Source organism: Actinoplanes sp. NPDC089786 (assembly GCF_040684855.1).
Lineage (GTDB): Bacteria > Actinomycetota > Actinomycetes > Mycobacteriales > Micromonosporaceae > Actinoplanes.
Map to the genome: position 1 here is coordinate 154,241 of NZ_JBFBGU010000018.1, position 50,176 is coordinate 204,416.

Sequence of the window (50,176 nt, forward strand, 5' to 3'; positions counted from 1 at the left end):
GCCGGCCGGCGGCGGGGGAGGTGCTGCTGGCCGGGACCACGGCGTACGTGGAAAGCGCTCAAGCCTGCGGCCTGCACCTGCTCACCGAGAAGGAGCGCGATCCCGGCGCGACCACGTCGTACGGCCTGGGGCTGCTGATCGCGGCCGCCGCCGAGGCCGGCGCGACCGAGGTGATCGTGGGCCTGGGCGGTTCCGCCACCAACGACGGCGGCGCCGGCCTGCTCGCCGCGCTCGGCGCCGGCCCGCTGGACGTGGTCGGCTTCGCCCTCCCGTACGGCGGCGCGCCCCTGATCTCGGCCGACAAACTGGCCGGACCACCCACCCTCCGCCCGGTCTCGCTGATCGCCGCCACCGACGTGGACAACCCGCTGACCGGCCTGCACGGCGCCAGCAGCGTCTTCGGCCCGCAGAAGGGCGCCTCCCGCGAGGACGTGCTCCGCCTGGACGCCGCGCTCGACCACTTCGCCGGGATTCTCGAGCGCGACCTGGGCGTGGACGGGCTGCGGACCGCCCCCGGCGCCGGCGCGGCGGGCGGGCTGGGCGCGGCGCTCCTGGCGCTGGGCGGCCGGGTGGTCTCCGGGATTGCGCTGATCACCCAGGCGATCGGGCTGGAGGCCGAGCTGGACCGGGCCGACCTGGTGATCACCGGCGAGGGCTCGTTCGACCACCAGAGCCTGCGGGGCAAGGTGGCCGCCGGCGTGGCCAACGGCGCCCGGGACCGCGGCCTGGCCTGCGTGGTGGTGGCCGGCCGGGTGGAGACCGGGATGCGTGAGGCGGCCGCGGCCGGTGTGACCGAGACGCACTCGCTGGTCGACCACTTCGGCGGCACCGAGCAGGCGCTGGCCGAGCCGGCCCGGGGGCTGCGCGAGATCGGCGCCCGGCTGGCGGGACAATGGAGCAGGTGATTTCCGGCCTCGGGTGATTCCGATCTCCTGGATTGGGAATCTCCGCCAACAGGGTTAGCGTTGCTGACTAACGGCAGAACACCGTCCGCAAGCTGGGAGATCCGCAGTGACCACTGAAGCGCACACCGAGTCGACCGAGGCCACCACGGTCGCCGCGCCGACCGGCGTCACCCTGACCGACGTTGCCGCTGTCAAGGTCAAGGCCCTCATCGAACAGGAAGGGCGCGACGACCTGCGCCTGCGTATCGCCGTGCAGCCGGGTGGCTGTTCGGGTCTTCGCTACCAGCTCTTCTTCGACGAGCGCTCGCTCGACGGCGACATCGTGGCCGGCTTCGACGGCGTCGAGGTCGTGGTCGACCGGATGAGCTCTCCGTATCTCGCCGGCGCGACGATCGACTTCGCCGACCGGATCGACGCTCAGGGCTTCACCATCGACAACCCGAACGCGCAGAACTCGTGCGCGTGTGGCGACTCGTTCCACTGACAGCAACGGAAAAGGCCGCTCTCCGCGTGGAGGGCGGCCTTTTCTCGTCCGAGGGCCGGTGCCGGTAGGCTCGCCGGGCAACCCCCCGTTCACGACATCGAGGGCCGACATGAAGATCGCCGTAACCGGCTCGATCGCCACCGACCATCTGATGCACTTCCCCGGCCGTTTCGCCGAGTCCCTGATCGCCGACCAGCTGCACAAGGTGTCGCTGTCGTTCCTGGTCGACGACCTGGTGGTGCGGCGTGGCGGGGTGGCGCCCAACATCGCGTACGGGATGGGCCTGCTCGGCCTGTCGCCGATCCTGGTCGGCGCGGTCGGCGCCGACTTCGCCGACTACCGGTCGTGGCTCGAGCGGCACGGGGTGGACTGCGGCTCGGTGCACATCAGCGAGGTCGCGCACACCGCGCGGTTCGTCTGCACCACCGACGACGACCTCAACCAGATCGCCTCGTTCTACGCCGGCGCGATGTCCGAGGCCCGCAACATCGAGCTGGGCCCGGTCGCGGCCCGCGCCGGCGGCCTCGACCTGGTGCTGATCAGCGCGAACGACCCGGCCGCGATGCTGCGCCACTCGCAGGAGTGCCGCACCCGCGGGCTGGCCTTCGCCGCCGACCCGTCCCAGCAGCTCGCGCGCATGGAGGGCAGCGACGTGATGGCGCTGATCCAGGGCGCCGACTACCTGCTGACCAACGAGTACGAGCGCTCGATGCTCGAGACCAAGGCCGGCCTGACCGGCGACCAGGTGCTCGACCAGGTCAAGATCCGGGTCACCACGCTGGGCAAGGACGGGGTCGAGATCACCGGCCACGGCATCGACCGGATCCACGTGCCGGTGGCCCGCGACGTGCTGGCGACCGACCCGACCGGCGTCGGCGACGGCTTCCGGGCCGGCTTCTTCAGCGGCATCAGCTGGGGGCTGGGCCTGGAGCGCTCCGCCCAGGTGGGTTCGCTGGTGGCGGCCCTGGTGCTGGAGACGGCGGGTGGCCAGGAGTACGAGGTGAAGGGCGACGACTTCGCCAAGCGCTTCGCCGACTCGTACGGGTCCGAGGCCGCCGCCGAGATCAAGTCCCACCTGCCGGCCTGATCGCGCCATGTCCGTGCTGGCGGTGTTCGCCGGGCTGCCCGGTGTCGGCAAGAGCACGCTCGCCGCGCAGGTGGCGGGCGCTCTGCCGGCCGCGGTGCTCGCCGTGGACACGGTCGACTTCACCCTCCAGCGCTACCAGGTGACCGAGCAGCGGCCCGGGTTCGCGGCCTACGGGGTGGTGGCCGCCCTGGCCGAGGAGCAGCTCCGGGTCGGGCACAGCGTGATCATCGACGCGGTGAACCCGGTCCGGGCGGCCCGCCAGCTCTGGGTCGACCTGGCCGAGCGCCAGAAGGTGCGGCTGCGGGTGGTCGAGGTGGTCTGCGGTGACGACGCCGAGCACCGCCGCCGGGTCGAGGCGCGCTACGCCACCCGCGACCACGACGGCATTCCCGACTGGGTGCGGGTGCTCGAGCGGCAGGCCGAGTGGGAGCCCTACCTGGGACCGCGCCTGGTCGTGGACACGTTCCTGGCCCGCGACCCGACGGCGCCCGTGGTCGCGTACCTCACTCAGTGATCTTTCGCTGCCGGGGCGTGGCCTCGCGAGGCGAATGTGGACGTGGGTCTAAGTGATCTTTCGCACGTCGAAGGCCGCCGGGCCGGAGGCTCCGAGGAACTCCTGACCCTTGAGCCTGCACCACGCCGGGATGTCGTTGGCGGCGGCCGGGTCGTCGGCGAGCACCCGGACCTCCGTACCGATCTCGGCGTTCTTCAAGAACCGCGCCAGCTCGATCACCGGAATGGGGCAGCGGCGGCCCCGGCAGTCGATCTCGGTCACATCCCCGCCTCCGCCCGGATGCCGGCCACCAGCCCCGGCAGCACCGCCAGGAAGCGTTCCACCTCGTCGGCGGTCGTGCCGCGGTGCAGCGACACCCGCACGTTGCCGTGGCTGAGCACGCCCATCGCCTCCAGCACGTGGCTCGGCTGGAGCGTGGACGCCGTACACGAGGAACCCGAGGAGACCGCGAACCCGGCGCGGTCCAGCGCGTGCAACAGCACCTCGCCGTCCACGTACAGGCAGGAGAACGTCACCAGGTGGGGCAGCCGGTTGTCCGGGTCGCCGACCACCTCGACGTCCGGCACGGTCCGGGCGACCTCGGTCCGGATCCGCTCGACCAGCGCGGACAGCCGCTTCGCCTCGGTGTCCGCCTCGTCCAGCACGGCCCGCAGCGAGGCCGCGGCCGCGACGATGGCCGGCACGTCGGCCGCGCCCGGCGACCGGGGACGATAAAGATCATCACCGGGGTACGGCGACCGCCAGCGAACGCCCTTGCGCACCACCAGCAGTCCTACCCCGGGCGGGCCGCCCCACTTGTGCGCGCTGGCGGCCAGCATCGACCAGCCCTCCGGCACCGGCGCCCGGCCGAGCGTCTGAGCCGCGTCGACCAGCAGCGGAACCCCGGCCTCGGCGCAGTACGCGGCGGCCACCTCGATCGGCTGCACGGTGCCGACCTCGTGGCTGGCGCTGATCAGGCTGGCCAGCGCGACCCCGGGCGCGGACACCGCCTGGTCCCACGCCTCCAGGTCGAGCCGCCCGAGCAGATCGACACCGACCGAGGCGGAGTCGCCGTGCGCGGCGGCGATGTGCAGCACCGCGGAGTGTTCGATCGCGGAGTGGACCAGGGTCGAGCCCGCCCGCTGCCGCCCGGCCAGGCCGCCCAGGACGCCGGCGTGCAGGGCGGCCGTGCCGGACGGCCAGAAGGACAGCTCGTCCGGGCGTACCTCGAGACTCTCAGCCGCCGCGGCCTGCGCCGCCTCCAGCAGCCGGCGGGCCCGCCGCCCGCTCGCGTAGAGCCGTTCCGGGTCGGCCCACCCGTCCTCCAGGGCGGCGTGCCAGGCCTCCCGCGCGACGGGATGCAGGGGGGTAGCGGTCGCGGCGTCGAAGTACGACGCCGCACCGACCGGATCGGCGCTGTTTTCCACCTGGGAAACGGTATCGTCCGGTTGTTGAGAGCAGGCGTCCGCCACGTGTCCGGGGGCGCGAAGATCGGACCCCGCAACGGGTCGGTAGGGCCAGGTCGAGTAGTCTGCGACCGTCGGTAACGCCTGGGCGTCGGTGTCCGGTTCAGCAACGGGGACGACGCTGATTGGGAGGCATGGAGCACGTGGGCGTAAAGAGTAGGACCGCTCGGCCACGGGCCACCCGGATCGTCGGGCTCGGCGCTGTTGCGGCGGGGCTGCTGGCGCTGTTGTCCGGCTGCTCGCTGGTCGACTTCGGCGAGCGCTTCGGCCACTTCGGCTGGCCGGGACCGGGTGTCAGCCTGCAGGCCCACAAGATGTACGACCTCTGGATCGGCTCGGTCATCGCCGCGCTGGTCGTCGGCTTCTTCGTGTGGGGCCTGATCTTCTGGTGCATCATCCGGTACCGCAAGCGCGGCGACGAGCTGCCCGTGCAGACCCGGTTCAACATGCCGATGGAGATCCTCTACACGGTCACGCCGGTGCTGATCGTGGCGGTGCTCTTCTACTACACCGCGATCGTGCAGACCGACGTCGACAAGCTCTCGCGCAATCCCGACCAGGTCGTCGAGGTCGTCGCGTTCAAGTGGAACTGGCAGTTCAACTACCGCGACGGCGTGGGCAAGGACGCCGGCACGGTGGCCTCCACGCTGGGGTCGGACGACCAGATCCCGCTGCTGGTGCTGCCCACCGGCAAGAAGATCCGGTTCGAGGAGACCAGCCCCGACGTCATCCACTCGTTCTGGGTGCCCGAGCTGCTCTTCAAGCGCGACGTGTTCCCGGGCAACGTGCGCAACCAGTTCGAGGTCACCCTCGACAAGGAGGGCCGCTACGTCGGCCACTGCGCCGAGCTGTGCGGCACCTACCACGCGTTCATGAACTTCGAGATGGTCGTGGTCTCGCCCACCCGGTTCGACCAGTTCCTGGCGGCCAAGAAGGGCGGCGCGGACACCGCTTCGGCGATGGAGGCGATCGGCTTCACCGGCGCCGACCGGTACGCGACGACCACTCAGCCGTTCGACACCCGCCGGCACGGCCAGAGCTGGAACCAGTCCGGCCAGACGCAGATCACCGCGGGAAAGTAAGGGCCTGAGTTGAAGACCGAATACAAGATCTTCGCCGGCGTCGCCGCCTTCCTGTGGGCCGCGGCGACCGTCTACGGCACGTGGACCAACGGGGCCAGCGGCGGGGTCGAGTGGATCGGCACGGTCGCGCTGATCCTCTCCGGCCTGCTCTGCGCGATGTGCGGCGGCTTCTTCTGGTTCGTCTCCCGCCGCATCGACCTGCGTCCGGAAGACCGGGAAGACGGCGAGATCGCCGAGGGCGCCGGCGAGATCGGCTTCTTCAGCCCGGGCAGCTACTGGCCGTTCGGTGTGGCGCTGTCCGCCTCGATCGCCGGCCTCGGCCTGGTGTTCTGGATGTGGTGGCTGATCGCCCTGGGCCTGATTCTGGTGATCGTCACCGCGTCCGCGATGATCTTCGAGTACTACACCGGCACCCGGCACCCGGCCGAACACTGATCTGCTGACGTTTCAAGGCCCGCGCTTCTTCTCGAAGCGCGGGCCTTGCTCGTTGATCAGGCGGCTCGGCGTTGCTGCGGGGCGACGCCGTGGAAGCGGCGGACCCGCAAGGACAGCGGGAAGAGCATCTCGGCGGCGCCACAACGCGTGCACAGCAGTTCGGGACAGTCGTCCTCATGCCCGTCGGGGCAGGGCGGCACCTCGAACATCATGTCGCGGTCACAGATGACGCAGCGCAGTTCACGGTCTCCCACGGGTGGCTCCTCTCCTCGTCGGAAGGTGGAATTCCCCGGTTGTGCTGTCGACGCTGCCACGAACCGCAGGTGAAGCGTGGTATGTGGCGCGGCGTGTCGCGTCTCAGCCTTCCTCGGCCTTCGCGGCCTGGGCCACGGTCACCCAGCGGTCGAGCAGGGCGGTGGCCGCTCCCGCGTCGACGGTCTCGGCCGCGCGGACCAGCCCCGACCGCAGCGTCTCGCGGAAGTCGCCCGGCAGGCCGGCGTGCGCGGCCAGCGCGGCCGACGCGTTGAGCAGCACCGCGTCGCGGATCGGGCCCGGCTCACCGGCGAACATGCGGCGGGCCGCGTCGGCGTTGAACGGCGCGTCACCGCCCCGCAGGTCGCCTTCCCGGCTCCGGGGCAGGCCCAGCTCGGTCGAGTCGACCAGGGCCTCTTCGACCTTGCCGTCGCGGGCCAGCCAGACCCGGGTCGGCGCGGCGGTGGTGAACTCGTCCAGGCCGTCCTCGCCGCGGAGCACGACCGCGGTGTCGCCCCGCCGCGCGAACACCTCGGCCATCACCGGGGCCATCCGCAGGTCGAAGCAGCCGACCGCGGCCGAGCGCGGGCGGGCCGGGTTGGTCAGCGGGCCGAGCATGTTGAAGAACGTGGGAACGCCCAGCTCGCGGCGGGTGACCGAGGCATGCCGCATGCCCGGGTGGTAGCGGGCCGCGAAGCAGAAGCCGATGCCGGCCTCGGCGACCGTGCGGATCACGCCGCGCGGGCCCAGATCGAGCGGGATGCCGAAGAACTCGAGCAGGTCGGCCGTGCCGCACTTGGACGAGGCGGCCCGGTTGCCGTGCTTGACCACCCGCACGCCGGACGCGGCCACGATGATCGCGGCCATCGTGGAGATGTTCACCGTGTGGGCCCGGTCGCCGCCGGTGCCGACCACGTCGACCGCGTCGGCCCGGACGTCTTCGGGCAGCTCGATCAGCGTGGCGGCGGCCAGCATGGCCTCGACCAGGCCGGCCAGCTCACCGGGCGTCTCGCCCTTGGCCCGCAGGGCCATGGCCAGGCCGGCCATCTGGACCGGGGTGGCGTTGCCGGCCATGATCTCGCCCATCGCCCAGGCGGTGTCGGTGGTGTCGAGGTCGGTGCCGGCGAGCACGCTGCTCAGCAGGTTGGGCCAGGTGCGGTCGGCCATGACCCGTCAGCCCAGCTTGCCCATGGTGCCCAGCGGGATGGCGCCGTTGCGCCGGGCGCGGAGCATGCCGGCCACGGTCTGGCCGGTGGTCACCGGGTCGAGCGGGAAGAGCAGGGTGGCGTCGACCTGCGCGTACGCGGCCAGCCAGCGGTCGGCGGCCCGGGCGATCACCACGCAGGTGGGCGGCGGGTCGGCGTACTCGTCCTTGGTCTGCCGGGCGATCCCGATGCCGCCGGCCGGGTTGGCCTCGCCGTCGAGGATCATCAGATCGATCTCGTACGTGTCGAGCAGGTTGCGGCAATCTTCCCAGGTCGTCGCGTCGGCGAACTCGATCGCCAGATCGGCCGCGGGCCGGGGGCCGATGGCCTGCCGGATCTTGTCGCGCACGGCGACGTCGTCGCTGTAGAGCAGGACGGTGTACTTGTCGCTCATGATTCCCCGCGCTCCCAGGGTCGTAGCTGCCTGCTGATCGTAGCGAACCGGCTATTCCGCCGGGGCCTCCGGGCCGCGCGAGGCCGCCGCCGCCTCCTCGCGGTCGAGCTGGCGGTCGACGCGGCGAGCCTCACGTTCCGACTGCCTGATCCACTGCAGCACCAGGATGCCCAGCATCGTGACACTGACCACCTCGCCGCCGGCCCACAGGATGCCGCCGGCCACCACCTGGTCGTTCTTGGGGTCGGACCAGGCCAGGGCCAGGTTCGGGTACCAGTCGCCGCCGAGCAGCGTGGTGCTCTGCATGATCGTCAGCCCGAGGACCGTGTGGAACGGCACCGACAGCACCATCAGCAGCGCGCGGGCCGGGTAGGGCCAGCGGTTGGGCAGCGGGTCGAGGCCCAGCAGCGGCCAGAAGAACAGGCAACCGGTCACGATGAAGTGCACGTGGACCAGCTCGTGCAGCCAGGCGTGTTCCAGGGTGGCCCGGTAGAGGCCGGTGAAGTAGAGGACGAACGGGTTGGCCACGAACAGGCCGAACGCGACCAGCGGGAAGGTGATCACGCTCACCGGGCGGCTGTGCAGCAGGCTGACCAGCTTCTTTCGCGGGCGTGCTCCGGCCGTACGCATGAAAAGCGTCACCGGAGCGCCCAGCGCCAGGAAGATCGGCCCCACCATGGACAGCACCATGTGCTGGATCATGTGCACCGACAGCAGCGTGGTGTCGTACGCCTCGACCCCGGTGACCGTGACCGCGGCGATCGAGCCCAGCCCGCCCACCAGGAAGGCGATGGTGCGACCGGCCGGCCAGGCGTCCCCGCGCCGGCGCAGCCGCCGGACGCCGTAGAGATACACGGCCGCCGCCACCACCATGAACAGGGCGATCAGGCTGGTCAGGTGGATCTGCGTGAAGATCGCGCCGACGGTGAACGGGGGCGGCGCAGTATTCCCCGCGTCGGCGAGGAGAGCAGGCATTTCGGCGAGATGCACCGTTCGAGGCTAGGCCTCCCGTCGTGGTGATCGTTATACCGGGGCGCGACACACGCCGGATTAGGCCCCCCGCGACATGTTGTCCTGATCGCGGGGCAATAATGAGCCCGTGACTGCGGCTTCAGCCATCGACAAGAGCAGGATTCACTCGCTGACCCGACCCAACATGGTCAGCGTGGGGACCATCGTGTGGCTCTCCAGCGAGCTCATGTTCTTCGCGGCGCTGTTCGCGATGTACTTCTCCATCCGGGCGGCGGCGCCGCAGCTGTGGGAGGAGCACACCGAGGCGCTGAACATCCCGTACGCGACCACGTTCACCGTGATCCTGGTGCTGTCCTCGGTGACCTGCCAGCTCGGTGTGTTCGCGGCCGAGAAGGGCGATGTGTTCGGGCTGCGACGCTGGTTCACGGTCACCTTCGTGATGGGCCTGATCTTCGTGCTCGGCCAGGCGAACGAGTACCGCAACCTGGTCACGCACGAGGGCATCACGCTCCAGGCCGACGGCTACGGCTCGATGTTCTACCTGACCACCGGCTTCCACGGTCTGCACGTGACCGGCGGTCTGATCGCCTTCATCGTCTACATGATCAGGACGACCATGGGCCGGTTCACGCCGGCCCAGGCGACCTCGGCGATCGTGGTCTCCTACTACTGGCACTTCGTGGACGTCGTGTGGATCGCGCTGTTCGCGATGATCTATTGGCTGCAGTGACCATGGACCCTCGCCCGCCCGTCCGTGAGCAAGGTTCGACACAAGAGGACGACCGCAGATGACTTCTGACCCCCACGGCGGCCCTCGCTTCCGGGTCTTCGCCCGGAAGCGCAGCGCACCCAGCCGTGCGCGCCGCCGCCTCGGCGCCGCGGTCCGGATGATCGCCGCCCTGGCCCTGGCCGGCGGCGTCTACACCGCGTTCACGCCGAACGCGGCGGCGGAGGACGACCGCACGCTGACCGCCTCGGCGCAAGAGGGCAAGGCGCTGTTCGACAACAGCTGCATCACCTGCCACGGGCGCGACGCGCAGGGCGTCACCGACCGCGGCCCGAGCCTGATCGGCGTCGGCTCGGCCGCCGTCGAGTTCCAGGTCGGCACCGGCCGCATGCCGATGACCCGGCAGGAGGCCCAGGCCGAGGAGAAGGCGCCGCAGTTCGACGAGGCGCAGACCAAGCAGATCGGTCAGTACATCCAGGAGATCGGCGGCGGCCCCCAGCTGCCGTCCGGCGAGCTGGTCGAGAACCTGGAGAACAAGCCCGACGCGCTGTCCGCCGGTGGCGCGCTGTTCCGGGTCAACTGCTCCTCCTGCCACGGCTTCGGCGGTGGCGGCGGCGCCCTGTCCTCCGGCAAGTACGCGCCTAGCCTGCACGACGCGACGCCCGAGGAGATCTACGCGGCGATGCTCACCGGCCCGCAGAACATGCCGGTGTTCGGTGACAACGAGCTCTCGCCCGACGAGAAGCGCGACATCATCACGTACGTCAATCTGCAGCTCCAGCAGGACAAGGACCCGGGCGGCGTGTTCAACCTGGGGCGCTATGGTCCAGTGACCGAGGGCCTGGCGATCTTCGTCATCGGCATCACCATTCTCGTCTTCGTGGCCCTCTGGATTGCGGGGAAGTCATGACGGTTGTGCACGACGGTACGCACGACTCCGGCACCGAGCCGGTCGACGTGCAGGACCCCCGGCTGTCGCGCTTCGAGATCATCAAGGAGGGCGCTCGCCGGGACGACATCGAGATCGTCACGTACGAGTCGCAGTTCCAGGGCGCCAACTCCAAGGCCGAGAAGCGGGTGGTGCGCAACATCGCGCTGCTGTTCCTGCTCTCCGGCGCCGGCGCGCTGGTCTTCCTGGTGGCATACATCTGGTGGCCGTGGGAGTACGAGCTGGGCCACCAGATCAACGACTACTACACCGCGGTGCTCGGCATCTCGCTGGGCATCTCGCTGCTGTCCCTCGGCTTCGCGATCCTCTCCTGGGCCAAGAAGCTGCTGCCGCACGAGGTCTCGATCCAGGACCGGCACGACCAGCCGTCCAGCGACGACGACCGGCTGATCACCGGCCAGACCATGGCCTACATGGTCGACGAGCTCGGCGTGCAGCGCCGGCCGCTGCTCAAGGGCGCGATCGGGCTCGGCCTGGCGCCGCTCGGCCTGGTCGCCGCGGCGCCGCTGATCGGCGGGCTGATCGAGAATCCACACAAGGACGACGAGCCGATCATGTTCCACACCGGCTTCGACCCGGTGGCGAACGAGGGCAAGCTGGTCCGGCTCACCCGGCCCAACGGCACCCCGATCCGGCCCTCCGACGTCAGCGTGGGCGGCCAGCTCACCGTCTTCCCGGGCATCCCGGGTGGCGCGACGAACGAGTACGCCGACTCGCCGACGCTGCTCATCCACCTGCGCGACCAGGACGCCGAGGCGACCCGCCAGGCGACCGAGAACGACGCGCGCAACAAGGGCGTGATGTGGGGTAACTACGTCGCGTACTCCAAGATCTGCACCCATGCCGGCTGCCCCGCCAGCCTGTACGAGCAGCAGACCAACCGGTTGCTCTGTCCCTGCCACCAATCGCAGTTCCTGATCACCGACAACGCCCGGCCGATCTTCGGCCCGGCCAGTCGCAGGCTGCCCGCGCTGCCGATTTCGGTGGACGCGGAGGGCTTCTTTGTGGCAAGTTCGGACTACCGGGAGACTGTTGGACCCGACTTCTGGGAGCGGCCATGAAGCGCCGGAAATTCGATGTGACCCAGGTCCCGGCCAATGTCGGCAAGGGTCTCGACGACCGCTACAAGGCGGCCACGCCGCTGCGCGGGCTGCTCAACAAGGTCTTCCCTGACCACTGGTCGTTCCTGCTGGGCGAGATCGCCCTGTTCTCGTTCATCATCCTGCTGCTCACCGGCGTCTTCCTGACCCTCTTCTTCGACCCGTCGATGAAGGAAGTGGCCTACAACGGCGCCTACCCGGGCCTGCGCAACGTCGAGATGTCGGCGGCGTACGAATCGTCGCTGAACCTGTCCTTCGAGGTGCGCGGCGGCCTGTTCATGCGGCAGATGCACCACTGGGCGGCGCTGCTGTTCATGGCGTCCATCGTCGTGCACATGGCGCGCATCTTCTTCACCGGCGCGTTCCGGAAGCCGCGCGAGGCCAACTGGGCGATCGGCATGGCCCTGTTCCTGCTGGGCTTCCTGGCCGGCTTCACCGGCTACTCGCTCCCCGACGACGGCCTCTCCGGCACCGGCCTCCGCATCGCCTCGGCGATCATGCTGTCCATCCCGATCGCCGGCACCTGGATCTCGGCGTCGGTCTTCGGCGGCGAGTTCCCCGGCCACCTGATCATCGGCCGCTTCTACATCGCCCACGTGCTGCTCATCCCCGGCGGCCTGCTCGCGCTGATCAGCGTGCACCTGGGCCTGGTCTTCGCCCAGAAGCACACCCAGTGGCCGGGCCCCGGGCGGACCAACCACAACGTGGTCGGCGAGCGCATGTTCCCGCGGTACGCGCTGAAGCAGGGCGGCTTCTTCATGGCCGTCTTCGGGGTGGTCGCCCTGATGGCCGGCCTGTTCCAGATCAACCCGATCTGGCTGTTCGGCCCCTATCGCGCCTCCGAGGTGTCGTCGGCGAGCCAGCCCGACTGGTACGTCATGTTCATGGACGGCCTGGTCCGGCTCATGCCCGCCTGGCAGATCACGCTGCCGATCGGCGACGGCTACAGCATCCCGCCGCTGTTCTGGCCCGCCGTGGTCGGTCTCGGCGCGCTGACCACGGTGCCGATGGCCTACCCGTTCATCGAGGCCCGGCGCCTCAAGGACCACCGGGCACACCACCTGCTCCAGCGCCCCCGTGACGCGCCCGAGCGCACCGGCCTGGGCTTCATGGCCTTCACGTTCTTCTTCGTGGCCACCCTGTCCGGCGGCAACGACGTGATCGCCGACAAGTTCCACATCAGCCTGAACGCGATGACCTGGGGCGGCCGCATCGGCCTGGTGCTTCTGCCGCCACTGGCCTACTTCATCGCCGTCCGGGTCTGCCTGGGCCTCCAGCAACACGACCGCGAGGTGCTCGCCCACGGTGTCGAGACCGGCATCATCAAGCGGGCCCCCGACGGCCGGTTCTACGAGGTCCACCAGCCGCTCGGCCCGGTCGACGGCCATGGCCACCCGGTCCCGCTCGACTACGCCGGGTGGGTCGTCCCGAAGAAGATGAACCGCCTCGGCGCCCTGGCGCCCGCGGTGAAGGGCTTCTTCTTCCCGGTCGAGCAGCCGATCGAGGCGCCGGTGTCCCCGGCCGTCCCGCCGGTCACCGCTCCGGACAAGCGCGAGGAGATCACCTCCGGCCGCTGAGCCACGGCGCAACACGAAGGGCCCGGGAGTTCACCTCCCGGGCCCTTCGCATGCTCGCGGTTCAGTCGGCGTCGGGCAGCCCGATCGCGAAGGCGTCCTCCAGGTCATGCTTGGAATACGCCCGGAACGCCACATAGGTCTCGGTATTCACCACACCCGGCGTCTTGGAGATCCGCCCGGCGATCACCTCGGCGATGTCATCGAAGTGCGGCACCCGCACGATGGCGATCAGGTCGGCGTTGCCGGCCACCGAGTAGACCTCGCTGACCCCGTCCTGAGCGGCCAGGGCCTCAGCCACCTCAGGAATCGAATCGGTGGCACAGTCGATGTGCACGATCGCAGTATTCACAAGAACATCCAATCATCCCGCGGCATCCGATCGTCCCCCTGTCGACCAGACCGCTTCCACCGAGGCGGTTTCTCCTCGGCGCCACCCACATTCAAGATCAGGATCAAGATCGTGATGTCGCATCGGGGTGGGTGGTGCAGACCGCGGCTCCCGCCGAGGGCGGCCACCCGGCTCCTGGCCGCTGGCGCGTCCACAACAGAGCCGCGTGACCTTCATTCTGAGTGAGTGCTCACCCTCGAAGCCCGAAAAATCCAACCCGTGCCGCCGCTCCGGTTGTTAGCGTCTCGGGCCATGGGGCGGCGCTATCGGTATGTCGGGCCGGATGATGTTCGCCGGGCGGCCGGTGGCGGCACGGGCACCGGCATCAGGGGCGTTGCTGATCTCGAGCGGTGGCTGGCCGACGCCGAGCCGGGTGAGCCGGCCACCTTCGTCGTGACCCTGGATGGGGTGCTGAGGCTGGCGCCACGGCGCAGTGAGCATGTCGCCTGCGCGGAGGGCGCGGATGTGCTGGCCGCGGGGGAGATGGGGTTCGACGGCACCGACGTCTCAGCGGTGAGCAACCAGTCGACCGGCTACTGCCCGGATCCCGACTCCTGGCCGGCCGTGGCGGCGTCCCTCGAGCGCGCGGGCATTGCCCATCCCGGCCGTTACACCGACCTGATCACGTTCCGCCGGTGCGAGCATTGCGGCGAGCGCAACATCGTCCGGGACGGCGACTTCACCTGCGCGGTGTGCGGCGGCACCCTGCCCGAGCAGTGGAACTTCGCCGGGGCATCCGGGCTTGGCCCGGCCCGGTAGGTGTGGGCCGCGCGGAGGGCGGTCAGCCGCTGATGGTTCTTCACGTGAGCGTCCGGCCCCCGGTCGACCAGGTCGCCGACCTGCACGACCACGGCGTCCTCGGGGACCTCGGCCAATGGCCGGGCCAACTGCTCGGAGAAGCCGCCCACGTCTCCGACGATCACGACCGTCGCCACGACCACGCCTCCCGGGTCAATCGGTCTGGCACAGGCAGAACGGGTGGCCGGCCGGGTCGAACAGGACCCGGACGTGGTCCTGCGGCTGGAAGTCGGCCACCTTGGCGCCCAGGTCGACCGCGTCGGCGACGGCGGACGCGAGGTCGCCGACCTGGAAGTCGAGGTGGGTCATGGCGCGCTGGGCGCCGGGAGCGGGCGGCCACACCGGAGCCTCGTACCCGTCGGCCTGTTGGAAGACGAGGAACGAGCCGCCGGCCGGTGGGGCGCCGAGCACCGACGTACCGGGCTCCTCGTGCACGATCGGCCAGTCCAGCAGCTCGGCGTAGAACCTGGCCAGCGCGGGCGGGTCGGGCGCCTCGACGGCGACTCCCCACCACATCTCTCCGGAGCGTGATCGCATCCGGCCACGTTACCTATTGTGTGAGGGTGGGAGAGCAACCGAGGACCAGGGCGCAGCGTAAGGCGGACGTGCTGGCCAAGCTGAGCGCGCCGGTGGCCGACGTCTGGGTCGCCACCGCCGCCGACGGCCGGCCCTGTCTGGTGCCGCTGACGGCCGCCTGGCACGACGACCGCATCGTGCTCGCCACCGACACGAGCACGCCGACCGCCCGCAACCTGATCGCCGGGGGCATCGCCCGCCTGGCGCTGGGTGGCACCCGCGACGTGGTGCTGATCGACGCCCGGCTGGAACGCACGGTGCCGAACCAGGAGGCGGGGGCGATCGGCGAGGCGTACGCGGCCCAGAACGACTGGGATCCGCGTACGGCCGGCGACGCGTACGCCTTCCTGATCCTCCGCCCCGAACGCATTCAGGCCTGGCGCGAGCTGAACGAGCTGCCGGGCCGCGCCGTCATGCGTGACGGTGACTGGCTGGCATGATCGCTTGACCCTGACACAAGGGGAGACCCCATCATCGTGGCGGGAGGTAATCATGACCGAGATTCGACTGCGGGATGTGCCGGAACAGCACGTCGTGAGCGAGACCAGAAGCGTCACCCAGGCCGAGCTGCTCGACTGGCTGCCGGGCGCGATGGCCCGGGTGGCGGAACGCGCGCGGGAGGCGGGCGGTCTGCTCGGCACCACGGACTGGCCGTTCCTGGAGCGGCCGGGCCCGGACGAACCACTGCTGATGGCCATCTACGAGGGCAATCCGAACGAGGGGCCGACGCCGGTCGAGGTGTGCGCCACGGTGCCGTCCGGTGGTGACCGGACGATTCCGTCCCACCGTGAGGCGTACGCGCGGGTGACCAAGGCCCTCGTCACGTCGGGTGAGCTGGGCGGCGTGTACGAGGCGGTCGAGAAGTGGATCTCCGACAACGGGCTGGCCGTCGCCCGGGCGCCGCGGGAGACCTACTGGATCGATTTCGGGGCCGCCGCCGGCTCCGACGAGGTGTTCGACGTCGCGTTCCCGGTGAGCTGATGCCGGGCGGGCCCGGGTTGCTGACGATCGGCGAGTTCGCCCGCCGGTCCGGCCTGTCGATCCGGGCTCTCCGGCTGTACGACCGGATCGGTCTGCTGCGCCCGGCCGAGGTGGTGGACGGCACCGGCTATCGGCGGTACGCGAGCCGCCAGCTGTACGCCGGCCGTCTGATCGCGTTGCTGCGCCGCCTCGACATGCCGCTGACCGAGATCACCGAGATCGTCGACGCGCCGGGGCCGCGGGCGGCCGAACGCCTGGCCGGCTACTGGACCGCGGTGGAACGCCGCCTGGCCGCGCAGCGGGAACTCGCCGACCGCCTGGTCCGTAACCTGTCCGCCGAGACCCCGGCGCCGCCCGAGGGCTCGTGGCCGGTGGCCGTCCGCGAGGTCGCCGAGCAGCATGTCGTCACCGAGATGCGCTACGTCACGTCGGCCGAGCTGGTCTGGATCCGCGAGGCCACCGCCCGCCTGACCGCCCTGGCCGACCGGGCCGGGGGAGCGGCCGGCCCGCGGTTCGTGGTGTTCCACGGCCCGGTCGGCGAGGACGACGACGGCCCGGTCGAGGTGTGCCTGCCGGTGCGTCCCGACGCGGCCGGGCGCAGCGAGCCGGCCCACCGGGAGGCGTACATCCCGGTGATCAAGGGCCATTTCGAGGCGCCGCAGATCCTGTCCGTCTACGACTCGGTCCGGCGCTGGGTCCGTGACCGCGGGCATGCCGTCGCCGCCCCGCCGCGCGAGGTGTACCGCTACGACACCGACGTCGACACGGCCGCGCCGAGCGACCTGATCTGCGACGTGGCCCTACCGTTCCGCTGACGCGGACGCCACCGCGGTGAGGGCGTCGGCCGCGTCGACGGGGTAGAGCGCCCACCGCCGAGCGTTGCGGGCCCGGGCCAGGAACGCGGGCACCCGCTTGGGCGTCACCGACTGGAACCACAGGGCGCCGCTCGCACCGTCCTCGAGGAAGCCGTGGTAGGCGTCGGCGGCCGGTGGCTCGTACCCCTCGATCTCGGTCTGGGCCGGCGGTACCGGGAAGACCGTGACCACCGCGCCGGCCGGGATGGCCGCCCGCACCGCGGTCGCGTCACCGCCGGCCGGGATCAGCGCCCACCGCCGCGCCACCACATCCACGGCCTCCAGCACCGCGAGGTCGGCGTTCCGCTCGGCGGCCAGCCGCCCGGCCTTCGCCCAGAACTCGTCGTCCGCCACCGGAAGGTGATCGGTGGCCGCGGCGGCGATCGGCGCGAGAAGCGGGGTGGTCCGGGCGGTCCGTTCCCCGCCGAGCTCGCCGAGCCGGAGCGCCACACCGGACGTCGCGACCTCCCGGCGTACCTGATCGCGGATCTGCCGCACCCCGAGGAACAGCATTCCCAGCGCGGCCAGCCGCAGCACGGTCCGCACCGCGAACCACCCGAACATCGTGGCCAGCTCGTCGGCCGTGGTCCCGGTCGTGGAGATGCCCGGGGTCATGTAGAACCCCGCCCCGAGCAGCAGACCCCACGCGACGACGGCCCAGTGCACGGTCGCGCCGCCGGTGAAGTCACCGATCCGGCGGAGCATCTCCCGGGTCTGGTGCCGCCACCAGAAGTACGCGCCGAGGTAGGCGATCACCAGCAGGACGTAGAGCACGTCGAACGGGCCCGCGTTGTCGATGACGAACACCACCAGCGCCGACACGGTGGTGGTTCCGCCGTTTCGCAGGTAGGCCCACAGCCCCACCTGCGTGGCCAGCAGAATCACTCCGAGCAGGCCGGACGCCGCGATGGCCACCAGCACGCCGACGGTCTGGGTCTCCCAGGAGCGAGGCGGCCGGGCGGCCCGGGACACGGCTTCGGAGGTTGTCGTCACCGCGGCAATCTACTATGGACGCCGGGCGTGGTGAGGAAGAAGGTCCGCACGTCCTCGGCGAGCAACTCCGGCACCTCCATCGCGGCGAAGTGGCCGCCCCGCTCGAACTCCGACCAGTGCCTGATGTCGTAGAGCCGCTCGGCCAGCGGCCGCACCGACTGCGTGATGTCGTGCGGCAGCACCGCCACGCCGACCGGCACGGGGCACGCCGCCGCCCCACGTGGGGTTTCGCGGGTCAGCCGGGCCGAGGACGCCGCGGTGGCGGTCAGCCAGTACAGCGAGACGTCGGTGAGCATCCGATCGTCGCTGATCGGCGAGCGCGGGTCGGTCCACGCCGCGAAGCGCTCGGCGATCCAGGCCAGCTGGCCGACCGGCGAGTCGGTCAGCGCGTACCCGATGGTCTGCGGGGTGGTGGCCTGCAGGACCTGGTAGGCGGGGCGGTTGGCGATCAGCTGCCGGACCTTGTCCAGCCGCGCCTCGTCGGCCTCGGACAGGGCGACGCCGGCGACCGGCCGGGTCGGCAGGTAGTTGACGTGGACCCCGGCGACCTGGCCGGGGGCGACGGCGCCGAGCGAGGTGGAGATCCCCGCGCCGAAATCGCCGCCCTGGGCGCCGTAACGCCGGTAGCCCAGCCGTCGCATCAGCTCAGCCCAGGCCCGGGCGACGCGGACGATGTCCCAGCCGCGCTCGTGGGTCGGCCCGGAGAAACCGAACCCGGGGATGGACGGGATGACCAGGTGGAAGTCGCGCGACAGCGGCTCGATGACGTCGAGGAACTCCAGGAACGAGCCGGGCCAGCCGTGGGTGAGGACGAGCGCGAGCGCGTCGGGGTCGGCCGACCGTACGTGGATGAAGTGGATGTTCTGGCCGTCGATCTCGGTGCTGAAGTGGGGGAGCCGGTTGAGCCGGGCCTCGTGCTCACGCCAGTCGTGGCCGGTTCGCCAGTGGTCGGCCAGCTCCTGGAGCCGCGCCAGCGGGAAGCCGTAGTCCCAGCCCGCGCCGGCGACCTCGTTGGGCCAGCGGGTGCGGGCCAACCGGTCGGCCAGGTCGTCGAGGTCGGCTTGCGGGATGTCGATCCGGAACGGCGTGATCATGGCTTCTCCCCGAGTGAATCATTAGTTGCCCTAACGTTAGACGCACGAACGTTTATCCGGTCAACGTGTGGTTAGGCTGATCACATGGAGAACTGGGAGAGGCTGCCCAGCTGGCTGCTCACGCAACTGGCCGGTCACGCGCATCGGCTGGTGACCGAGGGGTTCTCGTCGGTGAACGCCCGCGGCTACCACTACCGGGTGCTGGCGACGCTGGAGCAGCACGGCCCGGCCAGTCAGGCCGAGCTCGGCCGGCGGAGCGGCATCCACCTCAGTGACATGGTCGCCACGGTCAACGCGCTGGCCGAGGCCGGCCTCGTCGAACGGGCCACCGACCCGGCCGACCGGCGCCGCAACATCGTCTCGCCGACCGCCACCGGCCGGCGGCAGCTCCGGCGACTGGAGAAACGGCTGGCCGAGACCCAGGCCGAGCTCCTGGCGCCGCTGTCCGCCGAGGAGGGCCGGCAGCTGACCGACCTGTTGTCCAAGCTGCTCGACCACCACAAGGAAGGGTGACCACGCACGCCGGTGGAGCGAAGCGACCCTCGGCGGGAGCGACGGTCTGCACCACCCACCCGGCTACGACCTGGTTCTAGGTACGGAGCCCGCGGTCGACGAAGCCGATGATCCACTCGAAGCTCTCGTCGACGTCGGTGTCGAGCTGGAAGCCGCCGGCCACCTCGAGCAACGCGAAGCCGTGGAACAGCGTGCGCAGCAGGCGCATCCGATGGACCGCGCCGCCCGGCTCGAGCCGATAGCCGGCCAGCGCCGCCGCCAGCGAGTCGAACACCCGCGCCCCCGCGGCCGGATCGTCCGGCGGGACCGTCGTGGCCGCATACCGCCCCGGATGTTCGACCACGTAGGCCCGGATCGTGCGCGCGGCGGCGGCCAGCGCCTCCCGGCCCGCGCGGCCCTGGAGCGCGTCGCGCAGAGCGTCGCCCAGCTCGGTCAGGGCCAGCGTGGCGACCCGGCGGGTGATGTCGGCCTGGCCACCGACGTGTTTGTAGAGCGACGGCGCGCGGACGCCGACCCGCTCGGCCACCGAGCCCATCGTCACGTTGGCCAGGCCCACCTCGTCGGCCAGGACGGCGGCGGCCGCGACCACGGCCGCCCGGTCGAGGCCGGCTCTAGGCACGGGCGTACGCCTTGAGGAACGGCAGCAGCAGGGCGACGGTCTCGTCCGGGTACTGGGTGTGCGGGTAGTGGCCGGCGCCCTCGATGATCGCGAGCTGTCCGACGCCGGACGGCAGGGCCGCGACGATCGCCTCGCCCTCGGCGCGCGGGTCGGCCCAGTCGGGGTCGAGCGAACCCTCGACGATCAGGGCCGGGCAGCGAACATTGCCGAGCTGGGCGCCGGCGTCGGTGGCCGGGGTCTGGCCCATCCGCTGGAGGACCTTCATCCGGCCCGGCTCGCCGAGCATGGCCGCGTTGTCGCGCAGCTGGTCGGACCAGTCGGCCGGCTTGCGGCCCGGGTAGGCGACGTCGAAGTAGCGGTGCCACCACTTGACGCTGCCGAGGACGCCGGTCAGCACCAGCCGGAGCATGCCGGCCCGGTAGGTCTTGGCCCGCAGGTCGCCCAGGTTGATCGCCTGCTTGCGGGTGAACGGGGCCAGCTCGACGATGCCTTCGATCAGCTCGGGGGCCTGCGCCGCGGCGATGGTGACGGCGCCGCCGGAGATCGAGTGACCCACCAGCACGGCCGGGCCGCCGAGGTGTCGCACCACCGCGAGCAGGTCGCCGGCGATGTCGGTGCGGGTGTAGGACGGCCACCCGACGCTCGACTCGCCGCAGCCGCGCACGTCGACGTTGGCGACGCGGTAACCGGCGGCGACCAGCTGGGGCACGACGAAGCGGTAGGCGTTGCGGCTGTCACCCATGCCGTGCGCGAGCACGACGAGCGGGCCTTCGCCGCTGACCTCGTACGCGATGGTGCCGCCGTTGACCGGGAGGAACTGGCTACTGTTCATAGCCTAAAGCTAATGCCATTAGCCAACGGTGTCAACCGCCCCAGAGCAAGATCAAAAGATTGATGTCGTGCCTGGGTGGGTGGCTCAGACCGCAGCTCCCGCCGAGGCCGGGCGCGCGGCTCCAAGGCCGCGGGGCGGCCAGAACAGAGCCGCGCACCCTTCATTCTGGGTGAGTGGTCACCCTTCAAGAAAGAAGAGCGGCCGGGATGGTGAGGGTGCCGACCCGGATCGCATCGGTGAGCACCTCGGCCGCGCCGACCGTGGCGCCGGGCAGGACCACCGAGCGGGTCACCGTGCCGTGCACCGTGGCGTCGGCGCCGATCACCGCGGACGTGCAGGTTCCGGACACCGAGGCGCTGGGGGCGATCAGGTTGCGGTGGCCGGCGGCGTGCAGGTTGGCCGCCAGGTAGAGCGGGGGCGTGCCGGTGTCCAGGTAGGTGCCCTCGAACGGGATCAGCTCGAGCTCACCGGCGGCCTCGGCCGGGCGCCAGACGTCGCGGACCAGGCCGGCCGGCGACGGAACCAGGTCGCGGACCCGGGACCAGGGCAGCAGCGAGAAGCCGGCGAAGCGGTGGTTGCTGAAGCCGCCCGATTCGCCGTCGGGGAGCGGCCGGACCAGCATCCGGACCGACGAGCCGGACCAGCCGTCGAGCAGCGCCGCGATGTCCTTGCCGGGGGGACGGGACGGGTCGGACAGGTAGGCGTCCGCGTTGCCGACCAGCACGCCGCGGCCGTCGATCCAGTCGCGCAGCTCGGCCACGCCGCCCGAGGTGCCCAGCGGGCCGTCCGGCTCGACCGACAGATGAGCTCGGGCGCCGACGTGGGCGACGACCTGACCGGCCAGATAGGAGGCGTTCACCGCGACCGCGGCGACACCGGCGGCGGAGACCCGGGCCAGCGCCCGGTCGAGCAGGGGCACGTTGCCGACCGGACACAGCGCCTTCGGCAGGTGGGTGGTGAGCGGGCGGAGTCGTTGCCCCTCGCCGGCGGCCAGGATCACCGCGCAGACGGCGGCGGTCACCAGTCCACCCCGGCGCTGTCGGCCGGATCGCGGCCGGCCGACGGGCCGATGCCGTACACGCCCAGCAGCAGTTCGGTGTTCGGCGTGAGCCGGGGCAGTTCGCCGACCGGCCACCAGCGGGCCTCGAACACCTCGCCACCGTCCACCTTGAACACGGCGTCGTCCGGCGCCGTGCCGAAGAAGACCAGGTCGATCCAGCCCAGCGCGTGCACGATCGCGTTCGGTTGGCCCGGCGTCAGCGCGGACGGGTCGAGCCGCAGCCCGGACTCCTCGAACAGCTCACGCGCGGCGCCGACGGCCGGTTGCTCATGCTTCTTGAGCAGGCCGGCGGGCAGGCCCCAGCCCCGGCCCGGTGGCTGGAGGAGCAGCAGAATGCGGTCTTGCCCCGGGGACCGGATCACGTTCACCGCCCCGACCAGGTATTTCGGGCCGGCCAGGCGGACCAGGAAGCGGCGGGCGCGACCGGGCAGCTGGTAGAAGGCGCGGTAGCCGTAGCCACGCAGCCGCCGGGGGATCTTCACGTTGGCCAGGCTATCGGGCGGCCGGACGAATCAGTCCGGGTGGTCGACGAGCGTGATGAGCTGCTCGACCACCATGTCGGGGTCGAGGGTGCGCTCGAAGACCGCCACCAGCATGGTCTCGAGGTCGGGGTAGCCGAGGTCGTCGGCCAGCCGGCGCAGCGGCACCTCGCTGGCCAGGCCGCGGTCGTGCTTGCGCAGCGTGAGCCCGATGGTGGCGCGGCCGAGGCGCATCTTGTCGGCGATGCTGATGCCGGGCTCGTTGTCCTCGGCGAAGTACTTGTTGATCTGCATCTGGGCCTGGCTCGACTTGACGAACCCGAGCCATTCCTTGCGGGGGCCGCGCGGCGCGTTGGGCTCGGCGTCCACGTGACCGTCGGTCTCGGTGAAGATCTCGACGACGTCGCCGTCGTGCAACTGCGAGCTGAGCGGGGCGAGACGACCGTTGATGGTCGCGGCCAGACACTGCTCACCCTTCTCGGGGCTCAGTTCATAGGCCAGATCGACCGGCGTGGAGGCGGCCGGCAGCTCGACCGTGTTGCCGTGCGCGAAGATCTGGATCTGCCCCTCGGACAGGTCGCACCGCAGCGACGCCAGGAACTGCAGCGGGTCGGTGGTGTCCTGTTCCCAGTCGAGCACCCGCTTGAGCCAGGTGAGCTGGTCGGTGCCGGGGATCGCGTCGGTGCCGAAGGACGACTTGGGGTAGCGGTAGCCGGCGGCCACCCCGTATTCCGCGCAGCGGTGCATCGACTGAGTGCGGATCAGCACCTCGACCAGCTTGCCGTCGGGCCCGGTGACCGTGGTGTGCAGCGACCGGTAGAGGTTGTTCTTGGGTGAGGCGATGAAGTCCTTGAACCGGCCGGCGACCGGGCGCCACTGGCCGTGGATCGCGCCGAGCGCGGCGTAGCAGTCGGTGTCGGGGCCGTCGACCACGACCGCGATGCGCGGCAGGTCGAGGGGCACCGCGTGACCGCCGGCGACGGTGTCCTTCCAGATCGAGTAGTAGTGCCGGGGCCGCCAGTGCACGTCGGCGGTGACCCGCTGGCGGCGCAACGAGGTGCGCGCCTTGCCGATCACGTTGTGCAGGTATTCGGACCAGCCGGGGCGGTTGTTCACGTGTTCCTCGATGCGCGCGTAGGCATCGGGCTCGAGGTGGAACAGCACCACGTCGTCGAGGTCGCGCTTGAGGGCCTGGATGCCGAGCCGGTCGCAGAGCGGCACGAGCACGTCGAGCGTGGCGGTGGCGATGCGGGCGCGCGAGGCGGGGGAGCGGACACCCAGCGTGCGCATGTTGTGCAGCCGGTCGGCCAGCTTGATCACCAGCACCCGGACGTCCTTGCCGGCCGCGACGATCATCTTGCGGATCGTCTCGGCCTCGGCCGCCTTGCCGTAGAACGCCTTGTCGAACTTGGTCACGCCGTCGACCAGGTGGGCCACCTCGGGGCCGAAGTCGCCGGTCAGCGCCTCGAGCGTGTAGCTGGTGTCTTCCACCGTGTCGTGCAGCAGCGCCGCGACCAGCGTGGTGGTGTCCATGCCGAGCTCGGCGCAGATCTGCGCGACGGCGAGCGGATGGGTGATGTACGGCTCGCCGCTCTTGCGCATCTGACCGCGGTGCATGTTCTCGGCGATGTTGAAGCCGCGCCGCAACACGCCGGCGTCGGCCGACGGATGGATGGTGCGGTGGGTTCGGGTCAGCTTGGTGACCGGGTCGTCATCGCTGCCTCCCTGAAAACTCAGAAAGGAGCGGAGCCGCTGTGAGAGCGTTGTCTCTCGGGGCGCGGAACTGTGCCCGCGGCTGAGCGCGGCGCCGTGGCCGGCGTCGACGTCCACCCGGACACCTCCTCACCCCTCGCGGCCACCCCGGCGAGCCTGCGCGCGCGCCGAGACCACCACGGACCGACCAAACCGGTCGGTAACCCCGTGTTGCCCTACAGCCTAAGCGAGCGAGCGTCGTCCGAACGGTCAGTTACCGATGAGCGAACGGATGAGTCTCGTGACCCAACCGCGGCCTCGGCCCTGGTGAGAAGGCTAGTGAAACGCGCGGCGCCACGAGCCGGTGACACCCAGTCGCCGGAAGTCTCCACCAATCGGGTGTCGGGTTTCTCGAGCCACGTGAGAATCCGCTCGGTCTCCTCCGCCGTGGCCGCCGGAACCGGTCCCGGTCCGGGTAGGACCGTCTCGGCCGTCTGCAGGGCGACATCGAGCGTGGGGCGCGGGTGTTGCCGGGGCGGCGAGGAGGCCGCCGCGGCCAGCCGGCCATGGCGGACCACCACGATCTCCCAGCCGCCGACCGCGTCGCGGCGGGCCGCCACCAGCTCGGAGAGCCTGGTCAGGGCGCCCAGCCGCTGCATCCGCACGGTGGCCCGGAGCACCGCGATCAGCCGGGACCGGACGACCGCCGCCTCCTCATAACGCTCCCGGTCGGAGAACTGGTCGATGCGGGCCATCAGGGCGTCGACGATCGGCCGCGGGTCGCCCACGGTGGCCGTCCGGAACGGAACCGCGGCGCGTTGGGCGTACTCCTCGGTGGAGATCTCGTGCTCGCAGGGCGCCGGGCATCTCCCCAGCTCAGCCAGCGCGCAGGCCGGCGTCTTGGTCTTGGTCGAGAGCTTGTGGGTGCACTGCCGGAGCGGGACCGCGTCGTGGAAGCCGGCCGCGGCCAGCTCGGCCGTGCGGCGCGACGAGAACGGGCCGAGGTAGGACGCGCCGTCGTCGGCCAGCGCCCGGACCACCGAGAGTCTCGGGTACGCCTCCTGGGTGAGCTTGAGCCAGACCACCCGATCGGGATGCTTGGACCGGCGGTTGTACGGCGGGGAGTGGGCCGCGATCAGGCGTAACTCGCGTACCTCGGCCTCCAGCGGGTGGGCGCACTCGACCGCCTCGACCCGCACCGCCGCGGCCAGCATCTCGGAGATGCGCGCCCGCTTCTCACTCGCCGTGAAATAGGACCGGACCCGCTTGCCGATGTCGTTGGACGTGCCGACGTAGAGGGGGCGACCATCTTGAGCTCGGAAGATGTAGACGCCGGGGACATGCGGCAGACCGTCGGCCAGGTGCCGTTGCCGGCGCTGCTCGGGGCTGACCGCCTTGGCGAACTCGACCGCGTCGCCCAACGTGTAGACCCGGTAGCTGCCCAGGCGCTCGATCAGCCCGTGGAGCACGTCGACCGTGGCCTTGGCGTCGTCGAGCGCGCGGTGGGTCGGCTCGACCCGGGCCCGGAAGAACCGGGCCAGCGTGGCCAGCTTGCGGTTGGGCACCTCGTCACGGGTCAGCGCCCGGCGGGCCACCGCGGCCGTGTCGAGCACCCTGACCTGGGGCCACTGGTAACCGTGGCGGGCGCAGGCGGCCTTCAGGAAGCCCACGTCATAGGGCGCGTTGTGGGCCACCAGCACCGTGCCGCGGAGGAACTCGAGCAGGCTGGGCAGCACGGTCTCGATCGACGGGGCCGGGGCCAGCATCGCCTCGGTGATGCCGGTCAGCACGGTGATGAACGGTGGCAGCCGCTCACCCGGGTTGACCAGGGTGCCGAAGACCCCCAGCTCTTCGCCGCCGCGCACCTTGACCGCCCCGATCTCGGTGATGCCGCCGCCGTCCGGAGCGCCGCCCGTGGTCTCCAGATCGAGCACGGTGAAGGTGGTGTCGGCCAGGGACAGCGCGGCCGGATCGACCGAGCCGTCGGCGGACAGGAGCGTGTCCAGAGTGCCCTGGACGTATGCCGGTTGTGCCACGGCGGGGAGATTAGGACATGGGTACGACAATTCCCGGCCGCGCGCCCGAAAAGATCACTTCACGGATTGGGCGGTTGCCTTCCACAGGGTGGGAGAATGAATTCATGTCCGCGCTCGAGCCGTTCTCCGACACCCCCGCCGAGGGGTCCGCGGACGCGGCCGAGCCGACCCTGCCCGAGCCCGTCCGCCAGCGGGTGACCGCCCTCGCGGCCGCCGCGATCCCCGCCCTCTCGGCCGACGAGGTTCCGGTCGTGCTACGGAAGGTCGCCCGGTTCGCCCCGAATCGTCGCGCTCGTCTCGGCGGTCAGGCGATCGCCGCCCAGCTCACCGCCGACCCGCTCTTCCGCCAGCGGATCGGCCGCCGGGTCGCCGACGATTCCGGCGATCTGGGCGCGGCCGTCGCCGCCGGCTTGTCCCCGGCCGCCGCCGACCCGGTCGAGGTCGCCGCGATCGCCTATCTCTGCCGGCCCGACGGCTGGCGTGAGCTGGTCGCCGAGGCCGGCGAGGCGGTCCGCGCCGATGTCGACAGCGCCGCGGTGATCAGCCAGATCCGCGACGCCGAGCAGCGGGCCGCCCGCGCCGACCACGACCGGGCGGTCGCCAAGGTCGAGGCCGACAAGCTGCGCGACGAGCTGGCCCGGGTCCGCGAAGAGCTCGGCCAGCTGCGCGAGGAACACCGGGCCACGGCGAAATCGCTGCGTGAGGCCCTGGTGGCCCAGAAACGGGCGAGTGACCTGCTGGCCACCGAGAAGGGTCGCGCGACGCAGGCCAAGGCCGAACACGAGACCGAGGTACGCCGGCTGCGCGCCAAACTGGCCGACGCCGAGGCCATCGCCGCCACCGGCAAGGCGGCGGCCAAGGAGGCGCGGTCGGCCGACGACACCCGGCTCTGGCTGCTGCTCGAGACGATCGGCCAGGCCGCCTCCGGGCTGCGCCGCGAGCTTGCCCTCGGCCCGTCCGACCGGCTCCCGGCCGACTACGTCGCCGACACCGCGGCCGAGCGTCCCGGTCAGCCCGAGCGCTCCCGGGCCCGCGCCCAGGACACCGACGACCCGGCCCGCCTCGATCAGCTGCTCGCCCTGCCCCGGGCCCACCTGATCGTCGACGGGTACAACGTCACCAAGCGCGGCTTCGCCGAGATGTCCCTGGAACAGCAGCGCAAACGCCTGATCACCGGGCTCGGCGGCATCGCCGCGCAGACCGGCGACGAGGTGACCGTGGTCTTCGACGGCGCCGAGCGGGTCCACGGGCTGCCGCCGGCGCCGCGCAACGTCCGGGTGCTCTTCTCGAAGAAGGGCGAGACCGCCGACGAGCTGATCCGGCGGCTGGCCCGCGCCGAGCCCGACGGCCGGCCGGTGGTGGTGGTCTCGTCCGACCGCGAGGTGGCCGACGGGGTCCGTCGCCACGGTGCGTATCCGATGGGCGCCGACAGCCTCATCCGCCGGCTCTCGCGCAGCTGACGTTTTTGTCGTACCCCCTCCGTAGCGTGATGGGTGTGGCGGTCACCCGTCACGACTTCGCATGGAGGAGGAGCCATGATCATCGACTGCGGGCGTTGCGCCGAGCGGGCCGATGAGTGCAGCGGTTGCCTGGTCCGGGTGCTCGCCGAAACCCCCGAGGAGATCACCGACCTGACGCCCAGCGAGATGCGGGCCATCGAGGTCTTCGAGCTGGCCGGCTTCGACGTGGAGTTACTGTCGACGCCGGAACCTCCCGTCGTGGTGCCCTTCCGGCGCGACGTGGCCTGACGGGTAGGGTCGCCGCGTGACAGTGCGGGGCTGGGCTCTTATGGCGTTCGGCGTGCTGGTCGTGGCCGGTGTGGTGCTCGCCGCGGTGCTGATCCCGTGGCACCGGCCGCCGGCGCCGCGGGCCGACCAGCTCAGCGCGCTCGGCGAGTTCGACCAGAGCCAGGTCGACAAGGCCGAGGCGTTCCACCGGGCGCTGCGGCCGGGGTCGTACGGGTCGATGCTGATCGGTCTGGTCGTCGCGCTGGTGCTCGGCCTGACCCCGCTCGGCGCGGGCCTGGTCACCCTGGCCGGGCGCCCGTTCGGTGGCCACTGGGTCGCCCGGGCGCTGCTCGGCGGCCTGCTCATCGTGCTGGTCTCCGAGGTGGTCACGCTGCCGTTCGCGGCCTGGCGGCACACCATCGTGGTGCGTTACGGCATCTCCACCCAGAGCTGGGGCCCCTGGGCCGTCGACCTGGTCAAGGGCTGGGCGGTCGGCGCGGTGATCGGCGGGGTGGCGTTGCTCGGCTTCTTCGCCGTGGTCCGGCTCGCGCCGCGCTGGTGGTGGGCGTGGGGCGCGGCGGGCGCGGCGATCCTGGTGATCCTGCTGTCGTTCGTGCTGCCGGTGCTGGTCGAGCCGGTGTTCAACAAGTTCACGCCGATGGCCGCCGGGCCGTTACGCACCGACCTGATGCGGCTGGCCGACCGGGACGGCGTACCCGTCAAGGATGTTCTGGTCGCCGACGCCTCCCGCCGCACGCGGGCGGTGAACGCCTACGTCTCGGGGTTCGGGCCGACCCGGCGGATCGTCGTCTACGACACCATGCTGACCGAGGCGACGCCGGCCGAGGTGGTCTCGGTGACCGCCCACGAGCTGGGCCACGCCAAGGCGCAGGACGTGCTGATCGGCACGCTGCTCGGGGCGCTCGGCACGGCCGCCGCGGTCATCGGCCTCTACCTGCTGGGCTTCTGGAGCGCTCTGTTGCGTACGGCCGGGGTCGACTCGATCGCCGAACCCCGCGCCCTCGGCCTGCTGGTCGCGATCGCCGCCGTGGCCGGCCTGGTGGCCACGCCGGCACAGTCCTTCGTCACCCGCCAGATCGAGGCGCGGGCCGACGACCACGCGCTCGAGCTGACCCAAGATCCGGCCACCTTCGAGTCGATGCAGCGCAAGCTCGGCTCGGTCAACCTCGCCGAACCCGACCCGCCGGCGTGGGAACAGGTCCTGTTCGCGTCCCACCCGTCCACCGTGGAGCGGATGGCCGCCGCCCGCGCCTGGGCCCGCGGGGAGCGCTGATGGCCCGCACGCTGCTGATCACCAACGACTTCCCGCCCCGGCCCGGCGGCATCCAGCAGTTCATCCACAACCTGGCCGTGCGGCAGCCGGCCGGCTCGGTGGTGGTCTACGCCTCGACCTGGAAGGGGGCGGCCGAGTTCGACGCCGAGCAGCCGTTCGAGGTGATCCGTGAGGACACCGGCATGCTGCTGCCGACGCCCGCGGTCGCCCGCCGGGCCGCCGAGATCGCCCGCACCCGCGACTGCGACCGGGTCTGGTTCGGCGCGGCCGCCCCGCTCGGCCTGCTCGCCGCCGGTCTGCGCCGCGACGCCGGGATCGAGCGGGCGGTGGCGATCACCCACGGCCACGAGATCGGCTGGGCCGCGCTGCCCGGCGCCCGCCACCTGCTGCGGCGCATCGCCCGCGGCAACGACGTGGTCACCTACCTCACCGACTATCAGCGGGTCCGCCTCGGCCGGGCGCTCCACGGCCTGACCGACCTCCAGCGTCTGGCCCCCGGCGTCGACGCCGACACCTTCCATCCCGGCGTCGACGGGTCGGCCATGCGAGCCAAGTACGGCCTGTCCGACCGGCCGGTCGTGGTCTGCGTCTCCCGGCTGGTCCCGCGCAAGGGTCAAGACATGCTGATCCGCGCGCTGCCCGAGATCCGTCGCCGGGCGCCGGGCGCGGCGCTGCTGCTGGGCGGCGGCGGGCCGTACCGCGCCAAGCTGGAACGCCTGGCCCGCGACACCGCGATGGCCAAGCACGTGGTGTTCACCGGCTCGGTGCCGTGGCCGGCGCTGCCCGAGCTGTACGCGGCCGGCGACGTCTACGCGATGCCGTGCCGCACCCGGGCCGGCGGGTTCGACGTCGAGGGCCTCGGCATCGTCTATCTGGAGGCGTCGGCCGCCGGGCTGCCGGTGGTGGCCGGCGACTCGGGCGGCGCGCCCGACGCGGTGATCGAGGGCGAGACCGGGCACGTGGTGGGTGGCCGAGACGTGCCGGCCATCGCCGGCCGGGTCGCCGAGCTGCTGGCCGACCCGATCAAGGCCAAGGCGATGGGTACGGCCGGACGCTCCTGGGTGGAGCGGGAGTGGCGGTGGGAACGGCAGGCCGACCGGCTCCGTCACCTCCTCACGTGAATCGTTCACTCTTCGCACGTGAATAGACACGGAGCGTCATCGAGGCGTATCAAGGCGTCATGCAGCCCGACGAGGACGACGAATCGGAACTCGCCCTGCCCTACTGGCTGACCAGCACCTCCGAGGCGGCCACCACCGGCTTCCGGGCCATGCTGCGGCGGCTGCCCAAGCTGCTGCTCGCGGCCGGGCGCATCGCCTGGGAGGCCAGCCCGCGCACCACGACGGCCGTGGTCGTGCTCCAGGCGCTGTCCGGTGTGGTCAGCGCGATCGGGCTGATCAGCGTCGTCGGCGTCTTCGACGGCCTCCTCCGGGACGGCGCGACCCCCGAGCGGGTACGCGCGGCCGCTCCCTCCCTCGTGCTGCTGGTCGCGGCGGTGGCCGTACGCGGAATCCTCACCTCCGCGGCCGCGAGCGCCAACGGCCGGCTCGCCCCCAAGGTCTTCCAGGCGGCCGAGATGCGCCTGCTCACCGTGACGACGCAGGTGGAGCTGACCACGTTCGACGACCCGGAGTGGCGGGACGCCATGCAGCGCGCCCGCGACCGGGGGATCAGCGCCGCCGAACAGGTCGTCAACCAGGCGATCGAGGTGCTCAACAACGTGATCGGGCTGATCGCCGCCGGTGGTGTCCTCGCCGCCCTGCACCCGGCCCTGCTGCCGTTGCTGATCCTCGCCGTGCTGCCGGTGGCCTGGGCGTCGGCCCGCGGCGCCCGGCTGCGGCACCAGAGCCTGCTCAAGATGATCGCCATGTGGCGCCGCCAGCACATGCTGGCGCACCTGCTCGCCGCCCGCGAACCGGCGCCCGAACTGCGCGCGTTCACCCTGCGCGGCTTCCTGCTGGACGAGGTGCGGCGGCTGCTCGCGATGGCCACGAAGCGGGAGATCGCCCTGTCCGACACGGTCGTGCGCACCACGCTGGTCGGGAGCGTGCTGAGCGGCTTGATCACCGGCCTCACCTACGGCGTGCTGCTGTGGCTGCTGTGGACCGGCGAGATGGCGCTGGCGGCGGGCGGCGCGGCCGCGTACGCGATCAATGTGGGCATCGGCAAGCTCTCCGAGCTGGCGTACTCGGCCAACCGGGTGTTCGAGCAGGGGTTGTACTTCGCCGACTTCGAGGGCTTCTGCGAGATGTCGCGGGCCCGCGCCGAGCAGCCGCCCGTCCCCGGTTCCCCCTCGCCCGGCCTCGACGAGATCAGCCTCGCCAACGTGACCTTCACCTACCCCGACGCGGAGCGGCCGGCGATCCAAGACATCTCCCTCACGGTACGGAGGGGAGAGATCATCGCCCTCGTCGGCGAGAACGGGTCCGGCAAGAGCACCCTCGCGGCCGTGATGGCCGGGCTGTACCGGCCGGAATCCGGCATCGTCCGATGGGACGGCGCCGACCTCCGGGCCTTCTCGCCCGAAACCATCCGCGACCGGGTGGCCGTGGTGATGCAGGAGCCGACCCGGTGGCCCTTCTCCGCACGCCAGAACATCACCATCGGCCGCCACGACCGCGCCACCGACCACGACCTGGTGCAGGTCGCGGCCCAGGCCGGCGACGCCCACGACTTCGTGATGGAGCTGGCCCGGCAGTACGACACGCTGCTGTCGCGGCACTTCACCGGGGGAGCGGACCTGTCCGGCGGCCAGTGGCAACGCCTGGCCGTGAGCCGCGCCTTCTACCGCGACGCGCCGCTGCTGATCTGCGACGAGCCGACCGCCAACCTGGACGCCCGGGCCGAACACGCGGTGTACCTGCGCCTCCGCGAACTGGCCGCCGGCCGCACGGTCATCCTGATCACCCACCGCATGGCCAGCGTCCGCGAGGCCGACCGCATCTTCGTCCTCGACCACGGCGCGGTGGTCGAGGAAGGTGATCACTCGTCGCTGATGTCCCGTGGCGGCATCTACGCTCAGATGTTCACCCTCCAGGCGAGCGCCTACCAGAACGCCTGATTCCCCTCCGCCGGGTTTGCTCGCTTGCGCTGGGTCTCCTTCGCTGGACGCTGTCTTGCCGGGTCTCCTTCGCCGGACGCACGCTTGCCAGGTCTCCTTCGCCTGATCCCCCTTGCCGGTGGGATTGGTGGGTGGGATCACCTGGTCGGTTCGGCTTGCGGCGTGCCACAGTCGGGACATGACGGTCGGGCTGGTCGTGGTTGCCGTCGCGCTGGTGGTTGCGACGGTGATCGGTCTGTGGCGGCGCGCGTCGGATGGGCGCCTCCGGGCGGCCCCTTCTGGCCGCGCCGCATCTTTCGCCGCGCCTTCGCTCAGCGCTGATTCTTCGATCGCGCCTTCTTCTGGCTCTTCTTCCCTCGCTGGGCCCTCGCCCGGTGCCTCCCCCTCCGGCGCCTTCTCGCCCGGTGTCTCCTCTTCCGGCGCCTCCTCGCCCGGATTGTCCCCTTCCGGCGTCTCTTCGCCCGGCCTCTCCCCTTCCGGTGCGGCCGAGTCCGGCGCTTCTGATTCCGGCGGCGCCTCTTCCGGCGCTGTCGATGACGACGCTTCCGCGGCCGGGATTTCGCCGGCGTTGCTCGAGGCGCTTGGCGTCGACCGCAACGCGGAAGCGACGTTGCTGCAGTTCTCGTCGGCGTTCTGTCAGCCCTGCCGCGCGGTCCGTCGGATCAGCGGCGAGGTCGCGGCGATGGTGCCCGGGGTGCGACACGTCGAGGTCGACGCCGAGAGCCACCTGGAGGCCGTGCGGGCGCTGAACATCTGGCGTACCCCCACGCTCCTGGTCCTTGACCGCAACGGCCGCGAGGTAAGGCGTGCCACCGGGGTGCCCGGCAAGCCCCACCTGATCGCCGCCCTGGGCGACGTGCTCGACCGCTGAAACTGCACTTCAACAATGGTGATGTCACTCACGGCCGCGTCCCGCCCGCAAGGTGCGACAGTCATGACATGGAGCTAGACCCCCGAGGCCAGCGCTTCGCGGCGTCCATCACCAGCGTCGTGATAATCCTGGTGCTGGTGACCAGATCCCCCTGGCTGGCCCTCGCCCAGACCGCGGTCTTCGCGCTGACCGCCACCAACCCCCGCCGCGGTCCTTACGCCTTGCTCTTCCGCCAGTTCGTCCTGCCCCACATCGGCCCACCCGCCGAACGCGAGCCCGCCGCCCCCGTCCGCTTCGCCCAAACCGTAGGCCTGGCCTTCCTGGGCGCAGCCACCATCGCCTTCTTCGCCGGCGCGCCGGTCGTCGGTCTGATCTTCGCGGGCCTCGGGCTGGTCGCCGCCTTCCTGAACGCAGCTTTCGGCCTCTGCCTGGGCTGCGAGGCCTACCTGGCCCTGCGCCGCCTGACCGCCGCCCGCAACTCGGCCGCCTGACGGCCGCGCAACTCGGCCGCCCGCAACTCGGCCGCCCGCAACTCGGCCGCCTGACGGCCGCCCGCAACCGCGTCGTTTGTCGCTGGCCGTCGACCGCCCGCAACCTCGTCGCCTAAATCCACATTCCGCTGCCGCTGTGGACAACTCGTCGTTCTGTCGTACCCGGCGGCTACATTCCTGCCCACCCACAAGGGCGGGGGAGGCGGTGGCGCGCGAGCTGCGAAGCAAGATCAATTGAAATCGCCAAAGCGAGATTCTGCGCCGCGCGGCGCAGAGCCCGGCGATGTTGATGGTTGTGCCGACCGCGCTCGAACCCGCGTGAAGCCGTCCGTCATGGGGTGCTCGGGCGAAGAATCCCCCGATCGGGTGAATGGTCGGGTGCCGGATCGGTGACGAGAAAGGGCCGAAGATCCGGCCGTCAGGAATCGCCGTAGAAGCCGGGAATGCCGGGAACCGCCGGAGCGGCAAGCCTCACGCCGCTGCCGAAGCGCCGGCCGCCAGGGCCCCGGAAGAGCCGTTCGCCTCGGCCCCGGAACGCCAATCACTCAGCCCGTGAAACCCCAACAATCCAGCCCGAGAAGGCCGACAATCCAGCCCCGGGAGACCGACAACCCAGCCCCGGGAGACCGACAATCCAGCCCCGGAAGACCGACAACCCAGCCCTGGAACGCCGATCACTCAGCCCCGGAACGCCCGAAAATCAGCCCGGAACGCCGACCGCCCGGGCGCGGTGAAGCGGCCGGGCGGGTCAACGGGGTGGTGCGGGTCAGAACTTGGGGGCGTCCGGGGCTTCCAGGAGGCCGAGGCGGAGGGCGGTCATCAGGGCCTGGGCGCGGTTGGCGGCGCCCAGTTTCTCGTACAGCTTGGAGATGTGGGTCTTGGCCGTGGACTCGGAGACGAAGAGCTGCTTGGCGATGCCGGCCACGCTCATGCCGTCGGCGAGCAGGCGGAGAACCTGGCCCTCGCGTGGCGACAGTTGTGGGCCGCTCGGCGCCAGGCGGCGCTTCATGGCCTCGGCCAGGTCGGCGGCGGTGAACGCGCTGGGTGCGCTGGCGGCGTGCCGGGCGGCCGCCACCACCTCGTCGGCGGGCGCCGTTTTGGGGACGAACGCGCTGGCCCCGGCCTCGAGAGCGCCGAAGAGCTGGTCGTCGCCCGCGTACATGGTGAGGACCACGATGCCCATGTTGGCGTTGTTCTTGCGGAGGGCACGGGTGGCTTCGAGGCCACTGCCGTCGGGCAGCCGGAGATCCATGATCACGACGTCGGGCTGCAGGGCGCCGGCCTGGCGTACGGCCTCGGCCGCCGTGGCGGCCTCACCGACAACCTCGAACTGCCGGTCGCGCTCGAATGCGTGTCGCAGCCCCTTACGAATCAAGTCATGATCGTCGACAAGGAGGACCTTGGTGCGCGTCGTCGGCGCAGGACTGGTCGACATGCTCGGGTTACTCCCCTTCTGGAGCGGGAACGCTATCCCGCACGCTATCGCGCCTAGCGGCTGTGCCAAGCACCACGGCTACGGTTGTCCCGCTGGGGTGTCGTGGCGTGATCTTGAGCTTCCCGCGAATTCGTTCGGCACGTTCGGCCATGATGGTGAGCCCGTAACGACCGTCGGGGCGGTCGTCCGCGAAACCTTTGCCGTCGTCCGAGACGGTGATCTCGGCGTACGGCGGATCGATGGTGCAGGTGACCCATAGATTGGACGCCCCTGCGTGCTTCCGCGCATTGGTGATTGCTTCTTGGGCGATGCGCAGCAATTCCGCCTCGGTCGCGGCGGGCAGCCGGGCCGTGGACTCGTCGAAGGTGAAGTGCACGCGCAGGCCGGCCGGCGTGCCGATGGTCCGGGCGTACTCGGCGATGGCCGCCGCCAGACCGCCGTTGCGATCGACCTCCGAGCGCAGCTCGAACAGGCTCAGCCGCAGCTCGGTGATCACCCGGGTGACCTCGGCCCGCAGCGACCGCAGCTCCTCGGCCGTCTCCTCGGCGCCCTCGGGCAGGGTGGCCTGGGCGTTGTCGATGCCGTACCCGACCATCACCAGCTCCTGCGCGACCCCGTCGTGGATCTCACGGGCCAGCCGCTGACGTTCCTCGTTGGTGGCCAGCGACCGCACGTCGTCGAAGAGCAGGGCGGCCTCGAGGCGCAGCGCGGCCGGGCCGGTCACGTCGGTCACCTGGGCCACAACCGGTGAGGGGTACGCCTGCGCGATGTCGGCCTCGAGGATCACCAAGCCGATCGTACGGACACCGGCGACCAGGGGCACCACCAGCGACGATGACGCGTCGCCGCCGCGGTGGGAGCGGGCCTGGGAACGGTTGGCGGTCTGTGGCTGCTGGGTGGCCCAGGCGTCGGCGATGGCCGAGTCGGCGTCCAGCGTGGTCTCCCAGTCGACCCGCTCGGCGCCGCTCTGGGCGAGCACCACGAGCCGCCCGCCGCCGCTGGTCGAGAGCACGGCGGCCCGCTCGCCCGGCGCGACCTGGCGCAGTTCGTCGAGCAGGTGCTCGGAGATGCCGCCCGGGTCGAGCGTGGCGCCGGGCAGCGAACGGGCGACGCTGCGCAGCTGGGTCAGCAGCCGGGTGGCCTCGGCGTACGGCTGGGGCGTGGGTGGGGGTGGCGCCATGAACTGGCGCATCGTGTCGGCGGCGAAGGTGACGATCGCCCCGAGGACCAGCCACTGGCCGCCGGCCGCGAGGAAGCCGGGCTGGGTGATCGGCGGCGGGTCGCCCATCAGGGTGCCGCCCGCGACCATCGAGACCGCGGCCACGCCGAGCAGGGCGGCGCCTTCGGTCGGCCGGCGGCGCAGGCTCGCGGTCAGCAGCGGGACGGCCAGGTAGGGGAGGATCACCTCGGCGCCGAACCCGGCGTACTCGCCGATCCGGTCGGCCGCGGCCGCGACGGAGCCGGCGGCGAGGCCGGTGATCGCCACCTCGGCCACCCGCCCGAGCGGCGCCAGCCACCGGTGGTCCGGCGCGAGGAACGCGGGCAGCGCGGCGACCAGCAGCAGCGCGATCCAGCGGAGCTGGCCGATGTCTTCCGTCGCGATCAGGGTCAGCGCCGCCACGAGGGCGAGCATGACGATGCGCGCGGCCACTGCCAGGGGCTGGACGCGGGTGGGGGCGGTGGGGGATCCGGGCACGTCACGGATGGTAGCGGCATGGTCGGTGAACGGCCCATCGGCGGACCGGCGCTGAACCCGGGTCCCCCATTCGCCGCCGGTGCTGACGCCCCGGACCAGAAATTGGGGACCCGGGTTTGGGCAACCCTGCACGGTCAGTTTGTCGTGGGTGCGCGGTAACCTCCGGGGCATGGCGGACACCTCGACACAGTCGATCCGGATCGCCGCGCCCCTCGATCGGGTCGCGGCGGTGATCTGCGATTTCGCGCGATACCCCGAGTGGGCCGACGCGATGAAACAGGTCGAGGTGCTGAGTGAGTACGAGGATGGGTACGCGGCCGAGGTCCGGTTCGTCATCGACGCCGGTGTGCTGGCCGACGACTACACGCTCGAATACTCGTACGCCGAGGATCTCTCCCACATCGAGTGGAGCCTGGTGAAGCCGTCCAAGACGCAGAAGTCGCAGGACGGCTCCTACGATCTGGAGGCGGACGGTGACGGGGCGACTACGGTGACGTACACGCTCGCGGTGGAGTTGTCGGTGGGAATGCTCGGCATGTTCCGGCGCAAGGCCGAAAAGATGATCATGGATACGGCGCTGAAGCAGCTCAAGCGTCGTGTGGAGGCCTCTGCGGAGGCGTGACCGGCGAGGAGCGCGGTATGGCGGGAGAGACGGGTTCGGCGCGGCAGGAGGCCGAGCGACTGGTCGCCACCGTGCTCGCGATGACGAGCCAGGCGTCCGACGACACGGTCGCGGCGACGGCCGACCGGATCGTGTCCGGCCTGGGCCAGATGGGCTCGACGGTGGCGGGTTTCGTGACCCGCGCGACCGAGGCCGCGTCGGGTGGATCGGCGGCCGCTTCAGGCGGGTCGGAGGCCTCGAAGACGGCGGAGGCCTCGAAGACGTCGGAGGCCTCGAAGACGTCGGCGGCGCCGGAAGGCGAGCCCGACGAGCCGAGGACCGGGCCGAAGCCCGCGGCTGAGGGTGATCCGTGGGCGCGGGCTACGGCGTCCCCATCATCGGCGACCGACAGCGCGGCCGAAAGAGACAGCGCGGCCGAGCACGAGAGCGCGGCCGAGCACGAGAGCGCGGCCGAGCAGGAGAGCGCGGCCGAGCAGGAGAGCGCGGCCGAGCACGAGAGCGCGGCCGAGACAGAGGCCACGGCCGAGGGCGACCCCTGGGCCCGTGCGACGGCGCCGCCGTCGCCGGCCGACGAGGGTGATCCGTGGGCCTGGGCCACCGGTGCGGTGCGGCGGGTGATAGGTCAGGGCGGTGACGATCGGCCGGGTACGCACGTGAGCTACGGCTGGTCGACCGGCAGCGTCGAGTGCTGTGTCTGCCCGGTCTGCCGGACGATCGCCTCGATGCGGAACCCGACCCCCCACACGGCCGAACGGCTCGCGACCGGCGCGGGGGACATCGCGACCGGCGTGGCCACGCTGATGCGGGCGTTCTCGGCGATGTCCGGCACCAGGCCCAAGCCGCCCCGGCGCAGAACGGCGCCGCCGCCTCCGCCCGACCCCGATCTCGCCTGGTCGGCGGCCACCCGGCGCGGCTCGGCGCCGGTCGATGTCGCGGACGCGCCCGACGACCAGTCACCGTGGACGGCCGCGACCCGGGCCGCCAACAGCGAGGCCAACAAGGAGGCGGCCGAGCGGGCGGCGCTGGCCAGGGCCGAGCGTGAGCGGGTCGCCAAGGCGAAGGCGGAGTCGGCCGCGCGGGCGAGGCTGGCCCGCGCCGAGGCCGCCGCCCAGGCAAAGGCAGAGGCCGCGAAGGCCGATGTCGAGGGCGCGACCGGTGGCCCGGGCCCGACCCCGGCGGGCGGCGAGGCGCGGCCGTGGGGCTGGGGCGGCGGCGACCGGGCGGGTGATGTCTGGGCCCGGGCCACCGCAGATCCCGGGGTTGGCGGCGCGACCGGCGGGCCCACCGTGGATCATGATGAGACGGGCGACGCGGCCCGCGACTGATCGACGGGGCAAGCCGGTCAAAAGGCATGCGGGACAGGGCCAGAGGGGACGGGCAGCGTGACGCTGACCATCGGAATCGATGTCGGTGGGACCAAGGTCGCCGGCGGGGTGGTTGACGAGCACGGCACCGTGCTGGCGTCCAACCGCAAGCCCACGCCCGCGGAGGACCAGGCCGGGACCCGGGACACGATCGTCGAGGTGGCCGCCGAGCTGGCCCGGGAACATCCGGAGGCGACGGCCATCGGCATCGGCGCGGCCGCCTGGATCGACGCCGCGGGCTCGACCGTCCTGTTCGCCCCCAACCTGGCCTGGCGGGACGAGCCGCTGCGCGACTACGTGTCCAAGGCGGTCGGTCTGCCCACCGTCCTGGAGAACGACGCCAACGTGGCGGCCTGGGCCGAGTTCCGGTTCGGGGCGGCCCGCAACGCCGACGACTCGATGGTGATGATCACCGTGGGCACCGGCATCGGCGGCGGGATCGTGATCAACGGCGGCCTGTGGCGCGGCGCCAACGGGATGGCCGGCGAGCTGGGCCACATCCAGTCGGTGAACGACGGCCACCCGTGCGGCTGCGGCCGGCTCGGCTGCCTGGAGCAGTACGCCAGCGGCAACGCCCTGGTGCGCTTCGCCCGGGCCGGGGCGCGGCAGGAACCGGACCGCGCCCGGCTGCTGCTCGACCTGGCCGGCGGCGACCCCCTGGCGATCACCGGCCGGCAGATCACCGAGGCGGCCCACCACGGCGACGGCGTGGCCCGGGACGCGTTCGCCCAGATCGGCTACTGGCTGGGCGTGGCCATGGCCGACCTGGCGCAGTCCTTCGACCCGCAGATCCTGGTGATCGGCGGCGGCGTGATCGACGCGGGTGACCTGCTGATGGGCCCGACCGAGAGCACCTACCGCGATCAGCTGGCCGCCCGGGGCCGCTTCCCGGTGGCCGAGGTCAAGGCGGCCGAGACCGGCAACACCGCGGGTGTCCTCGGCGCGGCCGACCTGGCCCGGCGGATCTGATCATGACCGGGATCCCGCTGCGGGTGATGACCTACAACGTGCACGGTCTCAAGGACGACCGGGCGGCCCTGACCGGCCTGATCCGCGACGCCGAGCCCGATGTCGTGCTGGTGCAGGAGGCGCCGCGCCGGTTCCGGTGGCGGCACAAGTGCGCGGCGCTGGCCGACGACGCCGGCATGGTGGTCGGCGCCGGCGGCCTGCCGTCGCTGGGCAACCTGATCCTGGTCAGCCTGCGGCTCAGGGTGCTGCGATCGTGGTGCGTCCGCTATCCGCTGACGCCGGGACGGCACATGCGCGGCGCCGCCTTCGCGACGTGCGCGGTGCGGGGGGCCGAGTTCACGGTCTCCGGTTCGCACCTGTCGACCGATCCGGTCGAGCGCCCGGAGCAGGCGGCCCGCTGGAAGCAGGAGCTGTCGGCGATCGACGGCATCGTGATCGCCGGTGGTGACATGAACGAGGGGCCGGGCGGGGGCGCCTGGCGTACGGTCGCCGATGGTCTCGGCACCGACGACGCCGGCATCCTCACCTTCCCGGCGCGGCTGCCCCAGCACCAGCTCGACGCGGTGTTCGCCCACCCGGGCGTGACCATCGACAAATACGCTGTGATCGACACGGACCAGGCACGTCTGGCGTCCGACCATCTTCCGGTCATCGCGGACCTGAGACTCCCTTCCGCATAAGCGGGAGTCTCTGCGAGGATTCGCGGGTGCCAGAGACACCCGGAGTCGCCGACCGCCGAGATGCCGTGTGCGTCATCGGCGCGGGCGCGAGCGGCCTCACCGCGATCAAGAACCTGCGCGAGCACGGGTTCGCGGTCGACTGCTACGAGCGCGAGACGTCCGTGGGCGGCGGGTGGAACTGGCGGCATGACCGCAGCCCGATCTCGTCCGCCACCCACCTGATCTCGTCCCGCCCGCTCTCCGAGTTCCCCGACTTCCCGATGCCCGACGACTGGCCCGACTATCCACACCACGCCCAGGTGCTGTCCTATCTGGAGCGGTACGCCGAACACTTCGGGCTGGGCGAGCATGTCTGGTTCGGCACCGAGGTGGCGTCGGTCGTGCCGGTGGGGGACGGCCGGTGGGACGTGACCACCCACAGCACCGGTGGCGGGGCCGAGCGCACCCAGCGGTACGCGGCCGTCGTGGTGGCGAACGGGCACAACTGGGCGCCGCGGATGCCCGAGATCGAGGGCGAGTTCCGAGGGCGCTTCCTGCACGCGAGCGCGTACAAGAACCCGGCGGTTCTGCGTGGCCGCCGCGTGCTGGTGATCGGCGGCGGCAACTCGGGCTGCGACATCGCGGTCGAGGCGGCCCAGCAGGCCGCCGAGGTGTGGCATTCGACCCGGCGCGGTTACTGGTACGCCCAGAAGTACGTGTTCGGCCGCCCCGCCGACCAGTCCGCCGCCCTGATGCGGCGCCTGCGCCTGCCGATGTGGCTGCGCGACTGGCTCTACCGCCGGACGGTGCTCGCCACCTCCGGCGACCCGGCGCGGTTCGGGCTGCCGACGCCCGACCACGGCCCGTACGAGTCCCATCCGGTCGTCAACAGCCAGCTCATCCACTACCTGGGCCACGGCCGGATCACCCCGGTGCCCGACGTCGCCCGGTTCGACGACGCCGCGGTCGAGCTGACCGACGGCACCCGGGTCGAGCCCGACCTGGTGATCGCGGCGACCGGTTACCGGCCGCAGTTCGAGTTCCTGGCGCCGGAGCTGCTCGACCTCGACGACGATGGCCGGCCCGATCTTCATCTGCACGCGTTCGCCCGGCGGCACCCGACGCTCGCCGTGGTCGGCCTGCTCCAGTCCGACTCGCCGGGGCTGCTCCCGCTGGCCCACTGGCAGAACGTCGCCGTGGCGCGCTGGCTCCGGCTGCGTACGGCCGACCCGGTGCGCGCGGCGGCCGTGCAGCAGGCCGAGTCGAAGCGCCCCCTGGAGCAGTGGTCGCGGAGCAAGACCGTGCCGACGGCGCGTCACTGGTTCGAGGTGAGCGGCGTCGACTATCTGAAGGTGCTCGCGGAGCTGTTGAAGCGGTTGGAGCCGGCGCCATGAACCTACTGCGCTTCGAGGACTGGACATCGCCGGTGCGGCCGGTACGCCGCCGGGTGCTGAGCGAGGTGCCGGCCGACGCGTCCGAGCCGCCGGTGCTGTTCGTGCCCGGCCCGGCGTTCGGCGCCGGGGTGTTCGCCGAGCACTGGCTGGCCCACACGGCCGGTCGCGGCTTCCCGGCCCACGCGCTGACCGCCCGTGAGAACGGTTCCCTCCGCGAGTACGCGCACGACGTCGTCCAGACCGCCGCGGCCCTGCCCCGGCAGGCCGTGCTGGTCGGGCACGGCGTCGGCGCGATGATCGTGGCCCGGGCCGCCACCCGCTACCCGGCGCGGGCGATCGTGCTCGCCGGCCCGGTGCTCGACCGGTGGGCGACGATCCGGCAGGCCCTCACGGTCAACCCGGCCGGCGCGATCCCGGCGATCTTCGGCGGCCGGATGCGGCTCAACCGGCGGCAGGCCGGTCATGGCTCCATCCCGGCGCGGTTGCCGGCGTTCCAGATGGAGAAGCCGGTCGGCGACCCGCCCGTGCTCGTGGTGGGCAGCCCCGACGACAAGGTGGTGCCGCGCGCCTCCCTCGACCGCACGGCCGCGCGGTACGGCGGCGCGCCCCTGCTCTTCCCCGGGATGGGTCACGACCTGATGGTGGGCGACGGCTGGGCCGAGCCGATCGACGCGATCCTCGACTGGCTGGGCAAGGAACTGACCGTCTGAGCCGGCGGCGGGATCAGCTCGGCGATCCGGCCGGTCCGGTCCAATGTGGTGAGATAGTCGCGCGCCCAGCGGACGATGTCGTGCCGGCTCAGGTGGTCGCGCATCGCCACCATCCGCTTCGACAGGTCGTCCGGCCGGGTGTCCATGGCCTCCAGCAGGGTCGCCTTCAGCCCGTCCACGTCGTGCGGGTTGACCAGGAACGCCTCTTCCAGCTCGGCCGCGGCGCCGGCGAACTCGCTGAGCACCAGCGCGCCGGTCCCGTCGGTGCGGGCGGCCACGAACTCCTTGGCCACCAGGTTCATCCCGTCGCGCAGTGGCGTCACGACCATCAGGTCGGCGGTGCGGTAGAGCGCGGCCAGCTCGGCCCGGTCGAACGGCTGGTTCAGGTAGTGGATGGCGGGCTCGCCGACCCGGCCGTACTCGCCGTTGATCCGCCCGACCTCGCCCTCGATCCGGTCGCGCAGCGTCTGATAGCTCTCCACCCGCTCGCGGCTGGGCACCGCCACCTGCACCATCACCGTGTCGCGGACCTTGACCCGCCGGTCCCGCAGCAGTTCGCTGTACGCGGTCAGCCGGTGTTCGATGCCCTTGGTGTAGTCGAGCCGGTCGACGCTGAGCAGCACCCGCTTCGGCTGGCCCAGGTCGGACCGCAGCTGCCGCGCGCGGTTCATTACGTCCGGCCGGGCGGCCAGGGCGCTCATCTCGGCGACGTCGATCGAGACCGGGAAGGCTCGGGTACGCACGACCCGGTCGCCCTCGGGCGAGCTCAGCACGATCTCGTCGTCGGTGGCCGCCGCCCCCAGCAGCTTGGTGGCGAGCTGGGCGACGTTGTGGGCCGCCTGCGGCCGCTGGAAGCCGACCAGGTCGGCCCCGAGCATCCCGCGCAGCAGCTCGACCCGGCGGGGGAGCTGCATGTAGAGCTCCGGCGGCGGGAACGGCACGTGCAGGAAGAAGCCGATCAGCAGGTCGGGCCGCAGTTGCCGGAGCATCGCCGGGACGAGCTGGAGGTGGTAGTCCTGCACCCAGACCGCGGCCTTGGGCTCGGCCACCTCGGCCGCGGCCTCGGCGAACCGCCGGTTGACCGCGCGGTAGGTCTCCCACCAGCCGCGGTCGAAGACCGGCGGCTCGACGGCGTCGTGGTAGAGCGGCCAGAGGGTGGAGTTGGCGAAGCCCTCGTAGTAGCCGCGCAGCTCGTCCTCGCTCAGCCCGACCGGGCGGATGCGCAGGCTGCCGATGTCGGGGAGGGCGGGCGCGTCGCCGATGCCGCCGCCCCAGCCCACCCAGGTGGCCGGCGTGTTCTGCAGGATCGCGTGCAGGGCGCTGGCCAGACCGCCGGGGCTGCGTCTCCATTCACAGGCACCGTCGGGGGCCGCGTTGTCGTCCAGGGGCAAACGGTTGGCAACTACCACCAGTGAGCTCTGACGCACCACGACAGGTTACGCCACAACTACGCACCGAAGTATCGGCGGGGATAAATCACACAACGGCGCCGTCGTCGTAATCCTCGTCGTCGTCATCGCCGGACCGCAGGCGCCAGACCAGCGTGACCGCGCCGGCCACGATCGCGCTGAAGCCGAACAGCGTGACCAGATCGCCGTCCACCGGGATCAGGGTCGGGCGCAGGAACAGCACGAACCCGACCACGATGGCCAGCACGCCGGCGACCGCGTACTTGCTGAACCGGGGGAGCGGCGGCGGGGGCGGCGGGATGTAGCGGTCCTCGTCGTCGTCCGGGACGTCGGCGCCGAAGGTGTCCAGACCGTCCAGCAACGACGGTTCCGGCGCGGGCTGCGGATCGGTGCGCCGGCGGTTCAGGGTGATCCCTGAGATGTCCGTGGCGGACGGCATCGGGGGAGACGGGCGGGGCTGGTCGGCGCTCTCGGCCGCCTTCTCCTCGGGCAGGGTGTGGAAGCCGGCGATGATCTTCGCCCACTCGGCGTCGACCTCGGTCTGGCTGACCTCGGGCCGCGGCGGCGGCGTCGGGCTCACCCCGCCGGTCAGCTTGTGCAGCTGCTCGCGAGCGGCCTCGAGCTGGGTGCGGTCGACGAAGAGCCGGTCGGTCGGCCGGCCCGGGAGGGTGGTGGTGCGCAGCACCGGGTTGAGATCGGCCGACGGCTGGAGATACGCCGCGATGCCCGCCGCGGCCAGCACGTCGAGCAGGTGTTCGCCCACGCGCGGATCCACATCACCGGCCACCGCGTAATCGGCAGCGTCGAGCCCGTTGTCCCGCCGCCCGCGACGGGCGCCACCCGTAGACACCCTGGCACTCTCCCTCGCCCGTCCTGTCGGCAATGGTGACACGACAGGGCCCCTTTACGGGAGTGCGTCGTCGCGGCGCGCTCCCGGTACTCTCGTGTGACCTGACGCACTCGGAGAGGTCATCGGTGTTCTACTGGTTGCTCAAGTACGTCCTGCTCGGGCCGGTTCTGCTGCTGCTCTTCCGCCCGCGGGTCGACGGTCTGGCCAACGTGCCCGGGTCGGGGCCGGTGATCCTGGCCTGCAACCACCTTTCCTTCTCCGACTCGATCTTCACACCGCTGATCGTCCGGCGGAGGGTGACGTTCGTCGCGAAAGCGGAGTACTTCACCGGTAAGGGGGTCAAAGGCTGGCTGATGCGCCAGTTCTTCTCCGGCACCGGGACCATCCCGGTGGACCGCTCGGGCGGCAAGGCGGCCCAGGCGGCCCTGGACACGCTGCTGCGGGTCCTGCGCGAGGGTGACGTCGCGGGCATCTATCCCGAGGGCACCCGCTCGCCGGACGGCCGGCTCTACCGCGGCAAGACCGGCGTCGCCCGCCTCGCCCTGGAGAGCGGGGCGGTGGTGGTGCCGGTGGCCCATCTGAACTCCGACGAGATCCAGCCCACCGGAAAGATGATTCCCAAGGTCAAGCGGGTACGGATGAGGTTCGGCGCCCCGCTCGACTTCTCCCGGTACGCGGACCGCCGCGGCGACCGGTTCGTCGAGCGGGCGGTCACCGACGAGATCATGTACGAGATCATGACGCTGACCGGCCGCCCCTACGTCGATGTCTACGCCTCCACGCTGAAGACGACGGTCGAGAGCCCCGCGCCGAAGGCGCCGGCCGGGAGCCCCGCGCCGAAGGCCGGGGGCCCCGCCGAGCCCGCCGCTAGCGAGGCGCCTCCATCCCCGCGCGACGCCGCAGCGCCGAAACGTCCGTGACCACGATCCGCCGGCCCTCGGTGCGCAGCCACCCCCGGTTGGCGAAGGAACCGATCGCCTGGTTGACGCTCTGCCTCGAGCCGCCGGCCATCTCGGCCAGCTGACTCTGGTTGAGCTCGATGGTGATCATCGGCGCCTGACTCTCGCCGGCCAGCCGGACCAGGGTCTTGGCCACCCGGCCGGGCAGGTCGAGGAAGACGTGGTCGGTGTTCTGCTCGGTGAGCCGCCGGATCAGCGCGCCGACCGAGCGCATCACCGCGTCGAGGATGCGGGGGTTGGAATGGACCAGTTCCATGAACGCGGCCCGGGACAGGGCCAGGGCCTGGGTGTCCTCGATCGCCTCGGCCGAGGCGGACCGGGTCGACGCGTCGAGCAGCGAGACTTCGCCCAGGACATCGGGTGGGCGCGCCACGGTGAGCACCGCGCGTTCGCCTGAGGGTGCGGTGCGGAAGACGGCGACCGCCCCACGCTTGAGGATGATCAATGATTCGCCAGGGTCATGCTCCACAAAAAGAATCTGGCCCTTGCGATAGGTGCGCGGAACCGCCGCACCCAGTACACGGGCGCGTACCTCTGGTTCGAGGCCGGCGAACATATCCACGCTGGCCAGCGGATCACCGGGATCCGGCAGGCGATGGTCCACGACTCCATCCTCCCCGGTCAGGGCCTTGATCGCGCTGCTCGGGGGACGCCATCCCGATGAGCGACGATCACTCATAGCATGAAGAGCGCCCGGGGTGCCACGTGATACGTCAGTTGCAAAATTCGCGTCGCGAGGCGCTGTCCCCCTCCGATCATGCTCCAGCAATCGCTTTCTGTATAGACGACAATCGCGAAGCGTGATTGTCGCCCACGGTGTCCGTCGGATGTACGCGGCGTGCCGGAATAATCCTCCGCCGTGCCGGACGACGACCTCCTTCGATCCCTTCTGCGTGATCACTGGCATCTCGCGCCGAGCCGGATCACCGCCCTCGAGTGGGGTCAGATGTCCTGCGCCTGGGAGGTGCTCGCCGGCGACGAGCGGTACGTGTGCCGGCTGGTCGACGATTATGCCGCCCGCCCGGTGGAGGCCGGCTTGGCCGCGGCGGAACACCTGCGCGACTGGGGGATCGCGGTCGGCGCTCCCGTCCGTACCCTCGCCGGGGCCTTGACCGCGACCACCTCGACCGGCGTCCTCTCCGTCTCGCACCGCGTGCCGGGCCGGTCCCTGGCCGGCTGCGACCCGGTCGACCAGCAGTGGTGGGGCGACCGGCTCGGCGCCATGCACCGGGTGCTCCAGCGGTTCCACCACCCGGGCCTGCGCGCCTGGCAGCTGATCGACCTGGACGCGCCGCACCTGGGCGCCGAGCCGTGGCTGCGCCCCGCGGTCACCGACGCGGTCAACGCCGCCGTCCGGCTCACCGTCACCGACCGCCTCACCTACGGCGTGCTGCACGGCGACCCGGCCCCGGCCGGCTTCGTGGTCGACCCGGACACCGGGCGGGCCGGCCTGTTCACCTGCGGCGCGAGCGGCACCGGACCACTGGCCTACGACGTCGCCGCGGCCGTGGTGTACGCCGGCGGCCCGCCCGCCGCCGCCGAGTTCCTGGACGGCTACCTGGCCGCCGGGCCGGTGCACCGCGACGAGGTGGAGGCCGCGCTGCCGGTGCTGATCCGGTTCCGCTGGGCGGTGCAGGCGGACTGGTCGGCGCGGCAGCTCGCCGGTGGCGGGGCGTGCCCGGCGGAGGCGCGCCGGGCGCTCGCGACCGCACGGGAGGCCCTGGAGTCACCCGGCCTTTAGCCATGGGCGAGGATGGACCCGATGGTCTACCGCTATTTCTACGACTGCGAGTTCATCGAGGACGGCCGCCTGGTCGACCTCGTCTCGATCGGCGTGGTCGACGAGTTCGGCCGCGAGTTCTACGCGGTCTCCACCCAGTTCGACGACACCCGGGCCGTGCCCTGGGTGCGCCGCAACGTGCTCGACAAGCTGCCCAGCCCGGCCGACCCGGCCTGGCGCTCCCGCGAGCGGATCCGCGACGACCTGCACGCCTTCCTGATGGAACCGGTGAAGGGCCGCGACGAGCAGATCGAGCTCTGGGCCTGGTACGCGGCGTACGACCACGTGGCGCTGGCCCAGCTCTGGGGCGCGATGCCGGCCCTGCCCCGGGAGATCCCGCGTTTCACCAAGGATCTCCGCCAGCTCTGGGACGATCGGGGGCGGCCGCCGTTACCCACCGCGACCGGCCGACATGACGCTTTGGTGGACGCGAAACATAATCTTGCCCGCTGGCAGAAGATGAACGACGGGCCGTTTTGATCCGGGGTCGTGACGCCCACTACAGTGCGCATGCGGCCCCGGGCCCCCGGAACGGCAACGTTGCCGAAATGTCGAGGAGGCGTGCCGGGCGTCTCGCGTTCCATCTTTGGAAGGACGAGTCATCATGCGTATCGGCGTGCTCACCGGCGGCGGCGACTGCCCCGGTCTGAACGCGGTGATCCGGGCGGTGGTGCGCAAGGGCGTCGCCACGTACGGACACGAGTTCGTCGGGTTCCGGGACGGCTGGAAGGGCCCGCTCGAGGGTCTGACGAAGCCGCTCGGCATCGCCGAGGTGCGTGGCATCCTGCCGCGCGGCGGCACCATCCTCGGCTCCTCGCGCACCAACCCGTTCAAGATCGAGGGTGGCGTCGAGCGGATCAAGCAGAACCTGGCCGACCAGGGCGTCGACGCGCTGGTCGCGATCGGCGGCGAGGACACCCTCGGCGTCGCCACCAAGCTGTTCGACCTGGGCGTGAATGTTGTCGGCGTGCCGAAGACGATCGACAACGACCTGAACGCGACCGACTACACGTTCGGCTTCGACACCGCGGTGAACATCGCGATGGAGGCGATCGACCGGCTGCACACCACCGCCGAGTCGCACCACCGCACGCTGGTCGTCGAGGTCATGGGCCGGCACGCCGGCTGGATCGCGCTGCACGCCGGCCTGGCCGGTGGCGCGAACGTGATCCTGCTGCCCGAGCGCAACTTCGACGTGGAGCAGGTCGCGACCTACGTGACCAAACGCTTCCAGGTCGAGTATGCGCCGATCGTCGTGGTCGCCGAGGGCGCGCAGCCGCTCGAGGGCCAGATGCAGCTGGTCAGCCAGGAGAAGGACTCGTTCGGTCACGTGCGCCTGGGCGGCATCGGCCAGTGGCTGGCCGAGCAGCTCGAGGAGAAGACCGGCAAGGAGGCCCGCACGGTCGTCCTCGGTCACATCCAGCGCGGCGGCACGCCGACCGCGTTCGACCGGGTGCTCGCCACCCGCTTCGGCCTGCAGGCGATCGACGCCGTCAACGAGGGCGACTTCGGCAAGATGATGGCCCTGCGCGGCACCGACATCGCGCGGGTTCCGCTGGCCGACGGCACCGGCGAGCTGAAGACCGTCCCGATCGAGCGGTACGACGAGGCCGAAGTCTTCTTCGGCAGCTGAGCTGTCCGCCACTCCGGCCCTATTTGCGCGGGGAGAACTTGGGCATTCGGGTGCCGGGCGGCAGGTTGGGCTGGTCTCTACTGCAGGGGCTGGGCTTCGTCGGCGGGTGATCTCTTCGGAGGGGTTTCATGACGGTTGCGGTGATTGGCACTGGGAAGATCGGCGAGCTGGTTGTGAGCGGACTGCTCAGGGCCGGGCGGCCGGCGTCCGAGTTGCTGATCACCGCCCGTCGGGCCGAGCGGGGCAAGGAGCTGCACGAACGCTACGGCGTCCGGGTGGTCGACAACGTGACTGCCGTGCAGGAGGCGGACATCCTGGCCATCGCGGTGAAGCCGCAGGACGCCGGGACGCTGCTCGACGAGATCCGGGCCGCGATCCCGCCGGGCAAGCTGGTCGTCTCGCTCTGCGCCGGCCTGCCCACCAAGTTCTTCGCCGATCGGCTGCCCGAGGGCACCCCGGTGGTACGGGTCATGACCAACACCCCGGCGGTGGTCGACCAGGCCATGACCGCGATCTCGGCCGGTCCGCACGCGACCGCGTCACACCTGGAGATCGCCGAGGACATGTTCCGGCCGCTCGGCTCGGTCATCCGGGTGCCCGAGTCCCAGCAGGACGCGGTCACCGCGCTCTCCGGCTCGGGCCCGGCCTACTTCTACCTGCTGGTCGAGGCCATGGTGGACGCGGGCATCCTGCTCGGGCTGCCCCGGCAGGTGGCCCACGAGCTGATCGTGCAGACCGCCATCGGGTCGGCGATCATGCTGCGCGACTCCGGCGAACACCCGGTGAAGCTGCGCGAGGCGGTCACCTCACCCGCGGGCACGACCATCTCGGCCATCCGCGAGCTGGAGAATCACGGGGTACGCGCGGCCATGCTCGCCGCCCTCGAAGCGGCCCGTGACCGCGCCCGCGAGATCGCCGAGCAGAGCGCCGGCTGACTGACCGCCACTCCGGCTGACCTCCACTCCGGCCCTATTTGCGCTACCCGACGTCCGGCGTGATTCTCACCCCTGGTTGGTCCCCGCTTCGTCGCCTTTGGATGCGTTGTCCGGCTTTCCTCCAGCTTGGCGGGACCGCGTCCCTTCCGCTCGGCCGGGCTAACCCGCGCGCGTCCTCGCGGGGCTAGTCCCTGTCGCCTCTGGCGAGGTGGCCCGTTCCGGGCTGAAAATGGGTGTTGGTCGCTCGCTGACGTCGTGTCTCCTTGATCCGTAC

At 71.4% G+C, this 50,176-nt stretch carries 54 protein-coding genes (1 of these 54 only partly in view); 33 read left to right on the forward strand and 21 right to left on the reverse strand.

Annotated elements, in window-relative coordinates:
• The 4 genes from AB0O15_RS35785 to AB0O15_RS35800 all read left to right on the forward strand — a co-directional run.
• Positions 1 to 905: the 3' portion of a glycerate kinase gene (locus AB0O15_RS35785; RefSeq protein WP_364328253.1), read on the forward strand. It extends 211 nt beyond the left edge of the window; 905 of the gene's 1,116 nt are visible here — the last part of the coding sequence; its start codon lies beyond the left edge, outside the window; it ends in the stop codon at positions 903 to 905.
• A gap of 106 nt (positions 906 to 1,011) precedes the next feature.
• Positions 1,012 to 1,389 carry an iron-sulfur cluster insertion protein ErpA gene (gene erpA / locus AB0O15_RS35790; RefSeq protein WP_364328256.1) on the forward strand — a complete coding sequence of 126 codons (378 nt, stop codon included), beginning with the start codon at positions 1,012 to 1,014 and terminating at the stop codon, positions 1,387 to 1,389.
• Between the two features lie 109 nt (positions 1,390 to 1,498).
• Positions 1,499 to 2,476, forward strand: coding sequence for a carbohydrate kinase family protein (locus AB0O15_RS35795; protein WP_364328258.1), 978 nt, complete (start codon positions 1,499 to 1,501; stop codon positions 2,474 to 2,476).
• 7 nt (positions 2,477 to 2,483) lie between these two features.
• Complete coding sequence (locus AB0O15_RS35800; RefSeq protein WP_364328261.1) at positions 2,484 to 2,990, forward strand: ATP-binding protein; 507 nt, start codon at positions 2,484 to 2,486, stop codon at positions 2,988 to 2,990.
• Positions 2,991 to 3,038: 48 nt separating this feature from the next.
• Here AB0O15_RS35800 and AB0O15_RS35805 read toward each other — a convergent pair whose 3' ends face one another.
• Complete coding sequence (locus AB0O15_RS35805; RefSeq protein ID WP_364328264.1) at positions 3,039 to 3,251, reverse strand: sulfurtransferase TusA family protein; 213 nt, start codon at positions 3,249 to 3,251, stop codon at positions 3,039 to 3,041.
• Complete coding sequence (locus tag AB0O15_RS35810) at positions 3,248 to 4,396, reverse strand: aminotransferase class V-fold PLP-dependent enzyme (protein ID WP_364328267.1); 1,149 nt, start codon at positions 4,394 to 4,396, stop codon at positions 3,248 to 3,250. Before AB0O15_RS35810 ends, AB0O15_RS35805 begins: the two co-directional genes overlap by 4 nt.
• Before the next feature lie 173 nt (positions 4,397 to 4,569).
• Between AB0O15_RS35810 and coxB the strand changes: the two genes are divergently transcribed.
• Both coxB and AB0O15_RS35820 read left to right on the forward strand, forming a co-directional pair.
• On the forward strand, positions 4,570 to 5,517 hold the full coding sequence (gene coxB, locus AB0O15_RS35815) for a cytochrome c oxidase subunit II (RefSeq protein WP_364328269.1): 948 nt from the start codon (positions 4,570 to 4,572) through the stop codon (positions 5,515 to 5,517).
• Between the two features lie 9 nt (positions 5,518 to 5,526).
• The gene (locus tag AB0O15_RS35820; protein ID WP_364328271.1) at positions 5,527 to 5,952 is read left to right on the forward strand and encodes a cytochrome c oxidase subunit 4; all 426 of its coding nucleotides are present in this window, start codon (positions 5,527 to 5,529) and stop codon (positions 5,950 to 5,952) included.
• A 56-nt stretch (positions 5,953 to 6,008) separates the two neighbouring features.
• On the opposite strand, the gene AB0O15_RS35825 is transcribed toward AB0O15_RS35820, so the two are convergent.
• The 4 genes from AB0O15_RS35825 to AB0O15_RS35840 all read right to left on the reverse strand — a co-directional run bounded on the left by AB0O15_RS35825 (position 6,009) and on the right by AB0O15_RS35840 (position 8,778).
• Positions 6,009 to 6,206: a hypothetical protein gene (locus AB0O15_RS35825; RefSeq protein WP_364328274.1), complete on the reverse strand. Its 198-nt coding sequence runs from the start codon at positions 6,204 to 6,206 to the stop codon at positions 6,009 to 6,011.
• Between the two features lie 103 nt (positions 6,207 to 6,309).
• Entirely contained in the window at positions 6,310 to 7,371 is a 1,062-nt protein-coding gene (gene trpD / locus AB0O15_RS35830; RefSeq protein WP_364328277.1) for an anthranilate phosphoribosyltransferase, read from the reverse strand.
• Positions 7,372 to 7,377: 6 nt separating this feature from the next.
• Positions 7,378 to 7,803 carry a hypothetical protein gene (locus AB0O15_RS35835; protein ID WP_364328279.1) on the reverse strand — a complete coding sequence of 142 codons (426 nt, stop codon included), beginning with the start codon at positions 7,801 to 7,803 and terminating at the stop codon, positions 7,378 to 7,380.
• A gap of 51 nt (positions 7,804 to 7,854) precedes the next feature.
• Positions 7,855 to 8,778 (reverse strand): cytochrome c oxidase assembly protein, encoded by a 924-nt coding sequence (locus AB0O15_RS35840; protein ID WP_364328410.1) that lies wholly within the window; start codon positions 8,776 to 8,778, stop codon positions 7,855 to 7,857.
• A 124-nt stretch (positions 8,779 to 8,902) separates the two neighbouring features.
• Between AB0O15_RS35840 and AB0O15_RS35845 the strand changes: the two genes are divergently transcribed.
• From AB0O15_RS35845 to AB0O15_RS35860, 4 genes are read left to right on the forward strand one after another with little or no spacing between them, the layout of a single operon-like run.
• Positions 8,903 to 9,505: a heme-copper oxidase subunit III gene (locus AB0O15_RS35845; RefSeq protein WP_364328281.1), complete on the forward strand. Its 603-nt coding sequence runs from the start codon at positions 8,903 to 8,905 to the stop codon at positions 9,503 to 9,505.
• Between the two features lie 58 nt (positions 9,506 to 9,563).
• Complete coding sequence (locus AB0O15_RS35850) at positions 9,564 to 10,412, forward strand: cytochrome c (RefSeq protein WP_364328284.1); 849 nt, start codon at positions 9,564 to 9,566, stop codon at positions 10,410 to 10,412.
• Positions 10,409 to 11,512 (forward strand): Rieske 2Fe-2S domain-containing protein, encoded by a 1,104-nt coding sequence (locus AB0O15_RS35855; protein WP_364328287.1) that lies wholly within the window; start codon positions 10,409 to 10,411, stop codon positions 11,510 to 11,512. Before AB0O15_RS35850 ends, AB0O15_RS35855 begins: the two co-directional genes overlap by 4 nt.
• A complete protein-coding gene (locus tag AB0O15_RS35860) occupies positions 11,509 to 13,128 on the forward strand; it encodes a ubiquinol-cytochrome c reductase cytochrome b subunit (protein WP_364328290.1) in 1,620 nt (539 codons plus the stop codon). The genes AB0O15_RS35855 and AB0O15_RS35860 overlap by 4 nt, the downstream gene beginning before the upstream one ends.
• A gap of 61 nt (positions 13,129 to 13,189) precedes the next feature.
• Here the strand turns inward: AB0O15_RS35860 and AB0O15_RS35865 are convergent, their stop codons facing one another.
• The gene (locus tag AB0O15_RS35865) at positions 13,190 to 13,477 is read right to left on the reverse strand and encodes an Lrp/AsnC ligand binding domain-containing protein (RefSeq protein WP_285680688.1); all 288 of its coding nucleotides are present in this window, start codon (positions 13,475 to 13,477) and stop codon (positions 13,190 to 13,192) included.
• Between the two features lie 291 nt (positions 13,478 to 13,768).
• Here AB0O15_RS35865 and AB0O15_RS35870 point away from each other — a divergent pair, with 291 nt between their 5' ends.
• Positions 13,769 to 14,275, forward strand: coding sequence for a hypothetical protein (locus tag AB0O15_RS35870; RefSeq protein ID WP_364328293.1), 507 nt, complete (start codon positions 13,769 to 13,771; stop codon positions 14,273 to 14,275).
• A 192-nt stretch (positions 14,276 to 14,467) separates the two neighbouring features.
• Here AB0O15_RS35870 and AB0O15_RS35875 read toward each other — a convergent pair whose 3' ends face one another.
• Positions 14,468 to 14,851: a VOC family protein gene (locus AB0O15_RS35875; protein WP_364328296.1), complete on the reverse strand. Its 384-nt coding sequence runs from the start codon at positions 14,849 to 14,851 to the stop codon at positions 14,468 to 14,470.
• Positions 14,852 to 14,877: 26 nt separating this feature from the next.
• On the opposite strand from AB0O15_RS35875, the gene AB0O15_RS35880 reads away from it, so the two are divergent.
• The 3 genes from AB0O15_RS35880 to AB0O15_RS35890 are packed head-to-tail and all read left to right on the forward strand — an operon-like array spanning position 14,878 to position 16,686.
• Positions 14,878 to 15,330: a pyridoxamine 5'-phosphate oxidase family protein gene (locus tag AB0O15_RS35880; protein WP_364328299.1), complete on the forward strand. Its 453-nt coding sequence runs from the start codon at positions 14,878 to 14,880 to the stop codon at positions 15,328 to 15,330.
• A gap of 52 nt (positions 15,331 to 15,382) precedes the next feature.
• A complete protein-coding gene (locus tag AB0O15_RS35885; protein ID WP_364328302.1) occupies positions 15,383 to 15,871 on the forward strand; it encodes a GyrI-like domain-containing protein in 489 nt (162 codons plus the stop codon).
• Entirely contained in the window at positions 15,871 to 16,686 is an 816-nt protein-coding gene (locus AB0O15_RS35890; RefSeq protein ID WP_364328305.1) for a MerR family transcriptional regulator, read from the forward strand. Before AB0O15_RS35885 ends, AB0O15_RS35890 begins: the two co-directional genes overlap by 1 nt.
• On the opposite strand, the gene AB0O15_RS35895 is transcribed toward AB0O15_RS35890, so the two are convergent.
• Both AB0O15_RS35895 and AB0O15_RS35900 read right to left on the reverse strand, forming a co-directional pair.
• Positions 16,672 to 17,718, reverse strand: a complete 1,047-nt coding sequence (locus AB0O15_RS35895; RefSeq protein ID WP_364328307.1) for a hypothetical protein — start codon at positions 17,716 to 17,718, stop codon at positions 16,672 to 16,674. The two genes, AB0O15_RS35890 and AB0O15_RS35895, sit on opposite strands and share 15 nt — an antisense overlap.
• On the reverse strand, positions 17,715 to 18,812 hold the full coding sequence (locus tag AB0O15_RS35900; protein ID WP_364328310.1) for an epoxide hydrolase family protein: 1,098 nt from the start codon (positions 18,810 to 18,812) through the stop codon (positions 17,715 to 17,717). Before AB0O15_RS35900 ends, AB0O15_RS35895 begins: the two co-directional genes overlap by 4 nt.
• Before the next feature lie 84 nt (positions 18,813 to 18,896).
• On the opposite strand from AB0O15_RS35900, the gene AB0O15_RS35905 reads away from it, so the two are divergent.
• Positions 18,897 to 19,325 carry a MarR family transcriptional regulator gene (locus AB0O15_RS35905; protein ID WP_364328313.1) on the forward strand — a complete coding sequence of 143 codons (429 nt, stop codon included), beginning with the start codon at positions 18,897 to 18,899 and terminating at the stop codon, positions 19,323 to 19,325.
• Between the two features lie 76 nt (positions 19,326 to 19,401).
• Here the strand turns inward: AB0O15_RS35905 and AB0O15_RS35910 are convergent, their stop codons facing one another.
• From AB0O15_RS35910 to AB0O15_RS35935, 6 genes are all read right to left on the reverse strand, one after another.
• Positions 19,402 to 19,944, reverse strand: coding sequence for a TetR-like C-terminal domain-containing protein (locus AB0O15_RS35910; protein ID WP_364328316.1), 543 nt, complete (start codon positions 19,942 to 19,944; stop codon positions 19,402 to 19,404).
• Complete coding sequence (locus tag AB0O15_RS35915) at positions 19,937 to 20,776, reverse strand: alpha/beta hydrolase (protein ID WP_364328319.1); 840 nt, start codon at positions 20,774 to 20,776, stop codon at positions 19,937 to 19,939. Before AB0O15_RS35915 ends, AB0O15_RS35910 begins: the two co-directional genes overlap by 8 nt.
• Positions 20,777 to 20,960: 184 nt before the next feature.
• A complete protein-coding gene (locus tag AB0O15_RS35920; protein WP_364328413.1) occupies positions 20,961 to 21,800 on the reverse strand; it encodes a sugar phosphate nucleotidyltransferase in 840 nt (279 codons plus the stop codon).
• Positions 21,794 to 22,318, reverse strand: a complete 525-nt coding sequence (locus AB0O15_RS35925) for an NUDIX hydrolase (RefSeq protein WP_364328322.1) — start codon at positions 22,316 to 22,318, stop codon at positions 21,794 to 21,796. The genes AB0O15_RS35920 and AB0O15_RS35925 overlap by 7 nt, the downstream gene beginning before the upstream one ends.
• 30 nt (positions 22,319 to 22,348) lie before the next feature.
• Entirely contained in the window at positions 22,349 to 24,145 is a 1,797-nt protein-coding gene (locus AB0O15_RS35930; RefSeq protein WP_364328325.1) for an HD domain-containing protein, read from the reverse strand.
• A 98-nt stretch (positions 24,146 to 24,243) separates the two neighbouring features.
• The gene (locus tag AB0O15_RS35935) at positions 24,244 to 26,043 is read right to left on the reverse strand and encodes a DEDD exonuclease domain-containing protein (RefSeq protein WP_364328327.1); all 1,800 of its coding nucleotides are present in this window, start codon (positions 26,041 to 26,043) and stop codon (positions 24,244 to 24,246) included.
• Positions 26,044 to 26,147: 104 nt separating this feature from the next.
• Between AB0O15_RS35935 and AB0O15_RS35940 the strand changes: the two genes are divergently transcribed.
• The 7 genes from AB0O15_RS35940 (at position 26,148) to AB0O15_RS35970 (ending at position 33,487) form a co-directional block, all read left to right on the forward strand.
• Positions 26,148 to 27,503 (forward strand): NYN domain-containing protein, encoded by a 1,356-nt coding sequence (locus tag AB0O15_RS35940; RefSeq protein WP_364328330.1) that lies wholly within the window; start codon positions 26,148 to 26,150, stop codon positions 27,501 to 27,503.
• 75 nt (positions 27,504 to 27,578) lie between these two features.
• Positions 27,579 to 27,791, forward strand: a complete 213-nt coding sequence (locus AB0O15_RS35945; protein ID WP_364328333.1) for a hypothetical protein — start codon at positions 27,579 to 27,581, stop codon at positions 27,789 to 27,791.
• A gap of 16 nt (positions 27,792 to 27,807) precedes the next feature.
• Complete coding sequence (locus tag AB0O15_RS35950) at positions 27,808 to 29,064, forward strand: M48 family metallopeptidase (protein WP_364328336.1); 1,257 nt, start codon at positions 27,808 to 27,810, stop codon at positions 29,062 to 29,064.
• The gene (locus AB0O15_RS35955) at positions 29,064 to 30,185 is read left to right on the forward strand and encodes a glycosyltransferase family 4 protein (RefSeq protein ID WP_364328339.1); all 1,122 of its coding nucleotides are present in this window, start codon (positions 29,064 to 29,066) and stop codon (positions 30,183 to 30,185) included. Before AB0O15_RS35950 ends, AB0O15_RS35955 begins: the two co-directional genes overlap by 1 nt.
• Positions 30,186 to 30,244: 59 nt before the next feature.
• A complete protein-coding gene (locus AB0O15_RS35960) occupies positions 30,245 to 32,125 on the forward strand; it encodes an ATP-binding cassette domain-containing protein (RefSeq protein ID WP_364328342.1) in 1,881 nt (626 codons plus the stop codon).
• Positions 32,126 to 32,693: 568 nt separating this feature from the next.
• Positions 32,694 to 32,996 carry a thioredoxin family protein gene (locus AB0O15_RS35965; RefSeq protein WP_364328345.1) on the forward strand — a complete coding sequence of 101 codons (303 nt, stop codon included), beginning with the start codon at positions 32,694 to 32,696 and terminating at the stop codon, positions 32,994 to 32,996.
• 68 nt (positions 32,997 to 33,064) lie between these two features.
• A complete protein-coding gene (locus AB0O15_RS35970) occupies positions 33,065 to 33,487 on the forward strand; it encodes a DUF4395 domain-containing protein (protein WP_364328348.1) in 423 nt (140 codons plus the stop codon).
• Positions 33,488 to 34,253: 766 nt separating this feature from the next.
• On the opposite strand, the gene AB0O15_RS35975 is transcribed toward AB0O15_RS35970, so the two are convergent.
• Both AB0O15_RS35975 and AB0O15_RS35980 read right to left on the reverse strand, forming a co-directional pair.
• Positions 34,254 to 34,922: a response regulator transcription factor gene (locus AB0O15_RS35975; protein ID WP_014688640.1), complete on the reverse strand. Its 669-nt coding sequence runs from the start codon at positions 34,920 to 34,922 to the stop codon at positions 34,254 to 34,256.
• 7 nt (positions 34,923 to 34,929) lie between these two features.
• On the reverse strand, positions 34,930 to 36,555 hold the full coding sequence (locus AB0O15_RS35980) for a GAF domain-containing sensor histidine kinase (RefSeq protein ID WP_364328416.1): 1,626 nt from the start codon (positions 36,553 to 36,555) through the stop codon (positions 34,930 to 34,932).
• Positions 36,556 to 36,787: 232 nt separating this feature from the next.
• On the opposite strand from AB0O15_RS35980, the gene AB0O15_RS35985 reads away from it, so the two are divergent.
• The 6 genes from AB0O15_RS35985 to AB0O15_RS36010 are packed head-to-tail and all read left to right on the forward strand — an operon-like array spanning position 36,788 to position 42,336.
• The gene (locus tag AB0O15_RS35985; RefSeq protein ID WP_364328351.1) at positions 36,788 to 37,240 is read left to right on the forward strand and encodes an SRPBCC family protein; all 453 of its coding nucleotides are present in this window, start codon (positions 36,788 to 36,790) and stop codon (positions 37,238 to 37,240) included.
• Positions 37,241 to 37,257: 17 nt separating this feature from the next.
• Positions 37,258 to 38,565: a hypothetical protein gene (locus AB0O15_RS35990; RefSeq protein ID WP_364328354.1), complete on the forward strand. Its 1,308-nt coding sequence runs from the start codon at positions 37,258 to 37,260 to the stop codon at positions 38,563 to 38,565.
• A 57-nt stretch (positions 38,566 to 38,622) separates the two neighbouring features.
• On the forward strand, positions 38,623 to 39,573 hold the full coding sequence (locus AB0O15_RS35995; protein WP_364328357.1) for an ROK family glucokinase: 951 nt from the start codon (positions 38,623 to 38,625) through the stop codon (positions 39,571 to 39,573).
• Positions 39,574 to 39,575: 2 nt separating this feature from the next.
• Positions 39,576 to 40,253 carry an endonuclease/exonuclease/phosphatase family protein gene (locus AB0O15_RS36000; protein WP_364328360.1) on the forward strand — a complete coding sequence of 226 codons (678 nt, stop codon included), beginning with the start codon at positions 39,576 to 39,578 and terminating at the stop codon, positions 40,251 to 40,253.
• A 26-nt stretch (positions 40,254 to 40,279) separates the two neighbouring features.
• Positions 40,280 to 41,626 (forward strand): NAD(P)-binding domain-containing protein, encoded by a 1,347-nt coding sequence (locus tag AB0O15_RS36005; RefSeq protein ID WP_364328363.1) that lies wholly within the window; start codon positions 40,280 to 40,282, stop codon positions 41,624 to 41,626.
• Positions 41,623 to 42,336 (forward strand): alpha/beta fold hydrolase, encoded by a 714-nt coding sequence (locus tag AB0O15_RS36010; RefSeq protein WP_364328366.1) that lies wholly within the window; start codon positions 41,623 to 41,625, stop codon positions 42,334 to 42,336. The genes AB0O15_RS36005 and AB0O15_RS36010 overlap by 4 nt, the downstream gene beginning before the upstream one ends.
• Here AB0O15_RS36010 and AB0O15_RS36015 read toward each other — a convergent pair.
• Together AB0O15_RS36015 and AB0O15_RS36020 are read right to left on the reverse strand one after the other, a co-directional pair.
• The gene (locus AB0O15_RS36015) at positions 42,255 to 43,763 is read right to left on the reverse strand and encodes a trehalose-6-phosphate synthase (RefSeq protein ID WP_364328369.1); all 1,509 of its coding nucleotides are present in this window, start codon (positions 43,761 to 43,763) and stop codon (positions 42,255 to 42,257) included. The two genes, AB0O15_RS36010 and AB0O15_RS36015, sit on opposite strands and share 82 nt — an antisense overlap.
• A 49-nt stretch (positions 43,764 to 43,812) precedes the next feature.
• Positions 43,813 to 44,595 (reverse strand): DUF308 domain-containing protein, encoded by a 783-nt coding sequence (locus AB0O15_RS36020; RefSeq protein ID WP_364328372.1) that lies wholly within the window; start codon positions 44,593 to 44,595, stop codon positions 43,813 to 43,815.
• 125 nt (positions 44,596 to 44,720) lie between these two features.
• On the opposite strand from AB0O15_RS36020, the gene AB0O15_RS36025 reads away from it, so the two are divergent.
• Positions 44,721 to 45,515: a lysophospholipid acyltransferase family protein gene (locus AB0O15_RS36025; protein ID WP_364328375.1), complete on the forward strand. Its 795-nt coding sequence runs from the start codon at positions 44,721 to 44,723 to the stop codon at positions 45,513 to 45,515.
• Here the strand turns inward: AB0O15_RS36025 and AB0O15_RS36030 are convergent.
• The gene (locus AB0O15_RS36030) at positions 45,463 to 46,158 is read right to left on the reverse strand and encodes a Crp/Fnr family transcriptional regulator (RefSeq protein ID WP_364328378.1); all 696 of its coding nucleotides are present in this window, start codon (positions 46,156 to 46,158) and stop codon (positions 45,463 to 45,465) included. The two genes, AB0O15_RS36025 and AB0O15_RS36030, sit on opposite strands and share 53 nt — an antisense overlap.
• Before the next feature lie 255 nt (positions 46,159 to 46,413).
• On the opposite strand from AB0O15_RS36030, the gene AB0O15_RS36035 reads away from it, so the two are divergent.
• The 4 genes from AB0O15_RS36035 (at position 46,414) to proC (ending at position 49,902) form a co-directional block, all read left to right on the forward strand.
• Positions 46,414 to 47,295: a phosphotransferase gene (locus AB0O15_RS36035; RefSeq protein ID WP_364328381.1), complete on the forward strand. Its 882-nt coding sequence runs from the start codon at positions 46,414 to 46,416 to the stop codon at positions 47,293 to 47,295.
• A gap of 21 nt (positions 47,296 to 47,316) precedes the next feature.
• Complete coding sequence (locus AB0O15_RS36040; protein WP_364328384.1) at positions 47,317 to 47,814, forward strand: polyadenylate-specific 3'-exoribonuclease AS; 498 nt, start codon at positions 47,317 to 47,319, stop codon at positions 47,812 to 47,814.
• A gap of 124 nt (positions 47,815 to 47,938) precedes the next feature.
• The gene (locus tag AB0O15_RS36045) at positions 47,939 to 48,967 is read left to right on the forward strand and encodes a 6-phosphofructokinase (protein WP_364328387.1); all 1,029 of its coding nucleotides are present in this window, start codon (positions 47,939 to 47,941) and stop codon (positions 48,965 to 48,967) included.
• Positions 48,968 to 49,095: 128 nt separating this feature from the next.
• Entirely contained in the window at positions 49,096 to 49,902 is an 807-nt protein-coding gene (gene proC, locus AB0O15_RS36050) for a pyrroline-5-carboxylate reductase (protein WP_364328390.1), read from the forward strand.
• The last annotated feature ends 274 nt before the right edge of the window (positions 49,903 to 50,176 follow it).

What these genes read in the sequence shown, in the direction of transcription:
- AB0O15_RS35795 (WP_364328258.1), top strand. Translation starts at nt 1,499, where the DNA reads ATGAAGATCGCCGTAACCGGCTCGATCGCCACCGACCATCTGATGCAC.
- AB0O15_RS35800 (WP_364328261.1), top strand. Translation starts at nt 2,484, where the DNA reads ATGTCCGTGCTGGCGGTGTTCGCCGGGCTGCCCGGTGTCGGCAAGAGC.
- coxB (WP_364328269.1), top strand. Translation starts at nt 4,570, where the DNA reads ATGGAGCACGTGGGCGTAAAGAGTAGGACCGCTCGGCCACGGGCCACC.
- trpD (WP_364328277.1), bottom strand. Translation starts at nt 7,371, where the DNA reads ATGGCCGACCGCACCTGGCCCAACCTGCTGAGCAGCGTGCTCGCCGGC.
- AB0O15_RS35835 (WP_364328279.1), bottom strand. Translation starts at nt 7,803, where the DNA reads ATGAGCGACAAGTACACCGTCCTGCTCTACAGCGACGACGTCGCCGTG.
- AB0O15_RS35840 (WP_364328410.1), bottom strand. Translation starts at nt 8,778, where the DNA reads ATGCCTGCTCTCCTCGCCGACGCGGGGAATACTGCGCCGCCCCCGTTC.
- AB0O15_RS35850 (WP_364328284.1), top strand. Translation starts at nt 9,564, where the DNA reads ATGACTTCTGACCCCCACGGCGGCCCTCGCTTCCGGGTCTTCGCCCGG.
- AB0O15_RS35855 (WP_364328287.1), top strand. Translation starts at nt 10,409, where the DNA reads ATGACGGTTGTGCACGACGGTACGCACGACTCCGGCACCGAGCCGGTC.
- AB0O15_RS35860 (WP_364328290.1), top strand. Translation starts at nt 11,509, where the DNA reads ATGAAGCGCCGGAAATTCGATGTGACCCAGGTCCCGGCCAATGTCGGC.
- AB0O15_RS35870 (WP_364328293.1), top strand. Translation starts at nt 13,769, where the DNA reads ATGGGGCGGCGCTATCGGTATGTCGGGCCGGATGATGTTCGCCGGGCG.
- AB0O15_RS35875 (WP_364328296.1), bottom strand. Translation starts at nt 14,851, where the DNA reads ATGCGATCACGCTCCGGAGAGATGTGGTGGGGAGTCGCCGTCGAGGCG.
- AB0O15_RS35885 (WP_364328302.1), top strand. Translation starts at nt 15,383, where the DNA reads ATGACCGAGATTCGACTGCGGGATGTGCCGGAACAGCACGTCGTGAGC.
- AB0O15_RS35890 (WP_364328305.1), top strand. Translation starts at nt 15,871, where the DNA reads ATGCCGGGCGGGCCCGGGTTGCTGACGATCGGCGAGTTCGCCCGCCGG.
- AB0O15_RS35900 (WP_364328310.1), bottom strand. Translation starts at nt 18,812, where the DNA reads ATGATCACGCCGTTCCGGATCGACATCCCGCAAGCCGACCTCGACGAC.
- AB0O15_RS35905 (WP_364328313.1), top strand. Translation starts at nt 18,897, where the DNA reads ATGGAGAACTGGGAGAGGCTGCCCAGCTGGCTGCTCACGCAACTGGCC.
- AB0O15_RS35915 (WP_364328319.1), bottom strand. Translation starts at nt 20,776, where the DNA reads ATGAACAGTAGCCAGTTCCTCCCGGTCAACGGCGGCACCATCGCGTAC.
- AB0O15_RS35940 (WP_364328330.1), top strand. Translation starts at nt 26,148, where the DNA reads ATGTCCGCGCTCGAGCCGTTCTCCGACACCCCCGCCGAGGGGTCCGCG.
- AB0O15_RS35945 (WP_364328333.1), top strand. Translation starts at nt 27,579, where the DNA reads ATGATCATCGACTGCGGGCGTTGCGCCGAGCGGGCCGATGAGTGCAGC.
- AB0O15_RS35955 (WP_364328339.1), top strand. Translation starts at nt 29,064, where the DNA reads ATGGCCCGCACGCTGCTGATCACCAACGACTTCCCGCCCCGGCCCGGC.
- AB0O15_RS35960 (WP_364328342.1), top strand. Translation starts at nt 30,245, where the DNA reads ATGCAGCCCGACGAGGACGACGAATCGGAACTCGCCCTGCCCTACTGG.
- AB0O15_RS35970 (WP_364328348.1), top strand. Translation starts at nt 33,065, where the DNA reads ATGGAGCTAGACCCCCGAGGCCAGCGCTTCGCGGCGTCCATCACCAGC.
- AB0O15_RS35975 (WP_014688640.1), bottom strand. Translation starts at nt 34,922, where the DNA reads ATGTCGACCAGTCCTGCGCCGACGACGCGCACCAAGGTCCTCCTTGTC.
- AB0O15_RS35980 (WP_364328416.1), bottom strand. Translation starts at nt 36,555, where the DNA reads ATGCTCGCCCTCGTGGCGGCGCTGACCCTGATCGCGACGGAAGACATC.
- AB0O15_RS35985 (WP_364328351.1), top strand. Translation starts at nt 36,788, where the DNA reads ATGGCGGACACCTCGACACAGTCGATCCGGATCGCCGCGCCCCTCGAT.
- AB0O15_RS35990 (WP_364328354.1), top strand. Translation starts at nt 37,258, where the DNA reads ATGGCGGGAGAGACGGGTTCGGCGCGGCAGGAGGCCGAGCGACTGGTC.
- AB0O15_RS36000 (WP_364328360.1), top strand. Translation starts at nt 39,576, where the DNA reads ATGACCGGGATCCCGCTGCGGGTGATGACCTACAACGTGCACGGTCTC.
- AB0O15_RS36010 (WP_364328366.1), top strand. Translation starts at nt 41,623, where the DNA reads ATGAACCTACTGCGCTTCGAGGACTGGACATCGCCGGTGCGGCCGGTA.
- AB0O15_RS36040 (WP_364328384.1), top strand. Translation starts at nt 47,317, where the DNA reads ATGGTCTACCGCTATTTCTACGACTGCGAGTTCATCGAGGACGGCCGC.
- AB0O15_RS36045 (WP_364328387.1), top strand. Translation starts at nt 47,939, where the DNA reads ATGCGTATCGGCGTGCTCACCGGCGGCGGCGACTGCCCCGGTCTGAAC.
- proC (WP_364328390.1), top strand. Translation starts at nt 49,096, where the DNA reads ATGACGGTTGCGGTGATTGGCACTGGGAAGATCGGCGAGCTGGTTGTG.